46 protein-coding genes and 1 pseudogene (2 of these 47 cut by a window edge) are annotated in these 57671 nt (G+C 42.0%); 4 read left to right on the top strand and 43 right to left on the bottom strand.

Features of this window, described 5'->3' with window-relative positions:
- From DWW52_RS04920 to DWW52_RS04935, 4 genes are all read right to left on the bottom strand, one after another.
- Window positions 1–200 carry the 5' portion of a GlsB/YeaQ/YmgE family stress response membrane protein gene (locus tag DWW52_RS04920; protein ID WP_118714365.1) on the bottom strand. 49 nt of this gene lie to the left of the window's left edge, so only the first 200 of its 249 coding nucleotides appear in the window; it begins with the start codon at window positions 198–200; its stop codon lies beyond the left edge, outside the window.
- A gap of 166 nt (window positions 201–366) precedes the next feature.
- A complete protein-coding gene (locus tag DWW52_RS04925) occupies window positions 367–1401 on the bottom strand; it encodes an inorganic phosphate transporter (RefSeq protein ID WP_118714366.1) in 1035 nt (344 codons plus the stop codon).
- Window positions 1402–1406: 5 nt separating this feature from the next.
- Window positions 1407–2000, bottom strand: a complete 594-nt coding sequence (locus DWW52_RS04930; RefSeq protein ID WP_158582481.1) for a DUF47 domain-containing protein — start codon at window positions 1998–2000, stop codon at window positions 1407–1409.
- 147 nt (window positions 2001–2147) lie between these two features.
- A complete protein-coding gene (locus tag DWW52_RS04935; protein WP_118714960.1) occupies window positions 2148–3149 on the bottom strand; it encodes a 4Fe-4S binding protein in 1002 nt (333 codons plus the stop codon).
- A 77-nt stretch (window positions 3150–3226) separates the two neighbouring features.
- Between DWW52_RS04935 and DWW52_RS04940 the strand changes: the two genes are divergently transcribed.
- Window positions 3227–5491, top strand: coding sequence for a cation:proton antiporter (locus tag DWW52_RS04940; RefSeq protein ID WP_118714368.1), 2265 nt, complete (start codon window positions 3227–3229; stop codon window positions 5489–5491).
- A gap of 133 nt (window positions 5492–5624) precedes the next feature.
- Here DWW52_RS04940 and DWW52_RS04945 read toward each other — a convergent pair whose 3' ends face one another.
- From DWW52_RS04945 to DWW52_RS05030, 18 genes and pseudogenes are all read right to left on the bottom strand, one after another.
- The gene (locus DWW52_RS04945; RefSeq protein WP_118714369.1) at window positions 5625–6074 is read right to left on the bottom strand and encodes a hypothetical protein; all 450 of its coding nucleotides are present in this window, start codon (window positions 6072–6074) and stop codon (window positions 5625–5627) included.
- A gap of 167 nt (window positions 6075–6241) precedes the next feature.
- Window positions 6242–7354: pseudogene (locus DWW52_RS04950) on the bottom strand (DNA polymerase III subunit gamma/tau); the annotation flags it as partial.
- Window positions 7355–7471: 117 nt separating this feature from the next.
- The gene (locus DWW52_RS04955) at window positions 7472–7858 is read right to left on the bottom strand and encodes a polymer-forming cytoskeletal protein (protein WP_118714371.1); all 387 of its coding nucleotides are present in this window, start codon (window positions 7856–7858) and stop codon (window positions 7472–7474) included.
- Window positions 7858–8928, bottom strand: coding sequence for a ParM/StbA family protein (locus DWW52_RS04960; RefSeq protein WP_118714372.1), 1071 nt, complete (start codon window positions 8926–8928; stop codon window positions 7858–7860). The genes DWW52_RS04955 and DWW52_RS04960 overlap by 1 nt, the downstream gene beginning before the upstream one ends.
- Window positions 8929–9310: 382 nt before the next feature.
- The gene (locus DWW52_RS04965) at window positions 9311–10066 is read right to left on the bottom strand and encodes a tetratricopeptide repeat protein (RefSeq protein ID WP_118714373.1); all 756 of its coding nucleotides are present in this window, start codon (window positions 10064–10066) and stop codon (window positions 9311–9313) included.
- Between the two features lie 40 nt (window positions 10067–10106).
- Window positions 10107–11927 (bottom strand): BatD family protein, encoded by a 1821-nt coding sequence (locus DWW52_RS04970; RefSeq protein ID WP_118714374.1) that lies wholly within the window; start codon window positions 11925–11927, stop codon window positions 10107–10109.
- A 47-nt stretch (window positions 11928–11974) separates the two neighbouring features.
- Window positions 11975–12811: a tetratricopeptide repeat protein gene (locus tag DWW52_RS04975; RefSeq protein ID WP_118714375.1), complete on the bottom strand. Its 837-nt coding sequence runs from the start codon at window positions 12809–12811 to the stop codon at window positions 11975–11977.
- 17 nt (window positions 12812–12828) lie between these two features.
- Window positions 12829–13881, bottom strand: coding sequence for a VWA domain-containing protein (locus DWW52_RS04980; protein ID WP_118714376.1), 1053 nt, complete (start codon window positions 13879–13881; stop codon window positions 12829–12831).
- Between the two features lie 107 nt (window positions 13882–13988).
- Entirely contained in the window at window positions 13989–14981 is a 993-nt protein-coding gene (locus DWW52_RS04985; RefSeq protein ID WP_118714377.1) for a VWA domain-containing protein, read from the bottom strand.
- A 68-nt stretch (window positions 14982–15049) separates the two neighbouring features.
- The gene (locus DWW52_RS04990; protein WP_118714378.1) at window positions 15050–16096 is read right to left on the bottom strand and encodes a hypothetical protein; all 1047 of its coding nucleotides are present in this window, start codon (window positions 16094–16096) and stop codon (window positions 15050–15052) included.
- Between the two features lie 27 nt (window positions 16097–16123).
- Window positions 16124–17002 (bottom strand): DUF58 domain-containing protein, encoded by an 879-nt coding sequence (locus DWW52_RS04995; RefSeq protein WP_118714379.1) that lies wholly within the window; start codon window positions 17000–17002, stop codon window positions 16124–16126.
- Between the two features lie 248 nt (window positions 17003–17250).
- A complete protein-coding gene (locus DWW52_RS05000) occupies window positions 17251–18243 on the bottom strand; it encodes a MoxR family ATPase (protein ID WP_118714380.1) in 993 nt (330 codons plus the stop codon).
- Window positions 18244–18662: 419 nt separating this feature from the next.
- Window positions 18663–21119 (bottom strand): primosomal protein N', encoded by a 2457-nt coding sequence (gene priA / locus DWW52_RS05005; protein ID WP_118714381.1) that lies wholly within the window; start codon window positions 21117–21119, stop codon window positions 18663–18665.
- A 75-nt stretch (window positions 21120–21194) separates the two neighbouring features.
- The gene (pfkA, locus tag DWW52_RS05010; RefSeq protein WP_118714382.1) at window positions 21195–22175 is read right to left on the bottom strand and encodes a 6-phosphofructokinase; all 981 of its coding nucleotides are present in this window, start codon (window positions 22173–22175) and stop codon (window positions 21195–21197) included.
- Between the two features lie 66 nt (window positions 22176–22241).
- Entirely contained in the window at window positions 22242–23093 is an 852-nt protein-coding gene (locus tag DWW52_RS05015) for a 4-hydroxy-3-methylbut-2-enyl diphosphate reductase (protein WP_118714383.1), read from the bottom strand.
- Window positions 23077–23778, bottom strand: a complete 702-nt coding sequence (gene cmk, locus DWW52_RS05020) for a (d)CMP kinase (RefSeq protein ID WP_118714961.1) — start codon at window positions 23776–23778, stop codon at window positions 23077–23079. The genes DWW52_RS05015 and cmk overlap by 17 nt, the downstream gene beginning before the upstream one ends.
- 93 nt (window positions 23779–23871) lie before the next feature.
- Window positions 23872–24702, bottom strand: a complete 831-nt coding sequence (locus tag DWW52_RS05025) for a hypothetical protein (protein WP_118714384.1) — start codon at window positions 24700–24702, stop codon at window positions 23872–23874.
- A 251-nt stretch (window positions 24703–24953) separates the two neighbouring features.
- Window positions 24954–25217, bottom strand: coding sequence for a hypothetical protein (locus DWW52_RS05030; RefSeq protein WP_148315328.1), 264 nt, complete (start codon window positions 25215–25217; stop codon window positions 24954–24956).
- Between DWW52_RS05030 and DWW52_RS20935 the strand changes: the two genes are divergently transcribed.
- Together DWW52_RS20935 and DWW52_RS05035 are read left to right on the top strand one after the other, a co-directional pair.
- Window positions 25216–25647, top strand: coding sequence for a hypothetical protein (locus DWW52_RS20935; protein ID WP_148315329.1), 432 nt, complete (start codon window positions 25216–25218; stop codon window positions 25645–25647). The genes DWW52_RS05030 and DWW52_RS20935 overlap by 2 nt on opposite strands.
- The gene (locus DWW52_RS05035; RefSeq protein WP_118714386.1) at window positions 25581–25916 is read left to right on the top strand and encodes a hypothetical protein; all 336 of its coding nucleotides are present in this window, start codon (window positions 25581–25583) and stop codon (window positions 25914–25916) included. The genes DWW52_RS20935 and DWW52_RS05035 overlap by 67 nt, the downstream gene beginning before the upstream one ends.
- Window positions 25917–26107: 191 nt before the next feature.
- On the opposite strand, the gene DWW52_RS05040 is transcribed toward DWW52_RS05035, so the two are convergent.
- The 16 genes from DWW52_RS05040 to DWW52_RS05115 all read right to left on the bottom strand — a co-directional run bounded on the left by DWW52_RS05040 (window position 26108) and on the right by DWW52_RS05115 (window position 51569).
- Window positions 26108–27088, bottom strand: coding sequence for a hypothetical protein (locus tag DWW52_RS05040; RefSeq protein ID WP_118714387.1), 981 nt, complete (start codon window positions 27086–27088; stop codon window positions 26108–26110).
- A gap of 18 nt (window positions 27089–27106) precedes the next feature.
- A complete protein-coding gene (locus DWW52_RS05045; protein ID WP_118714388.1) occupies window positions 27107–28699 on the bottom strand; it encodes a PKD-like family lipoprotein in 1593 nt (530 codons plus the stop codon).
- Between the two features lie 18 nt (window positions 28700–28717).
- Window positions 28718–29464 carry a DUF4843 domain-containing protein gene (locus DWW52_RS05050; RefSeq protein ID WP_158582482.1) on the bottom strand — a complete coding sequence of 249 codons (747 nt, stop codon included), beginning with the start codon at window positions 29462–29464 and terminating at the stop codon, window positions 28718–28720.
- 7 nt (window positions 29465–29471) lie between these two features.
- Window positions 29472–30983: a RagB/SusD family nutrient uptake outer membrane protein gene (locus tag DWW52_RS05055; RefSeq protein WP_118714390.1), complete on the bottom strand. Its 1512-nt coding sequence runs from the start codon at window positions 30981–30983 to the stop codon at window positions 29472–29474.
- Between the two features lie 10 nt (window positions 30984–30993).
- The gene (locus tag DWW52_RS05060; protein WP_158582483.1) at window positions 30994–34374 is read right to left on the bottom strand and encodes a SusC/RagA family TonB-linked outer membrane protein; all 3381 of its coding nucleotides are present in this window, start codon (window positions 34372–34374) and stop codon (window positions 30994–30996) included.
- A gap of 140 nt (window positions 34375–34514) precedes the next feature.
- Complete coding sequence (locus tag DWW52_RS05065) at window positions 34515–35678, bottom strand: FecR family protein (RefSeq protein ID WP_118714392.1); 1164 nt, start codon at window positions 35676–35678, stop codon at window positions 34515–34517.
- Window positions 35679–35731: 53 nt separating this feature from the next.
- Complete coding sequence (locus DWW52_RS05070) at window positions 35732–36283, bottom strand: RNA polymerase sigma factor (RefSeq protein ID WP_118714393.1); 552 nt, start codon at window positions 36281–36283, stop codon at window positions 35732–35734.
- 104 nt (window positions 36284–36387) lie between these two features.
- Window positions 36388–38688, bottom strand: coding sequence for a Gldg family protein (locus tag DWW52_RS05075; RefSeq protein WP_118714394.1), 2301 nt, complete (start codon window positions 38686–38688; stop codon window positions 36388–36390).
- Window positions 38689–38702: 14 nt separating this feature from the next.
- Entirely contained in the window at window positions 38703–39629 is a 927-nt protein-coding gene (locus tag DWW52_RS05080; protein ID WP_118714395.1) for an ABC transporter ATP-binding protein, read from the bottom strand.
- A gap of 7 nt (window positions 39630–39636) precedes the next feature.
- Window positions 39637–41949, bottom strand: coding sequence for a Gldg family protein (locus DWW52_RS05085; RefSeq protein ID WP_118714396.1), 2313 nt, complete (start codon window positions 41947–41949; stop codon window positions 39637–39639).
- Between the two features lie 8 nt (window positions 41950–41957).
- Window positions 41958–42887 carry an ABC transporter ATP-binding protein gene (locus DWW52_RS05090; RefSeq protein WP_118714397.1) on the bottom strand — a complete coding sequence of 310 codons (930 nt, stop codon included), beginning with the start codon at window positions 42885–42887 and terminating at the stop codon, window positions 41958–41960.
- A 34-nt stretch (window positions 42888–42921) separates the two neighbouring features.
- Complete coding sequence (locus DWW52_RS05095) at window positions 42922–44517, bottom strand: PKD-like family lipoprotein (RefSeq protein ID WP_118714398.1); 1596 nt, start codon at window positions 44515–44517, stop codon at window positions 42922–42924.
- Window positions 44518–44535: 18 nt separating this feature from the next.
- Window positions 44536–45291, bottom strand: coding sequence for a DUF4843 domain-containing protein (locus DWW52_RS05100; RefSeq protein WP_118714399.1), 756 nt, complete (start codon window positions 45289–45291; stop codon window positions 44536–44538).
- 19 nt (window positions 45292–45310) lie between these two features.
- Complete coding sequence (locus DWW52_RS05105) at window positions 45311–46888, bottom strand: RagB/SusD family nutrient uptake outer membrane protein (RefSeq protein WP_118714400.1); 1578 nt, start codon at window positions 46886–46888, stop codon at window positions 45311–45313.
- A 12-nt stretch (window positions 46889–46900) separates the two neighbouring features.
- Window positions 46901–50302, bottom strand: coding sequence for a SusC/RagA family TonB-linked outer membrane protein (locus DWW52_RS05110; RefSeq protein ID WP_118714962.1), 3402 nt, complete (start codon window positions 50300–50302; stop codon window positions 46901–46903).
- Between the two features lie 88 nt (window positions 50303–50390).
- Window positions 50391–51569 carry a FecR family protein gene (locus tag DWW52_RS05115; RefSeq protein WP_118714401.1) on the bottom strand — a complete coding sequence of 393 codons (1179 nt, stop codon included), beginning with the start codon at window positions 51567–51569 and terminating at the stop codon, window positions 50391–50393.
- Window positions 51570–51683: 114 nt separating this feature from the next.
- Between DWW52_RS05115 and DWW52_RS05120 the strand changes: the two genes are divergently transcribed.
- On the top strand, window positions 51684–52664 hold the full coding sequence (locus DWW52_RS05120) for an alpha/beta hydrolase (RefSeq protein ID WP_255418972.1): 981 nt from the start codon (window positions 51684–51686) through the stop codon (window positions 52662–52664).
- A gap of 8 nt (window positions 52665–52672) precedes the next feature.
- Here the strand turns inward: DWW52_RS05120 and DWW52_RS05125 are convergent, their stop codons facing one another.
- The 5 genes from DWW52_RS05125 to DWW52_RS05145 all read right to left on the bottom strand — a co-directional run.
- On the bottom strand, window positions 52673–53248 hold the full coding sequence (locus tag DWW52_RS05125) for an RNA polymerase sigma factor (RefSeq protein WP_233556704.1): 576 nt from the start codon (window positions 53246–53248) through the stop codon (window positions 52673–52675).
- A 669-nt stretch (window positions 53249–53917) separates the two neighbouring features.
- The gene (locus DWW52_RS05130; protein ID WP_158582484.1) at window positions 53918–55012 is read right to left on the bottom strand and encodes a thioredoxin family protein; all 1095 of its coding nucleotides are present in this window, start codon (window positions 55010–55012) and stop codon (window positions 53918–53920) included.
- 18 nt (window positions 55013–55030) lie between these two features.
- Entirely contained in the window at window positions 55031–56044 is a 1014-nt protein-coding gene (locus DWW52_RS05135; protein WP_148315330.1) for a hypothetical protein, read from the bottom strand.
- A 34-nt stretch (window positions 56045–56078) separates the two neighbouring features.
- The gene (locus DWW52_RS05140) at window positions 56079–57527 is read right to left on the bottom strand and encodes a RagB/SusD family nutrient uptake outer membrane protein (protein ID WP_158582485.1); all 1449 of its coding nucleotides are present in this window, start codon (window positions 57525–57527) and stop codon (window positions 56079–56081) included.
- 11 nt (window positions 57528–57538) lie between these two features.
- Window positions 57539–57671 carry the 3' end of a SusC/RagA family TonB-linked outer membrane protein gene (locus tag DWW52_RS05145; RefSeq protein ID WP_118714406.1) on the bottom strand. It continues 3440 nt past the right edge of the window, so only the last 133 of its 3573 coding nucleotides appear in the window; its start codon lies off the right edge, out of view; the stop codon is at window positions 57539–57541.

A 57671-nucleotide genomic window follows, 5' to 3' on the forward strand; every position in this document is an offset into this window, starting at 1 on the left:
GCTCCCACCGTTGCCGTGATCAAACTCCCGATAACACCCGTTGTCCATATCCCCATAACACCGAAGAGCCAACCGCCCAACACCCCACCGATAATTCCCACGATCAGGTTCACGATCAATCCCATTCCTCCCCCGCGTACAATCTTCCCTGCCAGATACCCGGCTAAGATTCCAATCAAAATATACCATATAAACATCATAACTTATAAAATTTAGGTTAATCTATCTATTTAAACTAAAGACGCCCCAAAAAAGTTATAACATTTCGACATTTAAATCATGATATAACTAAAAAAAGCGAGTGTGTCTAACAAGTCTATTTACATAGATTTGTTAGACACACTCGCTTTATAAAAACAATAAGTTCTACTTTGGCAGGGTCAAGAACAATCCCATGATCCAGTATACAAGACCGGACATCAAGATCGTTGCCGGAATGGTCAATACCCACGCCGCAACAATATTCGTGGCCGTGGCCCAACGCACGGAAGCAATCCCTTTCGTGATTCCCACCCCGATGATGGACCCGGTAATCGTGTGTGTCGTACTCACCGGGATTCCTAACACGGCTGTACCCATAAGCGTCAAGGCCCCGGATGTTTCCGCGCAGAAGCCCTGCACGGGCTTCAATCGGGCTAACCCGTCACCCAACGTCTTGATCACTTTCTTACCCCCGATAATCGTACCTAGGGCAATCACCGAATAGCAGGTAACAATCAACCAAACAGGCACGTGAAACGCTCCCGTGTTCTCGTACAGATAATCGCTTACAAACGTGTTACTTCCCGCAACACTATATAACAGGATAGCGATAATGCCCATCGTCTTCTGGGCATCGTTGGCCCCATGTCCCAGGCTGAATATAGCGGAAGAGAAAAGCTGTAACCCTTTAAATAATCCCTCCACTTTCATCGGGTGTTTCTTATGAAATACCAGCATCGTGAGGCACATCATGAAGAATCCCAGAATCATACCGATCAAGGGAGAAAGCACGATAAAAATAGCAATTTTGAATATCCCGGACGCGAATAGGGCCGAGCTTCCGTAAGTAAACCACACCGGACCGATCAAACCACCGATCAAGGCATGCGACACGCTGATCGGCATCCCGAAATGAGTACACAACCATACCCAGATCACCGAACCGATCAAAGCGGCTAATATCAGATATTCATTAATTCTTGCAGGGTCTACAATTCCTTCTCCCATCGTGTGCGCCACGCTCACACCAAAAATAAAGATCGCGGCGAAGTTCCAGAAAGCAGCCCAAAGAACGGCCATGGTGGGAGAAAATACACGCGTCGCAACAATGGTAGCGATCGAGTTGGCCGCATCATTCATTCCATTCAGGAAGTCGAAAAGAAGAGCGATCACAATAGCTAAAAGAACGATTGTCAACATAGCGATCAGGCAAATTTAATAATAATACCTCTCACGGTGTCTCCCACGTCTTTTGCCCGGTCGGTAGCATCTTCCAATACTTGACCGATATTCTTCAATTTCACAAGCTCGATGGCATCTTTCTCGTTGGCGAACACGTCACTCATGAATTGCTCGTACAAATCGTCGACGTCATGCTCGATCTTCTTGATACGAACACATTTCTCGTTAATTTCCTGGGGTCTTTTCTGGATAAATTCCATCTCGTTCATAATATCCTGCAATATCCGGGCATCTTCCACGATACATTGTCCCATGGCAATCAACAACTGATTCACGTTTTTCGGACGATACATCAACATGCGCTTGGCTGCATCGTGAATAAAATCAAGAAATGTATCCATACGACCGCTTAATAAGTTGATATCTTCCCGGTCAAAGGGAGTCACAAACGTCTTGTTCAACTCCTCGTACAACTTGGCCGTGATCTCATCCCCGCTATGCTCGTACTCTTTTACTCGCTTGTACAAAGCCTTCTGTTTGTCATAGTCTTGCTCTTGTAAAAGCTCCACGAGAAGCTTAGCCGCAGCCTCTATATTAGCGGCTTGTTCAATATACAAAGGGTAAAACTTTTTTTCCTTTACCACAAAAAACTGAAGAAATCGGTCTATTTTCATATTTATTATTGATTAGCACACAAATGTAATATCCCTATGCATACATTCGAGTTAAAAAATTAAAAATATATAATCTTTTTTTCCACCATTTCAGACTCGGGCAATAGAAAGAAAACAAGTGAAAAGAACCAGGGTTGTTCCCAACCAGAGACGCTCTGCCAAAACCGGTGATACTCCCCACAAACGATACTCCAAAGCATCATGCCGACACGCGGAAAGACAATCCCCGCAAAGCGTACAATTGACTTCCGGATGTCCTCGCAACACACTTTCTTTCGATAAGGCCCCATAACGACACACCCGGGTACAAGCCATGCAATGCAGGCAACGATTATTCATCCCGAATCGCCAGGGAGAAATATATTTCAGGTACATCACCAATGTCCCCGCCGGGCAATAGGAGGAGCAATGCACGGCGATATGACGTTTCCGGGACACGAACAAGATCACGGCACCCCCAGTTATACCGGCGAAAGCCGCTATAACTGCAGAATAAATCACCGGGATATCGAATACCCGCAAGACCGAAGCGACAAGAATGAACAACAGCAACACCGTCCAACGCAATTTTGCCCTCACTCCCGGAGAAAACCTTTCCCTCCTGCCCGTTTTACCCGCGGCCAGATTATCCCATGCTCCGAAATAACACAACTGACTGCACCAAGCTCCCCCGGAAAGTAAAATTGTCACGATAAACAAGAAAGGCATGAACGACATCTCTCCCCGGTAAAATACCCCGGCGGGGATCAATCCGGGTATCGGGAAATGCAGTTTACCAGACATCAAGAACACGCTATCCGCAAAGATACCCAGCAACAACTGGGTAAAGAAAACGATCGAAAACAACATCCAAATCCGTCTCCGCCATATCCCCCGTCGTTCCCGATCAAACATCTGCAAGTATAACCACCCCCCGAAAAGAGCCGCCAACGTCAGTTGAAACCACCCTCCCCAACCGGGCAACAATCTTTCGCCCAAAAGCAAAGGAGGTTTTACAACAACCTGTACGACAGAAAGCAACATTCCAGAGAGGAGTGTCGTAAGGATTGCCCCCGGCAAAGCTTCTTTTCGAATACAAACTTTTTTTCTCATAACCATTACAAAGATAAACGATATTTACTCATCCAAATCAAAAATCATTAACTTTGCTCCTGTAAAATAGTAACACCATGTCAGACATTCCAGTCTTAATATCGGATTTGGCGATTATCCTTTTTTCCGCTGGATTAATAACCATCATTTTCAAATGGCTAAAACAACCTGTCGTGCTGGGTTATATCATGGCAGGGATTATAGCGGGCCCCTATACTTTCGGTGGTCCGATGATCATGGATGCCGAAAACATTCATATCTGGGCGGATATCGGGGTTATTTTCCTCTTGTTCGCGCTTGGATTGGATTTTAGTTTCAAGAAACTGATGAACATCGGGGGAACCGCCATGATCAGCGCTCTCACCATCGTGGGGGCCATGATGATGTTAGGATATATCGCCGGATTGTCACTCGGCTGGGGGCACATGAACAGTCTTTTCCTCGGTGGGATGCTATCTATGTCCTCGACCACGATCATCTTCAAAGCATTCGATGACATGGGGTTACGCAATCAACGATTCGCGGGAGTCGTTTTCGGGATTCTCGTCGTGGAAGACCTTTTCGCCGTGGTACTCATGGTGTTGCTTTCCACGTTGGCGGTCAGTAAACATTTCGAAGGTATGGAAATGGTCAGTAGTATCCTGAAATTAACGGCCTTCCTCGTGTTCTGGTCTATCACGGGTATTTTCCTGATCCCGACCTTTCTGAAAAAAGCCAAACAATGGTTGAACGGGGAAACGTTGCTTGTTGTATCCCTGGGTCTTTGCCTAGGCATGGTTCTGCTTGCCGTGAAAGCCGGATTTTCTTCCGCTTTAGGTGCTTTTGTCATGGGGTCCATCCTAGCCGAAACTATTGAAGCCGAAAACATAGAACACCTTATCAAACCCGTGAAAGACTTGTTCGGAGCCATTTTCTTCGTCTCGGTCGGGATGATGATTGATCCCGCCATGCTAATCGAATACTGGTTCCCGATCCTGCTGATCACGCTGGTGGTTATCGTGGGACAGGTCACATTCGCGGCTTCCGGGGTCTTGTTATCGGGACAAAGCCTCAAAATTGCCATCCAGTCGGGATTCTCTCTCGCCCAGATTGGAGAGTTCGCCTTTATCATCGCCAGCTTGGGTATGACCTTACACGTGACGGACAAATTCCTGTATCCTATCGTGGTAACCGTTTCCGTCATTACCACATTCTTCACACCTTACATGATCCGCATGGCCGATCCCGCCTATCAATTCATTACAAAACATTTCCCCCGCTCCTGGATTAATTTCCTTGACAGGTATAGCACCGGGACAAATACCATTCACCACAAAGGCACGTGGCAACGCTTACTCAAAGCCCTGTGTCGTATCGTGGTCACTTACTCGATCTTATCCGTTTTCACGATAGCACTATTCCTGCAATACCTGACTCCGTTAATTCGAAAAGAACTTCCCGGAATACAAGGAGGTATCGTGAGCGCCGTGGCCATACTATTGCTGATCTCGCCATTCCTACGGGCCATGATGATGAAAAAGAACCATTCGGAAGAGTTCCAGCAATTGTGGAATGACAATAAGTACAACCGGGGACCGCTTATTTCCCTTATCGTTCTGCGTGTTGCCCTTTGTATAGGTATCGTAATGTTCGTTATATCCAGCCTGATAAACGTGGCCGCGGGCCTGTTGCTGATTATTGCATCCGCCATTATTTCATTCTTCATTTACTCCAAACGATTAAAAAAATATTCGATCCAACTGGAACGCCGTTTTCTACGCAATTTTACCGCACGCCAACAGGAACAAGAACGAAAATCCCCGATCAAACAGCGTTTCGTGAAGCATTTGCTTGACCGAGACTTGCATCTGGCTGATTTCGAAGTCTCGCAATCCTCTCCCAGCGTGGGCAAAACACTTAAAGAGCTAAATTTCCGCCAGACTTGCGGGGTCAGCGTGGTCACGATCATCCGGGGTGAGGAACGAATCAACATCCCCGGTGGAGAAGAACGCCTCTATCCTTTTGACCATATCATCGTGGCCGCCACGGATAACGAGATCGAAGTTTTCCGCAAGTTCGTGGAGAACCGAGTGCAACAACGCAAGGAAGAACTCGAACAACAGAAAGCCCCGGAAGTCAGTCTAGAACAATTTATCATCGAAAAAGACACCACCTTAATCGGACGTTCCATAATAGAATCCGGCATCCGGGATAAAGCCGCCTGTCTCGTCATCGGCATCGAACGGGGAGGTACTTCCATCATGAACCCAGTCCCTACCACCGTATTTGAAGAAGGCGATGTCGTATGGATCGTTGGAGAAAAAGACAAACTACTCCAACTGGCAGCAGGAAAAACGATCTAATAATTTTAGATTTTAAATTTTAGATTAAATAATTCAGCAGGGCAAGCTGCCGCGACAAAGCGCCCCACAGGGGTCCATCGACTTTATGGACTTTACAGACCTTATGGACTTTATTGACTCTTTTTCAATTACGTTATTCAATTTCCAGCCCGAACAGAGCCTTCAATTCTCCCACGGCAGGATTAATCGACACGAAATGCTCGAACTTATCTTTGGCCGTGAAAAGACGTTTTTTATCCTGCCCGTCTTCGGGTTCCATGTAAACCTGGGCATTCAAAGTAATAAAACCATTAGACAATTTCTTCGACAGAAAAGAGAGTAAGTAAGGATGCAAATCCATGACTTTCGTCAACAAGAAATCATTATCCACCTCAATCGTAATAACAAACCCTTCCACTTTCGGGGTATGCGAGGTCAGGGCGATTTTTACAGCCGTATCTTCCTGCGACGTACCAATATAAGCCTCCAAAGCAGCAGAAACATCCGCCACGGTAAATTCATTTCGTGCCTTTATCTTGTTTTCATTGGCCTGAGTTTTCTCTCCTTCATGTTGCACCCGCAAATCCTCTTTCGTTTCCGCCATAGCCATTTTCAGCTTGAACGAACGAGGAGGTTCCGCCTTGTAGGTGTTGGCTTTCGGGGACGTAGTTGTAGACGCAACCGCAGTAGGGGCAGCAACAGCCCCACCACCCTCTTGTTGGAATTTACCGTTAAAACCTTCTATCTTTAGTAACCCGGCAAATTCCTCTATACTAAGACTTTTTTTTTTAATTCATTAATCTGACACAACTTGATCAAGGTAAGCTCCACGCACAAACGTTTCTCCATGCGAATTTTATACTGCATTTCGCATTGTTCGATCACCTTCAAAGCATCAAATATAAATTCTGGGGTCACCGTTTGCGCTTGTTTCAGGTAACGTTCTTTAATGGAAGCACTCACTTCCAGTAGTTGCACGGTAATCGCTTCCTTGGCCACCAACAAATCCCTAAAATGCCGTCCCAACCCGGATACCAGATTACCCGCATCAAAACCCTTTTCCATGATCTCGTTGAAAAGCAGGAACGTCTCCGCAACCTTACCGGTATAAAACAAATCGGTGAGTTTAAAATAGTAATCGTAATCCAACACGTTCAGATTCTCGATCACCTTATCGTAAGTCAAGTTCTTTCCACAAAAACTAACCACCTGATCGAATATAGACAACGCATCACGCATCGCCCCGTCAGCCTTTTGGGCGATCACGTTCAATGCTTCCTCTTCCGCCTGTACCCCTTCTTTGGCAGCGATACGTTTTAAATGATCAATCGTATCGGGCACCTTGATCCGGTTAAAATCGTAAATCTGACAACGGGATAATATCGTCGGCAGTATCTTATGTTTTTCCGTGGTGGCCAGAATAAAGATCGCATGGGCAGGAGGCTCTTCCAAGGTCTTCAAGAAAGCATTGAAGGCCGAAGCACTCAACATATGTACCTCGTCGATGATATACACGCTATACTTCCCGACTTGCGGCAAGATACGCACCTGATCGACTAATCCTCGAATATCATCCACGCTATTATTGGATGCGGCATCCAACTCGTGAATATTCAACGAACGACCGCTGTTAAACGCTTTGCACGATTCACATTCATTACAGGGTTCGGCATTTGCCTGCAAATTCATGCAGTTAATCGTCTTGGCAAAAATACGGGCACAAGTTGTCTTCCCGACTCCCCGCGGTCCACAGAACAAATAAGCCTGGGCTAACTGTTTATTGAGAATAGCATTCCTCAACGTGGAAGTAATCGAGTGTTGCCCGATCACGGTGTCGAAACTTGCTGGTCTATATTTACGTGCCGAAACGATAAAGTTTTCCATGTTAATCTATTACAGGTTGTTATCCGATATTGTTATAATAATGTACCGGATTACAAATTTACAAAGTAAAAATCACACGTGCAACCTTTAAATTTGAAAAGAACTGAAATTTAAATTTCAGTTCTTTTCTTCCATAATCTTATACACACCATCAATAACAACGCCTGACTCTATATATATTTTCCGGGTTAAAATATTCCCTTTAATATGTGCCGGAATTTTTAATGTCAAACTTTCCAACGCAACAATATTCCCCCGGACTTGTCCCAGAATCAAAGCCGACGCACACTTGATATTTCCTTCTACACGGGCTTCTTTTGCAATGACAATACGTCCGGTTGTAATGATATCACCTTTAAAATCACCATCAAGTCGAATGGAGCGATCCGTCTTCATATTACCCACGAAGAATGTTTTCGTGGGTAAGTTCACAAACGCTGCCTGTTCTAAAGCTGTCGCAGTTTCTTCTTCCTGCCGCTTTTTCCACCAAGAAAACATTTTCATCAATCGTTATAATCCGACAAACAAACGCAAGTATTCGCATTACCAACATCCAACCCAACCGCCAGTTGGGATACATTTTTCAAAAAATCATCCGGGTCCATCGTTTCGAAACTATTCGCCCCGGTACGAGCCTTCAACTTCGAATTCAAGCAATACCCGTGAGAAGCACATTTCTCCGGCTCCGGATAAACGGATATCGTGAGTGTATCCCCAAATTCTTCTCTAAAACATTCCACCAATTCCGGGTAATAAGCACCTCCACCCGCCAGATACATCTGATTACATTTACTGAAATCGTCATCGATAAATGACTTTCGCAATCTTGGAGAAATCACGTCATTGTAGTACATACGCAATACTTTTTTCCGCAAATCGGTAACATCATGCCGAACCCGATTAATTGTTATTTGTCCTTTTTGAAACAAGATGTCCAGTTGATGCTCTGTCTTCAATTCCATGTAGTACTTTTTCATCAACTCATGCTCGAATAACTTCACGGCATAATTTATCCCGTTCATACTCACGGTCGAACGATTCAACATTCCGGACGACATGCTTACCGCAGCCTCACAAGTTCCGAATCCCAGACTGACCATAAAGAAATTTCCTTGCACGTGAAGAGCTCCTTCCCGAAGAGCAGTAATACAACCGGCAATTTCAGGCATTACATCCACGTTCGCAATCACAATTTCTTTTGTCTCAAACTGACAATCCCCGAAAGTTCCTTTATCAAAAGTAATTACATGCTTACCGCCAAGCACTTCATCCACCTGATCACGATATAGCATATAAGTTGAAAAAGGAAAACCGACCGTTAGATTTATCGTCCCCTCGTTTTCTGAAGTTGCCAACAATAAACCCGCCTGGGCCAACAACTTGTATTCTTCTTCTCCCGGTCCCGTGTTGATATTCTTATGCGGAGAATATCCTTCCCGAAGAGCCAGATTACCGATAATATAATCATTATTACCCAACTTGAGCTTTATCCCATTTAACAAACAGTCCGCAACATGAGAGAATTCTTGATTCGTTGCCTCATAAGTACTGGGAAAGTTATATGATTTCATCATAAGCATATGAATTTTAATTATTTAATCCATTTATCCAAAATATAAATAACCGATCGATTAAAGATACTGTAAATCGAAAATTTGTCACGATTAATGTCATTTCCGTAACTAATTGTGCATTAAAACGAACTAAAATAATACTACATAATTGTATTTTAGAAAATTGTTAATATATTTGTATATCTTTAATCGATCATTAAAAAATATTTTTTATGCCTGATAAATTCTTCTTGACACGTTTTCAGATATTCCTATTTTCCTGAAAGAAATAACAATAACAACTAACATATAAATATTTCATTTCCCGTGTACCCCCGTCATACAAATAAAAAAACGATATCGTTTATGATATCGTTTCTTTCTATTTTTATATACTCGAATATCAAATCTTCTCCAAATCGGTTTTAGCAATCCATCCTTCATTTCCATCGGCCAATCGCACATTATACCACTCGCCCAAAGAACCGATAACCTGTACCTTCAGCCCTTCATGAATCACGAATAATTCCGTTCCGCTATTGTCCGGAGCCCCCCGCACAACCACGCTGGGAACCATAATGATCCCACTATCCCTATCGGTCACCCGATGATATTGTTTCAAAGCAAAACATATCGTCATCACCGATACCAGCAACATGATAATTCCCAAGGTAAACCAACTTTTTTTCAAAGAAATGGAAGTTGCATGGAAAAACAGTACTGCCATAACTAGGAAACCGATAAAAAGAAACACGGAAATATAAGCCCATTGGTCTGCCGTGAACGCTGTCACGAAAGCATTGTACCAACGCACGAGGAACAATTCCGGCAATACCTTGATATTATCTACCGTGGACTTTTGTGCCATGGCCAAATTATATTTCGCATCGCTATCTCCTGGATGCAACAGTAAAGCCCGCTCGTAATTCAGAATAGCCTTGGCCACCTCACCCTGTTTGTAATAACAATTCCCTAGATTATAATATATCGTTGCCGATTCCATGTCATCCGAAAGCATCTCGGTGTACAAATCTATTGCTTTCTGGTATTCGCCTTCCTGATACATTTTCGCAGCCTCCTCTTCCAATGCTTTCACGTCGGCAGCATAAGTCATCACGCCAGATAACAGCAACACCAAAATCATATATATCCTTTTCATCGTTTTCGACTTTTAGTTTTTAGCTTTTAACTTGTAGTTTTTATATTGCTTTATCCAGCTTCATGATAATGGAAAGACTATCCTTGTAGACCTTATCCATTTCTTCGTCCTGATTAGCACCGGGAGCATAACGGGCATACTCGCAATGATCAAGCACCTCGATAAAACCTTGTATCAAAGTTGTATCGGCTCCTCGACGAGTCAAATGCTCACTGATATTATCCCGATTCAACTCGGAAGCGGATATATTCAACTTGTAACTAACGTATCCCCACAAGGCATTCAGCACCTCCTGATAGAACAACTCGGAATTACCGGCTTTCATAGCCACCGATGCTGCACGCAAACGCTTTTGTGCCATTTTGTTGGCAGTCTTACTCTTCACCCGAACCAGATCGGCATTCGCTTTTATCCGGCGACGATTGAGTATCATTCCTACCACGAAAAGTACAAAAGGAATCAAGAAACTCAACCAATATTCCATTGTAGCGAAATATTGTACCCCTCTTTGCCTCAAATCGCTCTTACCCGTCTTGATATACCGGATATCCTGTCCCAGCATCCTGACATCTTCTTTCTTGAATGACTGCAAAGCCGCTTCTCCGGTTCCTTGCCCGGACTCGTTACCCTTGGCCACCCGAACGGTATACTCTTTCCCGGTCAATATCTTATAAGTCCCCGATTGTGGGTCAAAATAAGAATATTGCACGGCCGGAATCTTGTACTCACCCGCGTAGCGAGGGATTACCAAATATTCGAATGTCACGGTTCCGGATGTTCCGTTAATATCTTTTATTACTTTCGGATCATACACGTCAAAATCATGCGGGAAAGAAATCTTGGGTGCTTCCAACAATTTCATGTTACCGGTTCCCCGCAACACCACCTTATAAGTCAACGCATCATTTGCTCTCAACGTATCGGTAGAAGTAGATGTCGTCATGGCAAGGGTCCCGACCATACCACTGAATCCTAAAGGTTTCCCCGCTTCCGGTAAAGGTTTCACGGTAATTTTCACGGGTTTACTCTTGCATATCACCCGAACATCCCTCGATTGTCCGAAAAAGTCGTCAAATATACTGTTTGAACGCCCTGCTACCCGTTGCCTCACCACGCAGATCAACTCGTACGGGTCGATCGTCAACGTTCCGGCATGCTGGGGAAACAGGATCGTTTTCTGTAACACACCTACCCGATCGTATATTTTTCCATTATATTCTTCTCGTTCCAATCGGATCTGGGGAATCTTCACGTCTTCTGTCAGGAACCCGTCAAAAGGAGGTATCTTTTTCCCTTGCACATCCACCAGATTTACACGGGCGTATACTTTCAGGGTTGCCGTCAGACTTTCTCCCACGTAAAGAGAGTTACGACTCACCTCCATTCTCAAAAACAGATCATCATCAGTGATCGTGGAACTTCCCCGGTCCTCACGAATCCCACTAGAAGAGGCATTATTATTCCCCTTAGGCTTATCCGAACCCTTGATCACTTTTATTTTTAAAGGACTGGATTTATACTCTTTACCGTCCACCGTGATCGTGGCAGGAGCTACGGTATACTCTCCCTCTTCACGTGCTTCCAGAACATACGTGTAAGTATATTCCGAGCTCTGTTCCATTTTTCCATTAATAATTGAAGTATTAAAAGATGTACTCAACGACGGACCCGCCAGTAAATCGAATCCTTGCAAGGTAGGAACCTGCAAATTCTCACCTTGTTTATTCAGCACGAAAGAAAGGCGAAATTGCTCTCCGACCTCCACGACCGAGGGAGCCGACGCCGTGAATTTTGTCTCTTGAGCAAACACTTTTGCCCCTCCGATAACGCATAGTAACAATACTATAATGAATGACCTCATTTGTTTATCTTTTAATTCTTTATAATCCTACGATAAAATGTACAAAATTACCAGTTTTTCTCGATTTTCATCTTCTTGGCTTTCTGTGCCTGAACTTTATCTTTTTGTACCTTTTCCTGTGTTTTCTTCTCATCTCCTTCTAAGGCTTCCAGCAAACGTTTGGCATCTTCCTTGGAAATCTTGGGTTGTTGCTCTTGTTGTTGTTGCTGTTGTTGGTCCTTATTCTGCTGGTCTTTATTTTGTTGATCTTTCTGATCTTGCTTTTGTTGATCTTTATCCTGTTGATCTTTGTTTTGATCTTGCTGATCTTTATTCTGATCCTTATTTTGGTCCTTGTTCTGATCTTGGTTCTGATCCTTATTTTGGTCTTTATTTTGCTGGTCCTTATTTTGATCCTGGTTCTGGTCCTTATTCTGATCTTGGTTTTGATCTTTATTCTGATCCTGGTTCTGTTGATCCTGCTTTTGCTTACGAGCAAATTCCAGGTTATACTTGGTTTCTTGCGAATTCGGACGATTCCTCAAAGATTGTTTATAAGCCTCGATACTCTCATCCAATTTATTCATAGATAAAAGCGTGTTGCCGATATTATGATACAACTCGCCCAATCGCTCCTTGTCTTTTTCGTTTTGCGCCAAAGACTGGAATTGTTGCAACGCCTCGTCAAACTTTTTCTGCTTGTAAAGCGCGTCACCCAGATTAAACGCCCCCTCGTACGATTTTACCTCGGAATCCAAAGCCTTACGATATTCCACCTCGGCTTTCTCAAAATCCTGCTTATTGAACAGATCATTTCCTCCTCGAATAAACTTTCGTTCCTGCTGTGCAGCCAACGGTAAACTTATGACTACAGCCATTATCATTGTCATCAATATCTTCACCATAACACTTCGTTTAAAATTTACCGATTTGTTTCAACACTTTTTCCTTCACTCCCAAATATATTAATCTTCAAGAAATTCTTGTTCTTTCGCCCAAGGACCATAAAATCCAACAACACGAAAATCAACGCCATAATCAGAAAATACTGATATTTCTCAGCATAATCACTGAATACCCGTTCTTCCAACAATGTCTTATCCATCCGATCAATTTCATCCAGCAAAGTATTCAACCCCACGTTCGAATTACTTGCCCGCACGAAAATACCCTCTCCCGCCTTGGCTATCTCTTTCAACGTCTCCTCGTCCAGTTTCGAAATAACCGGATTACCACTACCATCCCTCATATATTGGCCGGGATTGCCTTTCTCCGGAATCGGGGCTCCCTGCGCCAACCCCATTCCGATTGTATGGACGAAAATTCCTTTTTCCCGTGCCGCTTTTGCCGCGGCCACTGCATCATCCTGATGATTCTCCCCGTCCGTGATCACGATGATCGCTTTCGAAGTTTCTGTTTCTGGGGTAAACGATTTTGCAGCCAAATCTATCGCATTACCAATAGCCGTTCCTTGTATCGGCACGATATCCGTGTTTATCCCCGACAAGAACAATTTAGCAGAGGAATAATCCGTCGTAATCGGCAATTGTACGTACGCGTCACCGGCAAACACGATCAACCCTACCTTATCATCGCTCAACTTCTCGACCATCCGGGAAATAGCTTGCTTGGCAGCCTCCAATCGACTGGGCTTTATATCTTGGGCCATCATGGAATTAGACACGTCCAGCGCGATAATCAATTCCACTCCCTCTTTTTTCACTTGTTGCAGTTTTGATCCGAACTGAGGCCCTGCAACTCCGAGAATCACGAAAAACAAAGCCATCAATACAAGAATAAACTTCAATGTCTCTCGTTTATAGGATTGCAAAGGCATCAACGTTGCCAACAACTCAGGACTCCCGAACTCGGCTATCGCTTTCTTCTTCCGTATCCTTGCCACCACGTAAAAAACTATCAACAATGGTATGATAATCAGCAAGTATAACAAATCAGGATGTGCAAATCTAAACATAACCCTTTTCTAATTTCAGATTTAATAATTTTAAATTCTGTGATTTCGTGATTGTAGATTCTGTGATTTCATAATCACCTCATCGAAAATCTCCGAATCACTTAATTCTAAGGAATTTTCCTCAACAACGTGTATCTCCCTAATGCTTCGAGAATCAGCAGCAAAGCCCCGATCAATGCAAAATAAAAATACTGTTCATTTTTCCGGCTAAAATGCTTCACTTCTACCTTACTCTTTTCCAGTTTATCAATTTCCTGATAAATCTGTTCCAATTTCTTGTTATCCGTTGCCCGGAAATACTTACCACCTGTCATGTCGGCAATCTGAGTCAAAACCTCTTCATCAATCTCCACCGGCATTCGTTGTAACTGCATCCCGAAAGGAGTTTGCACGGGATAAGGTGCCTCTCCCAGAGTGCCCACGCCAATCGTGTATACTCGAATTCCGAATGTCTTTGCTAACTCGGCAGCCGTCATCGGGGCAATTGCACCCCGGTTGTTCACTCCGTCCGTCAACAAAATGATTACTTTTGATTTTGCCTTACTATCCTTCAAGCGATTTACCGCATTTGCCAATCCCAACCCGATAGCCGTACCGTCTTCTATCATCCCGCTATGAATATCTTTCATCACGTTTACCAACACGGCCTGATCGGTAGTCAAAGGACTTTGCGTGAAACTCTCTCCACTGAATACAACCAAACCTATTCGATCCTGAGGACGTTCCAATATAAACTTCGTGGCCACTTCCTTGGCTGCTTCCAAACGGTCGGGTGTAAAATCCCGTGCCAGCATACTACCGGAAATATCCAACGCCAACATGATATCAATACCCTCGCTGTTATAAGTTTGCCAACTCGTGCTGGATTGCGGTCTGGCCAAGGCTAACACCAAAAACAGAATCGCCAATAACCGGGCAGCAAATAACAGGTGACGCAACCAAATCCGACTTCCCCGTTTCATTTGTTTGAACACCCGAATTGAAGAAAACTTCAAATCTGCATGCGAGCGTTTCTCCTTGAATATGTACCAAATTATCATTGGTATCAATACCAACAACAACCAAAAGTACTCAGGGTTTGCAAATTCATATCCAAACATAATATCTATTTTAAATTTTAGATTTTAGATTCTAAACGATATTTCTATTTAAAATTCAAAATCTAAAATTAGTTAGTCGTTTCATTTTCTTTATCTTTCACCTCCTGAGCTTCCTTTTCAGCCTTCTCTCGGGCTTCTCTCTCTTGCTGCTCTTTCAATTCCTGTTCCAGACGTTCCTTTTCGTGAGCAGCCCGGATCGTATCATTTGTCTCCTGCACGAAATCGTAAGCGATGTCAAGATTACGCACATTCTCGTCCTGCAAAGGTTCAGCCTTAGCAAATTTCACGTAATCAGCCGTCTCGAACATATTAGCCAGCTTATCCCGTTGTTTCGCATTTACCTGATCGGATTTCTCCAAAGCCTGCAGGGTCTCGAAAGAAGTCTGCTCCATGGCAGAAATACCCAACTCCCCATCCAGATAATTCCGAATCGTATCGGTCAACTGCGTATAGTACTCTTTCGTCTTGCCACTCTGCCACAATTTCTCCTTTTTGATCTCTTCCAAGGCTTTCATGGCCAACACGTAGGGAGGTATAGCCGGTTTCTCGTGAACAAAGATACTTTTATGAGATTTCCGATACCTGATAATCAGAATAATCACCAATATCACCACGATTCCCAACAGTCCCCACAACAGGTAAGGTAATACCTCCGCAAACGTCCACGGGGCAGCCAAAGGCATCACGATATCATAATTTCCTTTCTGCTGATCTACCACAAACGTATTCACGATCAACGGTATCGGATCCGTCCGCAACGTGTTGTTATAACTCTCCTGCTGAATCTCTATCGGCATGGGAGGAATCACGTACATTCCCGAATCAAAAGAAGTTATCACGTAACTTTCCTGCACAAGGACCCGTCCATCCTTCTCCAAGATAGAATCCCGAACCGGACCGGATATAATCTCGATACCCTTCGCGATCGTGTCCTTTAACTGGGGAAACGCAACTTTCACTCCCGGTTCCGACTTCACCTTCATCCGAAAATGAATTTGATCCCCGATCATGATATAGTTCGTGTCGACCTCGGCAATATATTCCCGATTTTGTGCTTTCAAGGCACCGATACTACATAGTAGAACAATTACGAATAGAACAATTCTATTTTTCATTTTCAATTCTCCATTTTCAATTTTCAACTAATATCCAGCCCCTCTTCTCTTGAATAACGTAATCAATGATCTCACGTAATCCTCATCGGCACTGATAGATGCCATATCCACTCCCGCGTGTTTGAATATCCGATCCAATTCCTTGTCTCGTTGCAAAGCATAAGCTTCAAACTCGTCCCGGACCTTTTTATCGGAAGTATCCACCCAAACGCTTTCTCCGGTTTCCGCATCGGTCAAATACATCAACCCGACAGGAGGCAATACCTTCTCTCTCCGATCATACAATTGAAGTGCCACCACGTCGTGTTTCTTGTTCGCGATCATCAAAGGATGTTCAAAATCATGCTCATCCATGAAATCGGATATCAGGAAACAAGTACACCTTTTCTTTATGGCATTTGTCAAATATTGTAACGCCACCGAAATATTCGTCTCCTTATGCTCCGGGTAGAAATCCACCAATTCTCGGATAATATGCAGGATATGTGTACGTCCTTTCTTGGGCGGGATAAACTTCTCTATCCGGTCGGAGAAAAAGATCACACCGATCTTATCATTATTCTGAATGGCAGAAAAAGCAAGCACGGCCGCAATCTCGGTAATCTGGTTCTTTTTCAATTTCGAAACTGTCCCGAAATTACGCGAAGCACTCACGTCTATCAGCAACATAACTGTCAACTCTCGTTCCTCCTCGAAAATCTTCACGTAAGGATGATTGTAACGAGCCGTCACGTTCCAGTCGATACTTCGGATATCATCCCCATACTGGTACGCCCTCACCTCGCTGAACGTCATACCCCGACCCTTGAAAGCCGTGTGGTACTCCCCCGCGAAGATATTACTCGACAATCCGCGAGTCTTTATCTCGATCTGCCTAACACGTTTTAATAAATCTGAAGTCTCCACCTTATTAATTTTAGATTTATTGATTTTAGATTTTAGATTCCAGCCACACAAGGCCGACCTAATTTCTTGATTTATGATTTCCGATTAAGTGATTTCCCCGCACAATTCTCTCGCTCTTTTTTATAATCACGGAATCATTAAATCGGCAATCACGGAATCATTTCACCTTTCATTCTAAACTCTCGTCGTTATTAAATTGAAAATCTCAGATTGAAAACAGATCATTTTCAACTTTCAATTTTCAATTACTAAGGCACTTCAACCGTGTTCAAAATTTCGCTGATGATGTCTTCACTGGTCAGGTTATTTGCTTCAGCCTCATAGCTCAAACCGATACGATGGCGCAATACATCATGACAAACGGCACGAACATCCTCCGGGATCACGTAACCGCGGCGTTTGATGAATGCATACGCCTGTGAAGCCTTTGCCAAACTGATACTAGCACGAGGGGATGCCCCGTAAGAGATCATGGAAACAAACTTCTCCAAACCATGTTCCTGCGGATAACGGGTTGCAAACACGATATCCACGATATATTTCTCGATCTTTTCGTCCAGATAAACCTCTTTCACCACCTCGCGAGCCCGCAAGATATCTTCCGGCTTTAAAATAGTGTTGGATTCCGGGTAAACTTTCTCCAAATTCTGACGAACAATCAATTTCTCTTCCTCTTTCTTCGGGTAGTCAATCACGACTTTCAACATAAACCGGTCTACCTGAGCCTCCGGAAGCGGGTAAGTACCCTCTTGCTCGATCGGGTTCTGGGTGGCCATAACCAGGAACGGTTCATCCAACTTGTAAGTTGTATCACCAATCGTCACCTGACGTTCCTGCATCGCCTCCAACAAAGCGGATTGCACCTTTGCCGGAGCACGGTTTATCTCATCCGCCAAAATAAAATTAGCAAAAATCGGTCCTTTCTTCACCACGAACTCTTCCCTCTTCTGGGAATAGATCATCGTACCCACAACGTCAGCAGGCAACAAATCCGGGGTAAACTGGATTCGACTGAATTTTGCATTAATAATATGTGCCAGCGTATTAATCGCCAAGGTCTTCGCCAAACCGGGAACACCCTCTAATAAAATATGTCCGTTCGAGAGCATCCCGATCATAAGTCCTTCCACCAAATGTTTTTGACCCACGATCACCTTATTCATCTCCATGTTAATCATATCGACAAAAGAACTCTCTTGCTGTATGCGCTCGTTCAATGCTTTGATATCAACCGTATTCATGTCATTGATTTTTATAATGATTTATATTACTACTTTTCTAACGTCAAACATTACACATCGGTTTCACTCTTTACGAAAAGAGTCCTAAAATAACTGCCTCTGTTTCTGTTTTTCCAAAAGTAGCTATTATTCCGTCAAATGTTAAAATCCAAGTGGCTAAAAAATGTTAACACGAATTTTAAGGTTTTCCCAAAAAAAATAGCAGAAAACTTCAGGCCTCTGCTATTTCTCATTTTCCTTTATTTTGATTTATGCTCATTCTTCCTCTGTTTTGCCAACTTTAAATAACCCGTTACAAAAATCAGAATAGCAAAAAGGAATATTAAGACTCTTAAAAAAGATTAGTAAGACCCACACTTTCCGGTCGTTGCACGTCACGAATCGTTGATTTTTATTTACAGACCGATTAAAGCAATTATTTACAAAGGATCAACATCAAAATAAATTCGCACACCTTTCCCGACAGGTGCTTTCACCAACTCCCCGCATTTTTGTTTCAAAAAGGCTTTCAATTTTGACAAAGAAAGACCTTGTTCCGCCTTAATCAATATCTGAATACGGAACATTTTCCTTATCCTTGACACATCCGGTTCCGCCGGACCACACACCCGTCGTTCCAACCGCTCCCGCAACAACCTTGCCAGCTCGTTTGCGGCATTCCGCAAAGCCAACTCCTCCGTGTGTCTCAATTCTATTTGAATCAACCGGGCAAAAGGAGGATAATTAAACATCTCCCGTTCCCGCGACAACAGGGAATAAAAACCGTGATAATTCTCCTTCTTTACCAACTGGTACACCCGATTTTGTATATCCGCCACTTGAATCACCACTTTACCGCGCTCCCCTTTGCGCCCGCTACGTCCGCTCACCTGCATCAACATATCATAAGCACGTTCCTCCGCCCGGAAATCGGGAAAACCGATCAAACTATCGGCATCCATCACCCCTACCAGCTTCACACGCTCGAAATCCAATCCTTTCGACACCATTTGCGTCCCGATCAACACGTCCAGATTCCCGGCCTCGAAATCATCAATCAATGCCCGAAACTTCGCTTTATTATTCATCACGTCCAAATCCATCCGGGCAATCCGAGCTTCCGGGAAATATTGCTTCACTTCCTCTTCGATTCGTTCCGTACCCGGCGTGCGATTCACGTAATGCCCCTGACCGCACTCCAGACAAACTCCCGGCACGGCTCTCAAACTCCCGCAATAATGACAATTCAACGTATTCCGGTAACGATAATATGTCATGCTCACGTCACAATGTTTGCATTTCAGGATCGCCCCACAATGATCACATTGCAAATAAGTGGAATATCCCCTCCTGTTCTGAAACAGAATCACCTGCATACCACTCTCTAACACCCGCTTCATCTCCTCGTACAAAACCGGGGTAAAACACCCCTTCATCATCTTCTTGCGGCGATATTCCTTCACGTCCACGAACAACAATTCCGGCATCATCACCGCCCCGTAGCGAGTAGCCAATTGCACGAAACCATATTTCCCGCTCAAGGCATTCTGGTAACTCTCAAACGAAGGAGTCGCGGATCCCAACAAAATCTTCGCCCCGTTCATTTTCCCAAGCATGATTGCAGCATCCCGCCCGTTATACCGGGGAGCCGGCTCCTTCTGCTTGTAGGAACTTTCATGTTCTTCATCAATGATAACCAACCCCAATTGACGATAAGGCAAAAATATAGATGATCTCACTCCCAACACCACCGGGTAAGGCTGATCCCCATTCTGTTTACGCCATATTTCCGCCCGGGCGTTATCCGTCATTCCCGAATGGTAAACACCCACTCGATCACCAAACACCCGTCGCAATCGTTTCACGATCTGGACGGTCAAAGCAATTTCCGGCAACAGGTACAACACCTGTTTCCCCTGCTTCAACATGTCATCAATCAAATGGATATATACCTCCGTCTTTCCCGATGAAGTAACCCCCTGTAACAAAACACAATCTTTCTCCCGGTAATCCTTCCGGATTTCACCTAGCACCCGTTCCTGCACCTCGGACAAAGCATGTATCTCTTGTTTCTCCTCATCCCCTACCTCCAGACGACTAACTTCCCGCACGACAACTTCCAACACGCCCCGATCACACAAAGCTTTCAAGACAGAAGCCGAATTCCCGATCTTTTGCATGAACTCCACTTTCGACAAACTCTCCACCTGATGCTCGTGACTGTAATAAATCCAATCGCACAACATCTTGTATTGAGCCTTTGCACGCTTCAACGAATCGAGAACATTCTCCAACTCTCCATCCGTGAACTCTCGTTTCCAGCCTACCCAACGTTCAAATTTCGGTTTAAACAAATCGTCTACCGACTCCTTTATCCCGATAATCTCTTTCTCCAACAAGGCTCGAACAGCCACGTACACATCCTTCCGTTTCAACAACTTCTCAACCTCTGCCATGCAAATCTCTCCCCGTTCCTGAAAAACCTTCACGATCTCCCGTTCCTCCGGGCTTAATTCGGGAACATCCGACAAACGTTCTTCCCATCCGCCCGACAGGCTCAGACTCGTGTAACTCTCCAGCCGCATGGCAACAGGCAATGCAGCTCGTGTCACTTCACCCGGAGGAGTCATGTAATACTCGCTGAGCCACAACAAAAACTTTAAATGAGATTCCGAAAGGGCAAAACCCTCCTCAATGACCCGTTCGATAGGCTTCACCTCAAAACCCTCGGGAGGATTGGAATGTAATGCGTAGACCACACCCGTGTACCGTTTGTTTCTCACAAAAGAAACAACCACAAGTGCCCCCACCGTTACCGAATGTTCATATTCTTCCGGTACCGAATAAGTAAAGAAACTTTCCACTCCCAGAGGGATAATGACATCCGCGTACAACAAAACGTTATAATTTTAAATTTTAAATTTTAAATTTTAAATTACCATCCGCAATCTAAAATTTAAAATCTAAAATTATTAAATTGATAGGATTTCCGTCAACCCCAATAAATTTTGATTCAACGGTTTAGAATTCTTTATTGCTTTATTGAACGGAACATGAACAATATCTTTATTCATAATACCTACCATAATACTGGTTTGATCATCCAATAACGCATCCACGGCCGCAACCCCCAACGTACTGGCTGTCACCCGGTCAAAAGCCGAAGGAGAACCACCTCGCTGAATATGTCCTAAAACCGTCACCCGCACATCGTATTCAGGATGTTTTTTCGCGATCTGCTCGGCAATCGTGTAAGCGCCACCCGACTTGTCACCCTCGGCCACGATCACGATACCACTGGATTTATGAGGTTTGTAATCATGTTCCAGATACTTGTCCAGATCATTTACATCCGTCTCGATCTCCGGCACCAACACGGCTTCCGCCCCCGTGGCAACAGCCGAACGCAAAGCGATAAACCCGGCATCCCGTCCCATCACCTCAATAAAGAACAACCGGTTATGAGCACTTGCCGTATCGCGAATCTTATCGACAGCTTCCACCACCGTGTTCACCGCCGTATCGTATCCCACCGTGTAATCCGTTCCGTAAAGATCATTATCAATCGTTCCGGGGATCCCCACGATATGCACATTATGCTCCTGACAGAACAAACGGGCTCCGGAGAAAGTACCATCTCCACCAATCACAACCAATGCATCAATCCCGAATTCTTTCATTTTCTCGTAAGCTTTCGTACGTCCTTCCGGAGTTCGGAACTCTTCGCTACGAGCGGTTTTCAAAATCGTACCCCCGCGTTGAATAATATTACTCACGTCATGGGAACCCATTTTCACGATATTTCCCTCGATCAATCCTTCATACCCGTCGTAAATACCATACGCTTCACAACCATTAAAAATAGCCGCTCTCACCACCGCCCGAATAGCGGCATTCATACCCGGCGCATCACCACCTGAGGTCAAAACACCAATTTTTTGAATTTTTCCCATAAAACAAAATTTAATTGAAAGTTGAAAAATTGGAAATGCCCATCTCCATTTCCCAATTCTAATATCTTAACTTTTATCTTTTAACTTCTCTCTTATCTCTTCCATCACCCACCTCGGTGTCGAGGTAGCCCCGCTAATCCCCACACTACTCGCCCCCTCGAACATGTCATCCCGCAAATCACCCACCCCTTGCACGAAATAAGTCCTGGGATTCACACCCCGACAGACCTCGAAAAGCTGTTTCCCGTTAGAACTCTTCTCCCCGCTGACAAACAAGATTACATCATGTTGAACGGCAAACTCTTTCAACTGCGGGATACGATTTGCCACTTTACGACAGATCGTATCATTCACGACCACGGAACTCCGGGCATTCTCTTTCACCAATTCCACGATCCGCTTGAACCCGTCCAAACTCTTCGTCGTTTGGGAAAACAGGATCACGGGTCGGGCAAAATCGATCGATTTCAAATCTTCTTCCCCTTCCACGATCAAGGCCTCATCATTCGTTTGCGCCACCAAACCGTTCACCTCGGCGTGTCCTCTCTTCCCGTAAATCACGATCTGCACCCCGTCAGCCTTTCCGCCTTCGTATGCTTCCCGTATTTTCTTCTGCAAATTTAATACCACGGGGCAAGAAGCATCGATCACCTCTATCCCGTTCCGTTCTGCCAACTCGTAAGAACTAGGCGGTTCTCCGTGCGCACGGAACAACACCCGGCAAGTTTTCAACCGGGCGAACTCCTCGTGATCAATAGTCGACAATCCCAAATTCTTCAATCGTTCGACTTCCAGACTATTATGCACGATATCCCCGATGCAGTATAAAGTCCCATGCTGCAACTCTTCTTCCGCCTTGGCTATAGCATTCACCACACCAAAACAGAAACCGGAATTCTCGTCAATTTCTACTTTCATATCTTGAACGAATGATCTTTAACATCTCTTCCACCTCTTCCTCCACGGTCATATCGCCATTATCAATCAACACGGCATCCGGGGTCTTCACCAACGGGCTTGTCTCCCGATGCTCGTCTATATAATCTCTTTTCCGTACATTCGCCTCAACCTCCTCGTAAGTCACGTGATCCCCCTTCTCGATCAACTCCTTATAACGTCGTTCTGCCCGCACTTCCGGGCTTGCCGTCATGAAGAACTTCACTTCCGCGTGAGGGAACACCACGCTCCCGATGTCCCGTCCATCCATGATCACACCTCCCGCTTTCGCCATCTCCCGCTGTTTCTCAACCAACAATTCCCGCACGTAAGGCAGCGAGGCGATCAGACTCACGTTATCCGACACCTCCATTCCCCGGATAGCAGCTTCCACGTACTCGCCATTCATGTACGACTCGTAACGTTTCTTCTCCTCATTATATTTAAACCCGAAAACAATGGTCGGAAGCACCTCTTTCAATTTCTCATCGTCCACCTTTCCGTCCTGAATCAATCCTTCACGCATAGCTTTCAACGTCACGATCCGGTACATAGCCCCCGTGTCAATGTAAGTATATCCCAAACGTGCCGCAAGAATCTTTGAAACAGTACTCTTTCCCGTGGAAGAATGCCCATCAACGGCAACGATCAAACCTTTCTTTTCCATCTTCATTATTATCTATTCAAATTGCGAAGATACAAAAAAGGGGGTAATCGTTTAATGATTACCCCCTACTATTTTTTGATTTACTTTCAAATCTTAGTTTACCATCTGCAACAATTTCTTGGCTTTCTCCATCATCGTCTGGTTGGAAGACTGTTCGGCCAAAGTAGTAGCGATCTTGGCGTAACGTTTAGCCACATCCTCGAAACCACACTTGTTGGAAATCAACACGTAATTATAAACAGCGTCGAAATCCTTTTTAGACTCCACGGTCTTACCCGCCCACAACTGGATCACTTTCAAACGGGAAACATCATTCATGATCTCCAGTGCGCCATCAGTAATCTCCTTGATCATCTTTCGATTTTCCGGGAAATAACGGAACAACTTCCGAGCCTTGTAGAAATAATCTTCAGACTTCCGTTCTGCCCGCAATTGCTTGATGTAGAAATAATCGGCAACCACGTCATAATGCTCGTAACCAGAACTTTTCAAGAAATCCAAATACTTGTTATACTCCATCTTATTGTTCGCATAGTACTGCTCCAAATGACCTACAAACACGTTATCCAGCTTTTGGAAAACATCGTCCTTTGAATAGTTCTGCATGAACTTCGATTGGTTGTTAAACAAATATTTGATCTGGGGAGCGTTCACATCATCCACGTAATCCCGGATAATGGACCAGTTATAATCTTTCAAATAGTCAGTCTCCTTCTGAGTCTGAAAATACCTACTTACAACATCACGATTCGGCTTCCCTTGGTTTTTCAACTCTCTCAAAAGTTGAATTGTTGTTTGGGGGTCCGCAGGATTCGCCTCGAACTTCTTCACCAAATTATCCAATGAATCCATCTCCTTCTCGTGAGCTTGCACTCCAACAAGATTGAATAATAAAACACCTACGATTAATACAATTTTCAACATAATACTCGATACTTAAATTTAAACTACACCCATATAACACCTAAAAGGGCAAAAAGGGTGACTCGAAAGCTGATTTTAACTTAATATTTAACATGAATTAATTATTTTACTTACAAAATCAAAGGAAATTCCCCCTTTAAATAAAAATCTATAACCTTCTCATTCCTTTTCATTCTCTTCCATGAAACATTTAATAATAAATACGTTATATACGCAACGATTAAACCCAAAGTTTCAGCTTCGGGCTTAATTTACAATTCGCTCCCCAAAATTTTAACAGTCTTAATTTTCCAGATCCTCGTGAGCCCCAAAGTACCCGATGCATTCTTCCCATCTGCCCTTACCGCGAACCCGTACACGATTAGCCCTGAGACCTTCCATTCTTCCGGCAAATTCCATGCGAATTCCCCTTCTGAACCCCGTTCTCCTAACATAATTTCCCGATTTCTGCCAAGTCGCACCTCGTAGACAACAGCCCTGTACCTGATCAAGGACAGGAATGACAAAATCAACATGGACCTTCCCGTAAAAGGAAATATCTCTTCACCAGAATTTTCCTACCGAAAACTGATCTTCAAAACGCTCACAAACCTACTCGTGAATGTTGCGATGTCACCGATCTCGTTCATGGCAAATTCTCTCGGTCTCTCTCCCGATAAACTGGAAGCCATCCCCCTCGATGCCTGCCAATGGGATTTTACCTCCGAGCAATACACGACACTGAATGACCTAGTGACCATCCTGAAAAGCAAACCGGAAATGACCCTCGTACTAGAACAGGAAATTAATCTTTCCCAAGCGAAAGAAGAACTTGCCATGTACACGCCCGGAAACGATATTACCCGTCGCTCCACCCGGAAAAAACAGATTCCACCCTCGTGGCCATCGACTACACCAAAATCAACGAGATCGACGCCAAAGACCCAGCCTTCAACACGTACCTGACCTCGCTTGTAGAAGCATCCTATCAAAATAGCTCCACCTCCCAAAAAGCATTAACACTTGTACCGGAAGAGAAGCTACAAGAACAAACCACCCGTTTCATCACCCTGCGCAACCGGAAAGCCCTCAGCTATCTCACAAGCCAAGGCGTACCGGAATCTAACCTACGAATCGAAACGATGAAACCGGAATTACTAAACACTTATACCGGAAAAAACCAGTACAAAATTAATCTTGTGCTACCGGGAGATGAACAAACTCCGCAGGAATAAACATCCAAATAAAAAGAGGCTGGCAGAAAAGTCTCTTCCCTACAAAATCACTACCCCCTCCAACTCCCCCTTACACAGGGGGAGAGTTGATTACCAAGCGGTTTCCCATCCAGTGTAAGGAGGGGCTAGGGATGGTCGTTCTAGGCAAATTGACTTTTCTGACAACCTCTTTCTACTTAAACACTCAACATCTATTTTATATACGGAAGATTAAAATTATTTTCAATCAAAGGAGTGAACAGGTGAAAATCCCCGTGCCCTGACTCGTATTTGATTTCCATGTATTCCCCGTTTCCGAAATCTACCCGCTTCAAAAAACCGTCACTGTTGTATTCGTAAGTCCTTTCCCCATCTACATATCGGACCGAGCTTACATTCTCCCCGGAATACTGATACTCCAAATTCAACGTCTTGCTGGAAACTTTCGTCAATAACCCACCGGAATAAGAGAACGAATAAGTATCATCCAGCCTGTAATCTTCCCCACTCCCGTAGGTTTCATCAGACTGATAAAGATTCATGGAAGTTACCGCATTACCGTCCAGATCGAACGCGGCCTTATAAACCAATCGATCGAATTCTTCGTTGTCTTTTATCTCTTTCTTATACGTGTCCTCCAAAACCCGGCAAATTATCAAATTCGCTCTATCATCATACTCGTACAAATAGCGTACCCGTTTATTTTTCAGATATTTATTATTGAAATCTTTTCCCGATCCCACGTCTTCCCGTGCTTTATTATAGACAAAAGTTTGCGCTACCAGAATCTCGTTTTTATACTCGTTACTCAAAGAAAACAATTCCCGTGCAATCAAGGGAATACTATCTTTTGCCAAACTGCCATATTTATCGTACAACTTTTGAATCGAATCGGCATCAATATTCGGGATATAGTCATTCAAACTGTATTTTAACCCGTTATCTGTTCCCGAAGAGGTCATCACCGCCAGTTTGTCATTCGCTTTATCACGGACTACTATGGAATCAAGCGTCTCGTAATAATAAACCATGTTCATCACGTACTCGCCCCAGTGAGCGTTTTTTCCCGTGATCTCTTTCACACGAAACTTGTTTTTGGGCGTATCGTTCACATCCAAATCATCGTCGGAGTCACTACATGCAAATAACCCGGCACCTAACAACAAATATAATATCCATTTTTTCATTTTCATGTCAACTAAAATTAAAATTTAGACTGTCTGGGGAGTAATGCAAAGAATCCGTCCAAAGCCTCTATACTCCTGATGATAATCCTTATCTTTCTCCAATATACCACTACCGATATTCGTGATCGGGACACAAACGAGCCTCCCCTCTTTCGTACTCTCGTTATAGATAGCAATCACCATCATCCGGTTCGCCGCCCAATCGGTATAGTACCCCTCATCACTTGACGAATCCTTGAACTTGATTTTTCCCTGATAACCTTTCCGCCAAAGAGTGATCGAAGTAATTTTCTCGTTGGGATCTTCTACCGAATATCTCTCGAAAGCCGAGGGATTGGTTCCCGGTAAAAGCAAGGCATATACTTTTTTATCCGTTGCATAATACAACACGTCCTCTAAAGGAGAACACTCAAAACCCACAGCATCCATCATGCCAGGGAATGACGTCAAATCATACATATTCAACGCTTTACTTGTTGTAACATAAAGAGAACCTCCATCAAAAGTATATAGATAACGTTTACCTGTATCTTTTGTCTCAAACACCGTAAAAATAGCGTTTGCATCCCCTTCTGCCATAAACAACGCATTCATTTTACCCACATTATTTAAATCGAAGGGACCACCACCCGCTTGTTGTGTGACCACTTGCAATTCATCATACGAGTATGGACATTTCAAAAAACGACCATTCAATTCGTCGTACACGTAAAGTGACGTATAGTTATATCCCTCCACGATGCTACATCCCATAGTTGCACTATATTCGGAGTTATCCGAAGTCTCCAAATTAACCGAATAATTCTCGTTTCCATAACGAATCCGGCGGGCATAGACCACGTGATCAACAATCATCAATTCGTAAAGAGCACTATTGTCATACATCATACACATCGGTTTAAACCGATCTTCAGATATGGGGATATAAAATATCTCATTGTTTTTCTTTTCCAGCACGTAATTGTAGGGATCCATACGAAGTACTGAATGATCGGTCATCACGGTTAATGTCCGCTTATAAGAATCATGCACGGAAGTAATCATTTGAGTTGCCAACCCTTCAATCAACATTCCACTATTAGGTGTAGAATACACATTTCTTAAAATGGTGTTGTCTTTCTCGTCGAATTTCTGCGTGTATGATTCTGTGAAATTCTGGCACATGATAAGATTCAAGTCCGTATTGATCCCATCCCTCGTGTCAGCCACAATTAATCCTTTTCCAAGATTACTATACACGGACAGGGAGAATTTCTCGTAATTCTGCAAATTGGTTCGATTATCTGTCACGGTAAGAACGATCGTGTAAGGATTCGAATTGGGAGCCACGGACACAATAGATTTTAAAGTCATCGTACTATCCATGACAAAAGGCATGATATCATTCCCCGAAATTTCCCATTTATAGCTTAAATCCGCATCATCCGACCCAATTTTATAAACAACAGGTTTGATTTCCAGAGTATCCAACAAGAAGGCTGACATCGAGGTCGGAGCACCTCCCATATCTATAACCAAAGGATTGATTACTTTTATCGAAGTATTAGATTTATCGTCATAACAAGACGTGAAATACCCCGCAATCGCAAATAATAATATAATAAATTTTACTTTCATAGTATTCAATATGCTGCATTAGTATAAGATTTGAACCGCTTTTCCCTTACTCGTCCCGTCATCGTGGGTCAACGGGGTATCATGGGTCTCGTTGTATCTTTTCAGTTCTCGTTTCACGACCACCTGCAAAGCTTCGAATTCACCATCTGACATCCACCAAGTCTCTTTATCCGCATTTCCAGGCCAGTAAGGAATAGAGGTTCTTTCTGTCGCCTCCTTGATAAACTGCCACCAACGGGTAGAATAATCTCCCCAAAAATATCTCAAATAAGCATTCCAGTTGGCCGGTTGGATCTCTCTAGCAGTGAATTGTATCTTCACGATTCTATTATTGTATGTCACATCTTCAAATTCATCACTCGGCACAACGCGTATGTGAAAAACATAAACCGTATCCTTCAAGTCATCAGTGTTTTTCAATTCCACGGCCACGTACCCGAGTTGTTCGTTAGCAGGAACAATACCGTCTAACACACGATAAAGTTCCTCCGGGGCCGTGTTCACCTTACTTGTGTCATCCGCTACCAGCTCGGCTTTCACCACACGATCGACATCTGATGCTTTTCCAAAAATCTGAATGGGACACTTTATCGTGTCAACCTCTTTACCCGGATAATCCAGAAACGAGTAAGAATAATCGGAGGTCGTGAAATAAACACTCCCATCCGTATCGAAAAGCATGGTTTCTTCTTGATCACAGGAATAGTTTACAATCCCTAGAAACACGAGTAGCAGTAATCCGCTTAAATTATTGATTGTCTTCATATATTTTTTATTTTTTCTCGTCCGTAGTACTACTGTTTGGCTCTCTACCCCCCACGTTGATTTCATCTTCAGGTATCGGCAACACGTACACACTCTCCGTGATCGGCAGTGATGTATTCGGAAAGTTTGTGTATCCCAATCGTTTATAGAAATAGAACATTTGTCCTTCCCCCAAAAATTCTTTTTTCCATTCTTTTTCTATTTCCGTGGTAAGTTTCTCGGAGGTAATTCCATCGGGAAGCATTAGATTTTCCGCTATGCCCCGGTGACGACGTACTTCATTCAACAATTTTACCGCATCTTTCGTTTTCCCCTTGCGATTCAAACATTCGGCACCCATGTAATACATCTCGGACATCCGGATCAACGGCATCCGGTTCGGATATTTATAATTTTCCTTGTCAAAAAATTTACGTACGCACCACTTGGAAGAGGTTTTCGTGTATAAACGTGTATAACGATAATCAGAGTCCCCGACATGCTCGTCAATCTCAAACAATTTCTGGGCATAACTCGGCTCATGAAATAGAAGTCTCAGATTAGCATTCGGGGCATTATATTCAGGATCTATCAAATCTCTTAAACCATCAAATAACTTCGTCACATCCAAACGAAAAATATGCTCCGTGGAAAAAGTCAGATCACGTTCCAATTCCGAGTCATTATTAATCGTCTGATCCTTAATCCAGTCCAGATCTTTAATTTGGGAACGATTATTGATAAAATTCTCTACAACCGACAGTGCTTTATCCCGATTACCTTCCCACATGTAAACCCGGGCCAACGTTGCCTGTAATGCCCAATAATTGAAACGAGTCATCCGGTTCGTGTAGAATTTATCATCATTAGGCAAAACATACGTCTCGTTTTTCTTGGCTGTAGACCAAGGATCATATTTTTCTAACAACACGGCAGCTTCTTCCAGATCTTGGTGAATATATTGTAATACCTCTTCTACAGTATTTTGTTTCGTAATTTCTTTAAGATATACTTTCACATAGGGGATACACACACGCTTCAAATTCTCCGGGTGATTCTCCAAATCACCCCACCCGAACATCCGTAACAATTCGAAATGAAGAAATGCACGCAAACCCAAGGCTTCACCCTTGATAATGCTATAATGCGTGGGATGTAAAACATTCTCCTTATTCTCTATATTTTCAAGGATATTATTCAGATTCGCGATAGTCGTGTACGTCTGAGACCAAATACGATTAATAATGGACTCGGCCCGGTCATATTCAAAGTTTTTTATTCTATAGTAATCTCCCCCATTCTGATCGACACTATACTGCTGGGCTATAACATCCAAGAAACCAGTCGTGAGTTCTCTGGCATACATCGAACTATTACTCATCAGTATGTAACAACCGACAATCGCATCTTTAAAACCGCTTTCAGACTGAAACATGATATCTGATTTTACCTCCGTCTTCGGTTCCACGTCCAACCAGCTCGAACAGGAGATCGTAAGCGAAGAGAGTAAAACAAGAGATATTTTTATGATCGCTTTCATGTTATTCTATTTAAAATGTTGCTGATAATGAAAAATTAAAACTTCGGGCAAACGGGTAAGATGTCCCCCTCTCCAAGCGTATGGACGACCACGTGTACACGTCATTCATGTAGAACGAGAATCGTAGCATTTGTAAACCAATCTTGCTGATAAAACTATGATTCATCATATCATAGGAGAGGTTCACGGAAGAAAGTGTTAAGTCATTCCGGTCCTGAACGAAACGAGAAGTTAACTGTGTTTTAATCTGTTTTTTCTCATATTCGTTTGTACCAGGTTTCTGAACATAGGCATAATTCAACGCTTTATACGGTTTAACATCTCCCGGATTTCGCCAACGTCCGTCATACACTCTCTTGTCCACGTTGTAATTCAAGTCTGCATTCTCGACCAGGTCAACCAAGGTCTCGTTATACATTTGTCCCCCGAACTGATAGCGAAACACGCAATTCAAACTCAGTCCTTTCCACGTGAAATTGAATCCGACATTACCGGAAAAATCAGGCAACTCGTCCCCACATATAACCATATCTGCCGCACTCCAAGAATTAGTACGTTTCCCGTCTTTGTTTAGAAAAATCTCATCACCCGTGGCCGGATCGATACCTAAAGACTTTACCGCCCAAATGGCTGTCATTGATACTCCCTCGTAAAATTTTTGCACCGGACGGTTTTCATAACGATCACTTGCATTTTCGTCTTGCTTTTTGTTATAAGCTTCCATGGAATTGGAAATTCCGGTGATTTTGTTTTTATTATGAGATACAGCAGCCGTCAAAGTGAAAAAAGAACGCTCTTTTATATTTCTCCAAGGCGTATAGGTTAAATACGCATCGAAACCCGTATTTTTTACATCACCCACGTTTTCTTTCACCATGGTGAAGCCGGTTGAAGAAGGAATTGTAAAATCTACTAGAGTATTGGTAGTCTGTGAAATATAGTAATCGAATTTCAACGTGAAATTATGGGCAATATCCACGTCTATTCCGATATTATAATCGAGTTTTTCCTGCCATTGTAAATCATCATTTTTCATCCCCTTCAAATAAGCACCCAAAAACTTATCATAAGTCTGTTCCGTAAAATAATTATAAGAAGCTATCGACGCGTAAGCATCTGAACTTTGAGAACCGGTATACCCGATAGATCCTCTCAATTTCAACAATTCCAAATTTTGCCATTTTTCCTTCATCCAACGTTCATTATGGATATTCCACCCCAATCCGACACTCCAGAACTGCCCCCAACGGCTGTTACTACCGAATTGACTGGAAGCACTCGCCCGCCACGAACCATCCACCAAGAAACGGTTGTCATAAGCATAGTTGGCAACTCCTAGAAAACCCATTTCACGAGTTGTCGATTCGACACCACTAGGTTTCATATCTTTTGTGTACTGTTTAGCAAAAATGATATTATTCATTTTATCATTAGGAAAACCTTCCGCATTATAAATATCTTCTTCAAATGTATTTTCCGAAAGAGTATAACCAATGTTACCGAATACGAAATGTTTTCCCCATTCATGCGACCAGTTAACATTCAAGTCCCCGGTTATCGTTTTATTATCCCCCTCGTTTATCTGATATGACCCTTTACGGAAATAATCGTCATCTGAATAATTTTTAAATTTTAAATGATTGGCCGGATAAAATTCGTCTGCTTTAGTACGTTTTTCGGAAATCCCGAAACGTCCGGTAGCTTTCAAGCCCGGCTTAATAAGCCATTCAACGTAAGCATTATTCGTTACATCAATATATTCTTGCCTCAAAAGAGTATTTAATGATGCGTTATACAATGGGTTAGGAACAAACTCATCGGATGTTTCCTTATCTTTATCGTCAATAAATTGAAGCGCAATATTCTGTGACAACAAACCATTCTCGTCATAAGGAGACCAGTAAGGATTCAAGCGTGCATATTCATTAAACTCTCCGTAAGGGGAATCATTACTCACGTTCGACGTGACTGTCAATATATTCCTGAAATTAAATTTCTTATGACGGTAAGACACCATAAGAGAACCAGCCGTATTCACACGTTCAGACCCTTTCATTACCCCTTGTATATTATTATAAGATAAATCAGCAATCACGCGCAAATCGTTACTTCCCAATTCCACGGACAAAGTATGTTTGGTCCCAACACCCGTACGTAAAGGTTTAGCTAACCAATCCGTATCTACCCCAGCTAACACGGCAGATAATACCCGATTGTATTTTTTAGGTAATCCCGTGGGATCATATTTATCACTATCATACAAACCGGCATCCTTTTCCACCTCTAACTTTTCCGCCGCATTCGTCAAGTGATAAGAAGACAGGTCCGGAATAGAAAGATCGACACTCCCGGTATACGATACCCGTAACTCCCCGTCTGTCGTTTTCTTGGTTTCAATGACGATAACTCCGTTTGCCGCTTTTGATCCATAAATAGCTTTAGCCGAGGCATCTTTCAGGATAGTCAGGCTCTCTACCCGATTCATATCCAAGTCCATAATTTTTTGCACTGTTGCCTCGAAACCATCCAGAATAAACAACGGGGCATTCGGGTCTGTCCCGTACGTTCCCTTCAAATCGACCCCACTCTCACCTATATTGAAAGATGAAGTTCCGCGTAATTGCATTTGTGGATTTTTGTTCGGATCCGAACCGAAAGCCATATTATCGAAAATCATCAAACTCGGATCCAGATTCTTCAAACTCTGGAAAACATTCTGGTTACTCACCTGTAACAATTTCTCTTTAGTCACGGAAACAATGGACCCCGTGAAACTACTGGCTTTCCGGGTAAAAATACCGTTCACGACAACTTCTTCCAGATTCTCGACATCTTCTTCCAGCACCACGTTAATCTCGGTTTGATTGGTCACTTTTATCTCCTTAGAAACCATTCCGACAAACGAAAATACTAAAGTTATATCTTTCTGATCGGGTAACGTAATTTTATAATTCCCGTCGATATCAGTCACAACCCCGATAGTCGTTCCCTTAACCAGAATCGTGACTCCGGGCAGAGGTTCTTTTTGAGCATCCGTGACTTTTCCCGTGATACCTCTCTTCTTTACCTCATCCTTTTGTTGCTCCAATTCGGTTAAATTACGGATAACAATAGTCTGGTCAACAATCTTGTACCCTAATTTCGTCCCTTTCAAACAAATCTCTAATACTTCCTGTATTGAGGCCTTTTCCAGGTCAACCGTTAAATTCACTACTTTGGCCACATCGCCATGACTATACAAGCAAGTATATTCACTTTGGGCCTCGATCGACTTCAGTATGTCGATCAATGTTGCATTCGTTTTCTTGATACTCAAGGCCGTTTCCTGAGACTTTACTTTAGCGTTTACTTGAAACACCGCAAGTAGCATAAATAATACAAAAATTTTCATAGAACGAAAGTTACCGAGACTGGAAGGCCAGCCCTTGCATTTGAACTTTTTTTTCATACATTTGTGAATTAGATAAATTATTTTTCCCTTGAATCCTTTTTCAAGGATTATAACAGGTGGTACTGGTAATACCACCTGTTTTATGGATTACTTCTTACAAAAACACTTTTTCCATTGATTTCCATTTCTATTTTATTAATTAATCTCAACATTTCGATCACTTGATCCAAATCCCCGTAGCGTTTGATATTTCCCGTGAATAAGATATCTTTAACCGACTGGTTTTCATAGAAAACATTGATGTTGTACCACCGGGCCACCGTATTCATAATATTTTCCAACCGTTGCTTTTCAAAAACAAAACGCCCGTCTTTCCAAGAGCAATACAGACGCACATCCACTTCTTCAACAACCGTCTCTCCATTCTCTTTGTTCAAGCGCAATTGTTCTCCGGGCTTCAAGTAAGTATCTTTATCTTCCGTCTGAAAAGCAACTTTTCCGCTTACTAACGTTGTCTCCAAAAACGCCTCATCTTGATAATCCCTCACGTTAAACGACGTTCCCAATACCCGGATATTCCCTTGGTGAGTGTGTACCACGAAAGGATGTTGGGCATCCGGGGCTATATCAAAATAGATTTCTCCCCTCATGTACACATCCCGCTGTTTTTTAGAGAATTGTACCGGAATCCGAATTTCCGATTCCGAATTCATCCGCAAACGACTGCCATCACTCAACGTTAGATCGTACTCCCCGCCCCGGGGAATAGAGATCGTGTGATAACGAACCGCGGTATCTTTAGGTTGACCTTTCTTCCCGGACAAGGAATCCAGTTCTATATTCTTTTCCACGTAAGCCAGATAAGTAGTATCGGAAATATCAATTCTTTGCCCATCGGGTTGAGTCAATATGGCTTTAAAAGAACCGGGCTGGATTTTCTGTGTCACAGTTACCGGAACTTGTTCCGGCTCCCGCAGATTCAAATAAAGCGTCCCGCTCAATATAAATACCACTACAACAGCCGCAGCATAACGATAAAAAATCAATCGTCTCCGCTTGCTTTTTACTTGATTCACTTTCTTCGTGAAGTCATCAAAAGCCTCTTTCTCACTGTATTCACAAATAAATTCAAGTTTGGAAGCAAAAAAATATTCTGACCGGTAAAGCTCGTATAACCGCGTATGCTCCGGTGATTCACTTTTCCATCGCTCCAATTCCTCTCGCCCGACATCATCAATCTTCCCCGTGATTTCGGCTGCAATTAAATCGGCAATATGATTAATATGTAGATACCGTTCCGTCATAGTTTATCTTATTTTCTTACAAGACACGGAACGATTCAAAAAGTGACAAAAATTTATAAGAAATTTATCAACAAAATTAACATCGGATGATTCAATTTTTCCCGCAACTGTTCTTTCCCCCTCTTTTTCTGTTGTTTAACGGCATCCAAAGATATTCCAAGGTGAAGAGCGATTTCCTTATCACTCAATCCCTCTAAATTCAAATTTATCACATCCCGGTATTTCTCCGGAAGTTCATTAATAGCCCCACGTAAACGAATAAACACCTCTTCCTCCAACAAAACATTATAGAAAAAATCTTCTGAAACCATTTCTGTCTCATTCCGATAATTTTCTTCCACTTTTCTATCTCGGAGGTAATTCAAACATTGATTCTGAACAGAACGATACAAATAAAAACGCAAATCGGTTATTTGTACAAATTTTTGAGGAGTACTCCACAATTTAAAAAACGTATCCTGCACGATATCCTTCGCCGTCTCAACTTCCACGTATTTACAGGCAACGGCCAATAATGCATGAAAAAACTCTTCATACAAAACTTTAAACGCTTTCTCGTCTCCGCAAGAAATTTGCTTGGTCAATAAACCGTTGTCTATATTCATCGTACACTTTCACATAACTAACACAAAGGTATGATTTTATTTAATACGGACAAGAGTCGTTCGAAATTCTCGAACGACTCTTGCTTTATACTATGTACCTTATATTACTTTCTCTTTCTCCGAATCAAAAACACAATACTCCAAGCCATAATCGACAACGGAATTAACCAAATCAACAACACCTTCACCCAAATCATAGATCCCTGCGAAAGACACAAATCATCATCCGGCGGACGCACCCGACTGGTATCAATTGGATACTCGTCATAAGAAAGACTACGGAACATTTCTGTAATCAAACTATAATTTGAACCGTTTAATCCAGCCCGGTTTGTTGATAATTCCTTTACGGACAAACAATCTGCATCTCCACCAACAAAAATCCGTTGTTGTGGCTTATCCTTTATGGAACGAGTCAGGTATAACATAACAGAATTTGACTTTTCCACTTCACCGATCTTACCATTGATCGTCGATTTTTCATTAATAAAATCCGTTGTTTCATACTCTATCCACGAGCCTTGAGTGTTAGTTGCCAAAACTTGTGAAATTTCAAAACCTTTGGTTGTATCAATCACGTTAACAGCACAAGCAGAAGGTGTTATTATCGTATTTCCTCCCCGAATCAATTGAATAAAATAAGGAGAGGCATTCAGTGCTCCCTCTGTTATCCTCGCCGCAATAATATCATCCAGATATTGTTCACTTGGAGCTACTAGAATCCCTTCAGAAAAACGTAATCCTAATTTTTCGATTAAAGGATTCATATTCGCCTGACGTTTAGGCTCTCCCAATATAACCAAATTTCCCCCCCTATCAACAAAAGAGCTATAATTTGCATATTCCTCTGAAGTCAATGCAGACTTCAAGTCAGACAAAACCAACACATCCACATCCTCGGGAACCGGTTGAGCAAGTGTCAATTCCCGAACCTGAAATCCCTGATTAATCAAAGAATTTCGGAATGACGGATTTTGAGCAAAAGCTGCATATCCTTTTTCACCGTAATCACTATAACTACGTTCTCCATGCCCGGCAACGAAAGCCACCATCGGAGACTTATCAACTAACGTTTTGAGAGTTGCAGTTATCTCGCTTTCAAACGGATGCACATACATATCTTCATAAACACGTAGATATGCCTTCTTCCCGTTATCCCGTTTGAAAACTCGTACAAAACGCCCTCTCTCGGCAGAAATATCATCCATCTTGTTCACCTCCTCTGCCGAAATAAACATATCCGGATCATAATCATACCCCTCGCATACTTTTAACATTCGTTCCTTGGGACTCAAGCCCTTGTAAACTTTGTCATAGTGAGCATTGGTCCCCGGACCATAATAATAGACATATTTAACTTCCATATCCGGCTTAAAACGCACGTAACGTTCAAACCTTTCCATATCAAAATTCTTCGCTTCAGGAGAAGCATTATACCACGTATCATCCAACAAATTGACATAAGTGGTTAAACTCAACCCTCCCTCGAATTTCTTCATAATCTCCTGACTATTTTCAGTCAACGTATTCCGTTTGGTAGCCGTGGCATCATAATAGGCAATCATCACCGGACGAGACGAAAAATACCCGACGATAAACACGATCACCAAAACCACCACATAACTCATGCTACTTCTCAAGACCGAACGCTTCAAACGTTCCCCTTGCAATTTGATAAACGTAAAAGAAAGAAACATGAAAATAACCAGCAAGAAATAAAAAATATCCTTACTGCAAATCATACCCTCCAAAAAGACTTTTGAACGCCCGGATATCGACAACCAATAAGTTATATCTCTTACCAGATCAATGTTTTGCCCGACACCTCCGATAAAATTTAACACGGCTAGAACTGCCAACGTCCCGATTGCTGCTACTACCTGATATTTCGTGATCGTTGACATGAATAACCCGATAGCAGCATAGGCACATACAGTAATAAAAACTCCTAACAATGCGGTAAACATAAATGGGATATCGGCATCTTTCACAAAAATCATCGTAAAGACCATGGGAATCAACAACACGCCCACGAGGATCAAACCATACACGATAACCGATAAATATTTTCCTAAAACAATTTGCAGATTTGAAACAGGGGAGGAATAAAGCAACTTTATGGATCCGCTGCTCAATTCCCGACTCATCAATCCCATTGTCAACAATGGAATATATAAATAGAGATTGTTTAACATTTGCGAATACACCCCATCAAAGCCCCCGATTAAATTATAGGTCACGTTAAAGGGTCTGTATCCCATCGCCTGACTTCGCAATTCTTCACTAAATCCGTCACAATAAGCCAATCCCGCCTGAAATCCGAACACGATCAATACCATCCAGGCGATCGGGGAGAAAAACAAAACTCTCAGTTCTGTCTTCATTATTCTCATTATTGTCCTCATCAATATAAATACTTTTAAAATTTTCCTGATAATTTGGCGAACACTTTATCCAGAGACTCTTTTTCCAAAGAAATCTCCCGCAAATGCCAATCATTACTAACTGCCTTGTGAACCACCCGACTCACGATATTAGAATCTCCTTTAAAATGTAGACGGAAACGAGTTCTGGTCAAACGTTCCACTCGTTCCATCCCCTCTATATTCAACAACTCGGTATCATCAAGCGGGGCATTGTGCATAATAACCAACAAAACACTAGGATCCATATAGTTATTAAACTCTTCTATCGTTCCTTTAAAAACCATATTTCCATGCTCGATCATCATAATATAATCACAAGCCGCTTGTACCTCAGGCAAAATATGCGTCGATATCAACACGGCCCGTTCCTCTGCAATCTCTCGGATCAAACGTCTGATTTCAACAATCTGATTCGGATCCAACCCGTTCGTGGGTTCATCCAAAATAACGAACATCGGATCATGAATAATCGATTGGGCAATACCTACCCGTTGCTGATATCCCCCCGAAAGATTACCGATTACCCGTTTACTGAAATGAGAAATCCCACATTTAGCTTTCGCTCGCTCGACAGCCGAAGGAATCTCCGCCTTCGGCATCAAACGAATATCCGCACAATGATACAAGTATTCATCCACGGTCATATCCGTGTGTAACGGAGCTTTCTGTGGCAAAAAACCGATAAATCTTTTAGCTTTTATGGGGTCTCTCCGAAGGTCTATCCCGTTAATAAAAACGTCTCCTTCAGTTTGAGTCAACACGTTGCATATAATATTCATGGTTGTCGATTTCCCGGCACCGTTCGATCCCAGTAAACCAAACACCCCTTTTGAACTAATCTCAAAATTAATATCCTTGATTGCCCAATCCACGCTATAACGGTGTGAAAGATGCTTTACTTCAACTATTTTATTTGCCATAATCCTCTTATTTACGTTGTCTACGGAATATTGTAATCACCCCCAAAGCCGTTATTAACAAGGGGAACACTCCCATACATCCCCAGTTCACCCACGAACGGCACCCCTTGGGTAACCTGATACTCAAATCTATAAAATCAGCCCTTCTCGTATCAACCGGGAATTTATCATAAGACAACCAACGGAATGAACCATTAATGATACTGTAATTCGACGCCCCAATACCTGTAAACTGAGAAGTCAGGGCTTCGTTAGCAATCACATCTGCATCTCCCGATATAACAATCCGTTGTTCCCGATCTCCAACCTTCCGGTTCATCGTGAGCAAAAGTGTATAAACGCCTTTTTGTTCTCCTATCTCCGGGGTAAATTCGAATTTCCCATCCACGAAATCCGTCGTTTCTCTCTCGATCCAAGCTTCTTTATCTGTAACCAATACCGGAGTCACCTCAAAGTCCCGAACACCAGAATAATCCAACGCTAATGACGTGGGTAAAGCCACCACATAACCATATTTCTGCAATTTTTCATATGTGGGATATTTTTTAGCCGCTTCTTCGGTAAAATACCCGACCGTCACCGTTGGTGAAGCAAATTCATTTTCATTCACAACTACTCCGTCAGAGAACTTCACGCCCAAGGAGGATACCAATTTATTCATATTCTCCCCCCGACCGTAATCACCGAGAATAAACAAATTCCCTCCTTTGGCAATATATTCCTGCACCTTCAACATGGCGGAATCCGACAAGCTCTCCCGTAAATCCGATATAACCAATATATCAATAGAATCATCCAAGGGATCTTGATCTAAATCTATCGTTTTCGTGTCAAAACCGTTATTTAACAGAGATTGACGAAACCATTTATCTTTGGCAAACAAATAATACCCCCGTCCCCCATAGTTATCAATCTCACGAGAGCCGTATCCGGTAGAAAAAGCCACCAGGGGAGAAGGAGAAACAAAACGTTTTAAAGCAGCCGATATTTCCGCTTCATCCGGATGTTTCTTATTATCATTATACATTCTCAAATAGGCCTTTTGCCCATTATCGCGTTCCACGATACGCAAAAATTTATTATGCTCCGGCCCCAAATCGATCACTTTTTTAATCTCCTCCGGGGTCATGAACATCTTCCGGCTCAAATTATTAGCTTGACACAGTAAATCAACCCGCTCTTCATCTGTCTTATTGGGGAAACGCCATTCCAAACTCTGATTATTTGCTTTATCGTAATAATAAACATACTTCATCTTAATATCCGGTTTGAAACGGGCATATTTTTCAAAATGTTTAAAATCATTATTTCGATTCCGCGGAACCCCGTTATAAAAATTCTCATCCAGCAGGTTCACGTAAGTCGTGATCGTCAAACCTCCATCCAAATTTTTTATCACCTCCTGGCTCTCCTTGGCTAACGTGTTCTCTTTCGTATATGAAGCATCGTAATAAAACTTAGTATAAGGATTTGAAGATATATACCCCAGAATCAAAGTTACCAACACAATTCCGCTATACTTCAATACCTTTGTTTTCAGAGACATGATACTCTTCTCCGTATTCAATTTCAAAATGGATAATGCCAAAAAGAAACCGATCACAATCAAAAAATAAAACACGTTATCACTGGCTATCAACCCGTCAATAAAAGGATAAGCCCTCCCGGTGATAGACAACCAATACGTGATATTTCGCACAAGCTCGTAATCCTGCCCAACATCCCCAATAAAATTCAACACAGCCAGAACAGCCAAAGTCCCGATAGCCGCCACAACCTGATATCTCGTGATCGTGGACATGAACAATCCTATGGCCGAATAAGCCAATATCAACAAATACAGTCCCAATATCCCCGACAACACCAACAAGTAATCAAAATTTACGATCGTTATGGCCGAAAATACAACAAATACACCCAAAACGGCAATCAATGCAAAGCCGTACACCATCATCGACAAGAACTTACCCAAAATAATCGATGCGTTCTTCACGGGCGATGAATACAATAATTTTATCGAACCACTCTGATATTCGCGACTCATCAACCCCATCGTTACCAGTGGGATATAAAGATAAATATAACGTTGAATCGGGGGTAAAATCCCTCTCATACCCGTATAAATTCCCGTGGTAACTTGCCACAAATCATACCCCATATCCTGACTGCGTAACTGTCCACCAAACGCATCGGCAAACGCCATACCTATCTGAAACCCGAATATCACTAAAACAAGCCACGCCACGGGAGAATAGAACATCGAATTCAATTCTATTTTAGCCACACGAATGGCTGTTTTTATATTATTATTTAATTTCATCTTATTTGCTATTTTTTTGTTTTTCCCGATAACTGTGCAAAAATCTCATCCAGAGAACAACGCTCCACGACCAAATCTCTCAAATCCCAATCATTAGCAACACTCGCCTCGACATACTTCTCTGTAATCCCCGTATCTTCCTTCAAGTAAATTCTAAAACGCCCGTTTCCCAAAGCCTCTACCCCTTTATTCTCGCACAAGGTTTCCAACGTGGATGCATCGGGAGCTTTCCCGAATTCAATCACGAAACTCTCCGGGGCCACGTAATTATCAAAATCTTCCATACTCCCCGAAAACACTAATTTACCATTCTCTATCATCTTGATTTCGTTGCAAATAGCTTGCACTTCCGACAAGATATGAGTAGATAACAATACCGCATGATCCTCGGCTATCTCCCGAATTAAATTCCGTATATCCACGATCTGATTCGGATCCAACCCGTTTGTCGGTTCATCCAACACGACAAACTTCGGGTTATGCACGATAGCTTGCGCTATACCCACCCGTTGCTGGTAACCACCTGACAAATTTTTTATCAAACGATCCCTAAAATGCGTGATCGCGCAACGCTCCAAAGCCCGGTCCACAGCCTTCCCTACCTCTTCTGCCGGCATTAACCGTAAAAACGCCGAATGTTTCAAATATTCTTCTACAGTCAAATCCGTATACAACGGTGGTTGTTGGGGCAAAAAACCGATATATTGTTTTGCTTCCACAGGATTTTCCCGCAGGTTTATCCCGTTTATAAACACATTCCCCTCTGTCTGATTCAACACCCCGCAAATAATATTCATCGTAGTGGACTTCCCCGCACCATTCGACCCCAGCAATCCAACTACCCCGTTACCATCAATTTCGAAGTTAATATCTCTGATTGCCCACTGCACAGAGTACCTGTGGGACAAATGTTCCACTCTTACAATAGAATTTTCCATACTTATATACAATGATTTACATACAACACGTTATTTACTCAGAATAATAATCTCTTGTTCCGGTTTGGGATACATCCACAATCTCCCCCCCCACATTAAACACGGACTTCTTTATAATAAAAGGATTATTTTTATCCCGAATATCTACCCGCATAAAATCTCCATTGGCCAACCCTATTCCAAACTCTTTATGATTATTAGATCTAATATCATAATGTATTGCCGTTATTCGATCATCAAAAGTCATAAACAATTTTTCTTGATAATTATTCGCACAATCAATATAACGCAGTTCATTTCCTTTCGTGTAAAAAATTATCTTGGCATAGTTACCGGCACTATTATCAGATGTTATCAATATCTTATTAGCCTTTGTCAATTGAACCGGACATTCCGTTTTCTTTACATACGAATTATTTAACGCCAATGCATAATATGCCGGAGGATTACAATCTAATATAAAATCACCGATATAAGTTTTTCCAGCTTCATTATAAACAATCCAATATAATTTTGAAGTATACGGATATATATTCCATTCTTCTCCTTTCCCCGCCAATGCCAGAACTTCCGAATTTTCGCCCAAATCCCAAGGAGTCACGGGATGCCCCGTTCCCACGTATGTTACAGGAAAAATTCCTCCCATCGGAGGTGTAACTGTTGACTGGTTAATAGACAGTACCCGATGATTCTTTCTATCATAAGCCAAACGCACGCTTGTCCAGGTACTCGTTTGTCCGTTACCAATAAAATCAACCTCGTATCCTTTACTATCTATCTCGTAAGGTTCCGTCAAAAATTTCCCTCCTAAATAATTCTCAGAAAATAATCGACGAAATAAACGTCCGTCTTCCGCAACCAAAAATGTAATCCGATCTGAATAAAAAGCATCAACAACACTAAAATTAGCAGGAATCCCACTTAAAAATTCATCTTTTAAATCACTAGCTTTTTTCAAACTTTCATTACTAATTTCATAAGCAACTTTATCTGTTAAAACTAAAGTAGCTAAAGAATAAACAGAAATAGAAGGAGCCTTATGGTCTAACAACTTTCGAGGATTTCCTGGAATCACTTCTCCATTAACTTTCTGAAAAATCCCTAACGTATTCTCAAAAATCGTATCCACTTTATTCCCGTTATTTTTCTTAATCAATCGTTGATAAGAAAGCTTGGAATTACCACCATCTTTAGAAAGAATCATCCAATTTCCTTTCCCGTATTTAGGAACAAAATTATAAAACACCTTCGTCATGTACGATATACCAGTCGAATTCTCAATAACAGAATAAGTTCCGGTTATAAAGGACTCCGGAAACTCTGTAAGCCCCAGCATTTCCATGGCTTTATCCGTCGGTGTATTAAAATCCTTTTCCGTACACAAAACGACACCACCAATCTTCCACTCATAACTCAAATCATTCATTCTCTCTAATGAATCAGGAGTATTGAACCGGAATTTTCCTTCCATAATCGTAGTATCTCCTTCATAACAGTACAAATGATTGGGATTTTTAAAAAGAAAAATTGGAGCTGAATCCGGTAAATACGTGTAATTCCCCTCATCTTCAAAACATCCCGCTAAAAAACAGGTAAAAAGTAATGATAAGAATATATACTTAGTTTTCATAAATGATCTATTTTAAAATTATAACGCAACTTTCATCGGTTCTCCATCTTCATCCAGGATTACGGGATTCTGCTTCAACAACCAATTTTTAAATTCAAGAGTCAATTGAATTGCCCGATCCGGATGTTCCGAGATCAACGTTTCGTTCATTTCTGCTTTTTTATCAATTTCATTTAAAAACAACTTATACTTTTTAGCAGAATACTCTCCTAACAAATTATCTGCAACTTCATCATCCCACCACGCAGGTTGGGCTGTTGCTGTTGTTAGAATCAATTTAGCCCGAGTACGTTCTATCTGACCTAATTTCAAATTCTCATTCGGAACAATCTCGACAACCAAAGTCACACCATTAGGCATCGATTCAAGTCGATCACTTCGATGAAATTTTATTTTGATCACATCACGTACATCATTCGAATCTTTACTAACTGTATTTGCATGAAAAATATATTCAGGATCTATTGTATATTCATCCGGATTAGCCGTTGTCTCCTTTTCAATCACTCGCAACTGAAAAGCTTGATCTTCTTTCAATGTATCTCCTGAAAGTAACAGGGTCAAAGGAGCCTCGATATCCTGCACTCCATCAGGATAAAAGAAGAAGGAAGCTATAGTAGAATCAGCCTGCGCTAATCCCGGATACACTTCATTAATATAAAACTTCTCGAAATAAATTTCGTTACCATCTGCAAAAATCTCAATTTCTCTTCTGTCACATGATCCAAACGCAACAGTCAATAACAACATCAATATTATATATCGTTTTTTCATCTCACGTCATTTTTTAATTCTACATGGATTGGCTCTCTGGCATTGGAACAACCGCTTCTTGACGTTTAAATGGACGTTTTTCTCCTTTTCCAAAATCAACTTCTGCATTCAAACGTTTATATAAATAGAACAATTGTCCCTCAGAAATCCACTCTCGGCGAGCATCAACAACCAGTTCTTTTACAAAATCTTCCCAAGTATTAAAAGAAACATCATCCCAACATCCTCTTGCATGACGAATCTCATTCAATATTTTTGCGGCTTCCGTCCAAATTCCTTTACGAGCATAACACTCTGCCATAATATATTGCATTTCCGTACCCCGGATAACAGGAAGTATGGTCACATTTGCTTTACGTTTTGCCTCATCATCATGACAGAACCATTTACCGGAAAGCGGTTGTTTATCATTAGCCAAAAAAATCATTTTAGTAAAACGAATATCGCTTCCGCTCTCATCAACTCCTGTACTGGACTTAAAAATACTATTTGTTTTTACAACAAAATATTGTCCATGGCTACCTCCGGATTCTTTCATGAAATACGTCCCAAGTCCTAATTCATCGTATGCTTTTTCATTATACACCGCAAAAATTAAATTATCAACCAAACGTAAATTGGATTTACCTTCAAAAGTTGAAAATTTATTATCCATTCCGGTCATAATACCCGTTGTCTTAAACTCGTAGAAAGTAAATTTATCCCATTGACTGGCTTCATATTTAAACTTTAACACATCATCAGCCGCCTCAAAAGCCTCATCATATTTTCCAGCATATTGATAGGCTCTCGCTAATAAAGCCGTCATGGAATAATAATTTAATCGATATCCTCTCCCTTTGAAAAAACTACTCAATGCACTTGGTTTACTAGCCAATTCTGTAAAAGTAGGAAATTTGTTATAAAACCGAGCATCTCCCGTACACACGGCATTCATTGCCAGTGCTGATGTGTCAAAATCATACACAAGCTCTCTGGCCCGTTCCAAATCGGTAATGACTTTATTAATACACTCGTTCACGGATATACCAGCCGGTTGAATGTTCGGATATTGCTCTACATAAGGGACATAATTTGCTCCATCATCGCTTATCGGAGCCGGGGCAAACAATCGTAACATATCAAATTGCATCAATGCCCGACAAGCATAAGCTTCTCCCAAAATCATATTTCGTTCCACTTCACCAAATTCAAATAATTCCGGGGTTGTATTTTCTATAAGATTTTGAATTAAATTATTCGCATTAGCTACAACATTATAAGCAGCCAACCAAGTCGCTTCAATACGTGAAGCAACTCCAGTCTGACTATAATTCATAGCTCCATAGGCTTGAAATTCATCCATTCCGTTATTCTCCGGACTCAAATCATATTGTTGCGAAAAACCATCTAGCATCGCAAAAGACAAATTCATTCCATACAACGATGATTTACCCATGTTTTTATACAAACCATTCAATGTTGAACGATATCCTTCTGCCGTACTAAAAATCTCGTCTTCAGTGGCTTGAGTTACCGGTTTCAGATCCAACCAACTTTCACAAGAAGAAAGAAGGGAAGCAATTCCAAATAATAATAATTTTATATATGTTTTCATCCTTTTTTGTTTTTAGAATCTGACATTCAAGGTTAAACTATAGTTCTTTGCATATGGATAACTAATTCCTCGTTCTTCCTTCACGCTAGACCAACGTCCCAAGTCATTCGCGTTAAAGCGCAGTCCTAAAGAAGCCAAACGCCATTTACTTATTAAATTAACCGGGAAATCATAACCTATAGAAAGACCATTAAACGACAAATAATTATAATCTTGCACGAAACGGGAAGTCGGACGAACATACGGTTTTTCACGAATATCATAATAAGGAACTTTATCTCCCGCTTGTTTCCAACGTTCGGCTAACACTCGTTTATCCACATTCTTATGCGTAATATCAGCATTTTCTACCCGATTGATCAAAGTCTCATTATAAGTTTGTCCCCCCCATTGAAAAAGAAAAGAGGCATTCAAGAAAAACCCTTTATACGAAACATTCAACCCGAAAGCCCCTTGAGCATCAGGAGTCTCATCTCCCACAACAACCTGATCATTTGCATCCCAAGTGTACGTACTGGTTCCATTCTTTTTAATAAACTTCTCTTTACCATTAGCAGGATCAATACCAGCAGAACGAACAGCATAAATAGCTGTCGTCGATGCACCAACAGTATATCGTTTCAAGGGAGCACTACGTAATTCCGCGTAATAACCTCCTTCAAACGTGGTATTATAATTTTCATCCAAAGCTTTATTATAAGCCTCTGCCGCTTTACCCAGTTTCGTTATTTCATTACGATTTGTTGCAACATTACCAATAACCGTCACCATCCAATCTTTATCCCGATACACGGTTGCCCGCAAGTCAAATTCAAAACCTTTATTGACAACTGTTCCCGCATTCGAATAATAAGTAGTAAAACCAGAAGACTGACGAATAGATGTTTCATCAATCATATCCTCTGTCTCTTTATGGTAATAATTTGCCTTCACATCCAATAACCCGTTCCACAAACCGAACTCAATTCCCGCATCCAACGTGTTAGTAGTTTCCCACTTCAACTTCTCGTTTCCTAAATAATAAAGATAAGAAGCCGATCCCGTGTAATACCACGCATCACTATCTACAGAATAAGTCGTTACTGCCGTATAAGAAGGGAAATTTACTTTACCGGTACTTCCATACGAACCACGAACCCTCAACAGGGTTATCATCCCATTATCTTTTAAAAAATCATAATTATGAATATTTATACCGGCACCTACCGACCAGAAAGGAGCGAAACGCTTGTCTGCCCCAAATTGAGAAGAACCATCCAGACGCCAAGAACCATCGAAAAGATAGATATCATTATACGAATAATTCACACTCGCCAATAACCCGAATAAACGGGAATTTGTCTCGCTATGTTTTGTTTTATCTTTTTGCTTGGCAGCAAATTCAGAAGAATGTACGGATCCCATTGGGAAACCCTGATATCTCATACTATTAGAAGAAGAATGAGATTCTACCGCTTCAACTCCAGCTGTAGCATTAATAAAATGTTTCTTAAATTGACGATTATATAAAAAAAGACCTTTTGCAGTCCAATTATATCCTTCAGACAAATCCCGATCCAATTGTCCGATTTCATCAATTTTATCAAATATCCTATCAGTATCAAAATAGGGATCACGGGGATCTTTAAATGTTTCCGTCTTCTGATCTGTTTTCGTAATACTAAATTGACCTTTAAATTGCAGGCCTTCTGCTAAATACCAATTAATATTTAAATTATCTATCAACTCGTTATATTTACTTTTACCACTATAGCTATCTAACGTTGCACTATATAACGGATTGGCAATATCACCTCCCGACATCGGCCGAAAAGATTGTATCAATTTACCTTCATCGTCATAAATTCTCCAGTAAGGCATCATATCAACATATTCACTAAAATTCCCATAGGGAGAATTCTCTGAACGTGTTGAATTATAAGAAACATAATTACGAATCTGCAATTTCTTATAACGATAATCCAAAGTTAATCCGGCACCCATTCTATCCCGATATGAGCCTTTCATAACTCCCCCGTTTGTCTCATACTTCAAATCAACCCCATAGCGAATACTCTCAACCCCTCCTTCCACGTAAATACTATGCTTATGATTAAATGCGTTACGCAAAGGCTGAGCCATCCAATCCGTATCATATCCTCTTAAAACTTGTTGTAACAAAGCGTTATATGCCAATTCATTTTCCACTGCAAGGGCTTCATTAGAGTCATAAACTCCACACAAACGCTCCAGTTCAAGTTTCTCCGCAGCATTACATACATTATAGTCGGATAAATCTGGTAATTCCAATGAAAAAGTACCATTATAACTCACCATCAATTGTCCCGGTTTCGGGGCTATCGTCGTGATAACCACAACCCCATTCGCTGCACGAGATCCGTACATGGCTGTGGCGGCAGCATCCTTCAATATAGTAAGACTCTCCACCCGATTCATATCCATATCGTAAACCTTCTGCACGTCAACTTCAAAACCATCCATGATAAATATCGGGAGATTGGGGTTATCTTTCAAGTCTGTATGTTGCTCTTGCTTCATCTGTTCAATATCCAATCCTTTCTTCATCCCGATACTTGATTCTCCACGAATATTAAACTCGGGCAATGCGTTAGGATCCGATCCCCATAATGAATTCTCACGAATCCGGAAAGACGGATCAAAAGCCTGAATCGCACTAATAATATTTTTATTATTAGTTTTCATCAACTCGTCTCTCGTCACGGCCGTAGCGTTCCCTGTAAAACTGGACTTCTTAATATTCGAATAACCAGTAACAACCACCTCATCCAATTTTTCAACATCCTCTTCCAGAACCACGTTAATCTCTTTCTGGTTCACCACGTTCACCTCTTTCGAAACCATACCGATAAACGAAAATAACAACGTGATATCTTTCTGATCCGGTAACGTAATCTTGTACATCCCGACCGTATCAGTCACCACCCCGATCGAAGTTCCTTTTATCAACACGGTTACTCCCAGCAAGGGGGTCTTTTTATTATCCGTTACCCTTCCCTTAATCGTACGGGCCTCTTTCTGCTGATTTAATGGAGCCTCCTTGATAATAATCATATTATTCTCGATATCCGCAATGAAACCGGTCCCCTTCAACGCCTGTGTCAACACTTCCGATAACAACGCATTTTGCATACTCACCGTGATATTCTTCACGACTTTTGTCTTGTTGTAATCATACAAGAATCCCATATCACACTGACTCTTGATCGCTACAATCAACTCCTCGATGCCCGCATTTTTCAAATCAATGCTGACTCGCTGATTTTGAGAATGAACTGCTGCATTCAACCCGAAATTGAATACCAGCAAAAAGATACAAAGATTTTTCATCAACAAAAGAATTTTTTGATACCACCTTTTTTGAAAAGGCGTGTACAGTTTACCTCTTTTTTTCATAAATTTGTGTTGTAAAATTAAACAATCAAATAAGCTTGCCGGCTTATTTATGCGACAGGGGAATATTGCCGTATTCTCCTGTTTCATTCTATCTCATCACTCGCACTACTTTTTTATCTATAATAAATTTAACATCACTTGTTCTTTCAATCAGTCGTAACAAATAACCAAAATCTTCGAACCGCCTCAATTCTCCGGAAAATAAAACATCTTTCACATCTGTATTCTGATAGAAAACGTCAAAATCATACCATCTTGACAACGTAGAAAGAATATCCTCTAAACGCTTCTGTTTAAAAACATACTTACCTTCTTTCCAGGCCACAAATTCGGCAACATCCACCTTCCTTTCCGTCACCGCCCCACTCGCCTTGTTGTACGCCACCTGCATTCCCGGTTCCAACACGAAACTCTGATTTCCCTGCCCAAACTCGACGTTCACCTTTCCCGATACCAAAGTCGTATAATCATTTACCTCGCTAGCATAACAAGTAATCCCGAAACTCGTCCCCAACACGGTTACTTTCTGTCCCCCGGAATGAACAATAAAAGGTCTCCCCACATCCTTTCGTACTTCAAAATACGCCTCTCCTTCCAAATATACCTCCCGGGTATCTCCCGAAAATATCACGGGATATCGTAAACGAGATGCCGAGTTAATCCACACTTTCGTACCATCTTCTAATTCAACCCGGTATTCCCCTCCTTTAGGGACGCTTAACTTGTTGTAAACAATCTCTTTTAAAGAATCCCGTCCCACATGTCCCGGCAAATAACTCAATATAGAACTATCCACATTTATCTGGTTACCAGTCTTCTCCAGAAGCGAACATTGTCGCTCTCCCAAACGGTAAGTAGACCCATCCGCCATTTCCAACACGGCACTGTACTGTCCCGGAACAATTTTCTGCATGGTTGCCACTCGTTCCTGCTTTTCCATCCCTGAACGATAATACACGAACAAACAACAACTGAACACAACAATAACTGAAGCTGCTGCACTCATACCCCACATCCAACGCCGTTTCCGTTCCACTAGGCATTGTCCCTTCATTTGCTTCTCAAACGTACCCCAAGCTTCTTGTTTTTCCTCGTTGGTAATCACCCGTACTCCTTCCTCTTGATACAACTTCCGCATCCGTTCGTAATACTCCCGGTGTTCCCGACTCTCTCTCAACCATGTATCAAAACGTTCCTCTTCCGTAGTAGAAAGTTTCCCCTCTATTTTCCGGTAGATTAAATGAGCTGATATTACTTTTTTATCCATAGCTTTCACATAATAACATTCCTATAACGGGGAGACACTTATTTTGTGTGACAAGATTTTTAATTAATTTTCTTGTAACACGAAAAAAATATAATTTTATTATATCATTATTATATTTGTACCAACCAACAAGCCTGTAAAAGAATGATTTTAAACGACTATCAACAGCAGTCCCTTCAACGGTTGTTACGCAAGAAAAACATGCAACAACTCTATCAAGCCTATATAAAACCTTTTAATACCAAACCATATCCCAAGAAATTTCTGGATATTCCCTACGGAAAACAATCCATATTTCAAAAAATGGATATTTACTTGCCCGAAAATCATCCTGGACCTTATCCCGTTATTATCTACATTCATGGCGGGGCATGGGTACTTGGAGGAAAACGACAAGGATGCATGTATCCGCCACTCTCTTTTCTACAGCACGGATATGCTATAATCGGGGCAAACTATCGTCTTAGTCCTTTACACAAATGGCCCGCACACATACACGACATCAAAGCTGTTGTTCGCTATCTGAAAGCTCATGCCTCCGAGTATCAACTCGACACGAACCGTATCGTGTTATGGGGAGATTCAGCCGGGGGACATCTCGTTGAACTTATGGCCCTTACAGACGGGGTAAAGGAATTGGAAGACCCAACTTTCGGGTACATGGAACACGACACTAAAGTACAGGTTGTCATCAGTTGGTTCGGCATAAGCAATTTCGCAGCTTTTGAAAACGAATCATCAGCATTAACATTAGCCGGGAAAATATTACCCCATTTCCTATACAAACAATTCCCTTACCTGATGTTCAAACAAAATATTTTTCAAGACACAAAACTTGTAAAACAAGTTAGTCCGATTACCTACATCGAACAAGCGAACTATACCGCACCTATATTATTACAACATGGAACAAAAGATTTCCTCGTATCCCCCCAACAATCTATTTCTTTCTGGAATACATTAATTCAAAAATTCGGTTCTTCTATTTGCGAACTGGACCAGATTGAAGGAGCCGGACATTACAGTGAAGAATTTGTTACCCCGGAAAACATATATCGAATCCGGAAATTTATAGAACAACATCTCCAACGATAAGGTTATATCTACTCCTCAAAACACATAAAAAGCAAGGTTAAAGAATCTCCTTCCGCAGAAAGTAATTCACGCATTTTCTTATACCCCCGAGCAACTTGCGTGCGAATTGTATTGATAGAAATACCTAACTCTTCTGCGATTTCAAGATACTTCTTCCCTTCTAGCACATTCAATTGAATTATTAACCGACATTGTTCCGGTAAACTCGCAATAGCTGCATTCACCTTTCTATACACCTCGTCATCAATATTTTCATCCACATCAGCAGTAGATAGCATCGCTTCTGCTACTAAAAATTTATTTTTATCAACAACCTCCAAATGACGAAGATAATCCACAGCAGCATTTCGAGCAACTTTATAAAGCCATGATTTTAATTGAAAATCATCCGGGAGAGAACGACTGCTTTCAAATAATTTAAAAAAGATATCTTGCACGATATCTTTCGCAACATCCTGATCCCCAATATGACGCATCACGAACACTACAAGTGGTGGATAGTATTTTTTAAATACGATCTCATAAACCCGAGGATCTCTTCGCCGTAGACCTAAAATATATGACAGATCTTCTTTCAAATTCACATTCAACACTTTACATACACATAATTTATAATTTTTCTCTCAACAAATGAACGTTTAAACAAGTTCTTTAATGTAATATATCATTAGTTTTTTAATAAGGCCATTCATACGGTAATATAGTATATTACAGACACTTATTATATTCCAATTTTTCTTACAATTCGCATCACTTTAAATAGCAACAAACGTTCGTTTATTGATTTCCAAAAATATAAAATAATTCAAACAAATCAACCCTACTATTATTATCTTTTGTTTTCCTTCCAATCTCTTCTATAACAACACTTGTTTTACTCTTACATCTCTTCGTCATCCCCAGGATATACTTTCGATATCTCTTCCTTCTATACAACAGCATTTTAAGGATAGTATAACGAAGATATGACGAAGATACACAAGATAAAGTAATAGAAAATCAAATACTTACACAATACTTTCTCTCGTGTTTTCCCCAAAAAATCGAAGTTTGCCCAAACAGCTTGTAATATCCCCATAACACGATACAAACAAAAACGATCCGGGAAATCCCGGATCGTACAGACGGCCAGTACCCCTGTCACGCATAAAGCATCCCGCAGAGATTCCCTGACCCTATAAATTTTATGGACGTTACAAACTTTTGCCCCAATCCGAATGAAAGTATCAAAACGTTTTCACTCGCCCCCGGCCCTACATTTGCTTTTCCAGCTCGTCAAAATAATTGGTCACATAGTTTATATTATCTTGCATTTTCAGACTCGGTACAATCGTTTTGCCTATTTGAATAAATTCCTTCAAAGCAGCCTTATCCTCTTGCGACCGGAAATACACGGACACGGGCATCACGATCATCATCACGTCGGGGTCAGAGAAACGAGGGAACTCCTTTTTACAGAGTTTCAGCAACTCGTCGGTATTCTTCTCTTTGTAAGCATTTGCCATCCTCACGTAAGCCAACAACCGTTCCTTATCGTCAATCTTCAACGTACGGATCACGTTTTCAATCTCCCTAATATCACCCTCTGTTATTTTAGTATCCCGTCCCCAGACAACTGAAGACAAAACACCCGCGTAAAGATTCCCCAAACGTCGGTCAACCTTTTCCCGTCCCACTTGTTGATAAAATGGTTTCCGATTTTCCAGCAAGAAACGATAATTTGCGGAACCGAAAGGTGCCAGATCGTTATTATCAAACAGTATCCAACAAGCAGAATCAACCTTCTCCTCCTTTGTCAACTGTTCCGACAATATCCCCGCCACTTCCTTCACCCGGCGAATCTCACTTGCCTCCACCAACGCTTTCAGATATTTCAGTAAAAACGCTTTATCTCGTTCTCCCCCCTCGTAACGTGTGGCTAAAGTACCAACCGTCTCCGTCTGTTTCATTGAATGTTCCACCCGACGAATAATCCCGTCGACATCCGCACCGCCCACCAGCTTATCATGTACCACCCCATCCGGGCGAATCAACACGAAAGTCGGGTAAGCCCCGATCCCCAGTTTCTTTGCCAGTTCCGGACCTTCTCCTTTCTCCATGTCATATTTCACGTTCACGAACCGGGAGTTGAAAAAAACTCCCGCTTTCGCTTGCGTGAACACCTGCTCTGCCATCACCTTGCAGGGGCCGCACCAAGAGGTGTAAGCATCCAGAAACACCCAACGATTCTCGGCTTTCGCTTTTTCCAAAGCTTCCTTAAACGTCAGCGATTCAAATTTCACCCCATCTTGCGCCCGAAGCAAAGTGATCGACAGACTACACAACAACATTAAAATGATTTTTCTCATTACCCGGTAATTCATCGGTTACTCTTCATCCGGCAACGAAGCCTTGTACTCATCAAACTTCTCCCGGTACTTGTTCCCTGCAGCCTGAATATCCCAACCGTATTCTTTGAAATACTTGATCAACACCTCGTATTTCAATGCCCGGGATTTACTGTTATCCAAATAATCCTTTTTGATATTATCATAGGACTCCGTCACGAGCAAACGTAACCACTCGGAAAAATCTCCCTCGAATGAACGAGAACTTCCCCCGGTGATATACCCGCCGTTCCGGCACAATTCATCCACCGCATTCTTGTACTTAATCACGTAAGGCCGACTATTCACCTCCTCTTCATCATCGTCATCCGCATCGGGATTCTCCTCTTTCCAAGCTTTTTCGTCCTTATCATATTCGTTACCTAATTTCTCGTATGCCTCCCCGTCATCATAGGCCTTACCCCCGGCCACGAATTCTTTCAGGGGTTCCTCCATCCGGGCAACAATCATCGAACCCAATTTTCTCCACACTTCAGTCGTCAACACTGAATCCTGGTAATAATGATTAACAGGATCTGTCACGGGTATCGCCCCGTCCGTCGTATTGGGCCACATGAGAATCAAACGACTCCGGCCCAAAGCCTTCACAGGATAAATCCACCAAAGAGATCCATATTGTTTCACGTAAAAAAATTCCAAAGGGAAAAAGGAATGAGCATACTCCTTTGACACGTTACTCAACAAAGCTTCCGAATAATTCAACACTTCCGGAACTTTTTCCTCTTCAAGATTCTCGGCTCCCCGCATGGCAACAAGAGCATCCTGCGCCAGAATGGCATTCGTCAACTCGTCAATACTGCTAAAATAAGTACGAACCCATACCCCGTAATCATTGAACATTGATTTCACCCGGGGATCAGCATTTTCATCCGGGGAAAACATATCAACAATTCCCAAATCTTCTGTCGGCGACAATTTTTTCTCTTTGTCACAACCACTCAAAAATAAGGTTAGAGCGGCTAGCAGGACATATACACTTTTATACTTTACCATAACATTCAACATTTACAAATTTAAAATCAACCATTTATCTCGGATTCAACGGCATATTAGGACTGTTCAGTTGTTCTGATTCTGGAATCTGTAACACGTAACGCAAATCCCCCTGTTCCAACGTGTATACTTGACCGTTCTCGTACGCGTGCTGGATACTCGGCTTACCCAATCTTCTCAAATCAAACCAACGCATTCCACAATCGAACGCCAATTCCACCCGACGCTCTTCCAACACTCGCTGTAATGCCGTTTCATCCGTGAAGTTTGCCTGATCCAAAGCGACATAATCACTTCTCTTTACACGAGTGACCAAAAGACGATTCAAATCATTAATAGCCAATTCCTTTTCTCCAGTCCGAGCGTACGCTTCGGCACGAGTCACGTAAGCCTCGCTCAATTTCAACCCGATATAATAACAATCACTCTGCTGTGTGGCGAACATCCGGTATACCGTGGGACCTTGTTCCACGTAATCAGCACTTTCCGGATCAGCATTCGATTCGAAAATATATCTTCTGTAATCAATCACGTTCGGATCACGTCGACAAAGATTCAACAACTCTTCCGTCGGTTTAAAACGAGATTTATAGTAATAATACGGGTTCCCGTTCCCTTTACCGCCAACAAAGAATAAAACCTCGTTCCGGTAATCCGTATCTATAAAACCATACGTGTAACTGAAAGCGTTAGAAATCTTATCTAAACCGTCCAGGTAGGACTGAATCTCGTTCATATCAAACAATGCCTTCGCATCAATAACATAAGAAGCAGCCTTAATCGCTTCCTCATACTTATTCATAAACAAGTATACACGTGCTTTGAAAGCTTGTAAAGCGATATAATCAAAACGATATTTACCCTTGCTCTCCTTACCTTCCAGATCTTTCGATGCTTCATCCAGGTCCTTCTCAATCTGTTCCCAGACCTTGCCGACCGCAACCCGTACGTTATTCTGGGTATTCTGGTGCACGTCCGCGGCACTCAACGGCATCGGGACACCCGGTTTTTCCATATTCTCCGAAGCATAATTCTCGGCATACAAATTCACCAGATAGAAATAACAATACGCCCGCAACGCGTAGGCCTCTCCCCGAACGGTTTCAAATAAAGCTTTTTCTTCAGCTACAGGAGTTTTCCCGGCAAACTCGTCCAGCACAGTATTCGCATAGAATATAGATTGATACAACTGTTTCCAGTAAGCATCCTCGGCCCCGTTATATTGATGCGTGGCGGCCCAGATAAACCACGGTTCATAAGACTTCGTCACCGCCGAGGTCGAGTTTAGATTCGCGTACACATTATCAGTAGCCAAATCGGTATTAATAAAGAAATCCGAACGGGGATAACCTCCCAGCAGCACGGATTCATAATCCTCCACGCTGACCGGTAACATACTGTTCACCGGTTTTATATCAAGCAAATCACAACTACTAAACAAGGCTAGCAGCAACAACACGTGTGTATAAAATATCTTCTTCATAATCAAAAACATTAAAATTGTACAGATATCGAGAACGAATACGTACGAGACAAGGGCAAATAAGTATTCCCGAAAGAAACATTCGCACTACTTGTCGATCCGTACTTCATAATGGCTCCCGTGGCCTCAGGATCTTGTCCTTTC

The sequence above is a fragment of the Odoribacter sp. AF15-53 genome (assembly GCF_003479425.1).
Lineage (GTDB): Bacteria > Bacteroidota > Bacteroidia > Bacteroidales > Marinifilaceae > Butyricimonas.

Excerpts from the sequence above, each read along its gene's own strand:
- DWW52_RS04925 (WP_118714366.1), bottom strand. The coding sequence starts at position 1,401 with ATGTTGACAATCGTTCTTTTAGCTATTGTGATCGCTCTTCTTTTCGAC.
- DWW52_RS04935 (WP_118714960.1), bottom strand. The coding sequence starts at position 3,149 with ATGAGAAAAAAAGTTTGTATTCGAAAAGAAGCTTTGCCGGGGGCAATC.
- DWW52_RS04940 (WP_118714368.1), top strand. The coding sequence starts at position 3,227 with ATGTCAGACATTCCAGTCTTAATATCGGATTTGGCGATTATCCTTTTT.
- DWW52_RS04945 (WP_118714369.1), bottom strand. The coding sequence starts at position 6,074 with ATGGCGGAAACGAAAGAGGATTTGCGGGTGCAACATGAAGGAGAGAAA.
- DWW52_RS04955 (WP_118714371.1), bottom strand. The coding sequence starts at position 7,858 with ATGAAAATGTTTTCTTGGTGGAAAAAGCGGCAGGAAGAAGAAACTGCG.
- DWW52_RS04960 (WP_118714372.1), bottom strand. The coding sequence starts at position 8,928 with ATGATGAAATCATATAACTTTCCCAGTACTTATGAGGCAACGAATCAA.
- DWW52_RS04965 (WP_118714373.1), bottom strand. The coding sequence starts at position 10,066 with ATGAAAAGGATATATATGATTTTGGTGTTGCTGTTATCTGGCGTGATG.
- DWW52_RS04970 (WP_118714374.1), bottom strand. The coding sequence starts at position 11,927 with ATGAGGTCATTCATTATAGTATTGTTACTATGCGTTATCGGAGGGGCA.
- DWW52_RS04975 (WP_118714375.1), bottom strand. The coding sequence starts at position 12,811 with ATGGTGAAGATATTGATGACAATGATAATGGCTGTAGTCATAAGTTTA.
- DWW52_RS04980 (WP_118714376.1), bottom strand. The coding sequence starts at position 13,881 with ATGTTTAGATTTGCACATCCTGATTTGTTATACTTGCTGATTATCATA.
- DWW52_RS04985 (WP_118714377.1), bottom strand. The coding sequence starts at position 14,981 with ATGTTTGGATATGAATTTGCAAACCCTGAGTACTTTTGGTTGTTGTTG.
- DWW52_RS04990 (WP_118714378.1), bottom strand. The coding sequence starts at position 16,096 with ATGAAAAATAGAATTGTTCTATTCGTAATTGTTCTACTATGTAGTATC.
- DWW52_RS05000 (WP_118714380.1), bottom strand. The coding sequence starts at position 18,243 with ATGAATACGGTTGATATCAAAGCATTGAACGAGCGCATACAGCAAGAG.
- pfkA (WP_118714382.1), bottom strand. The coding sequence starts at position 22,175 with ATGGGAAAAATTCAAAAAATTGGTGTTTTGACCTCAGGTGGTGATGCG.
- DWW52_RS05015 (WP_118714383.1), bottom strand. The coding sequence starts at position 23,093 with ATGAAAGTAGAAATTGACGAGAATTCCGGTTTCTGTTTTGGTGTGGTG.
- cmk (WP_118714961.1), bottom strand. The coding sequence starts at position 23,778 with ATGGAAAAGAAAGGTTTGATCGTTGCCGTTGATGGGCATTCTTCCACG.
- DWW52_RS05025 (WP_118714384.1), bottom strand. The coding sequence starts at position 24,702 with ATGTTGAAAATTGTATTAATCGTAGGTGTTTTATTATTCAATCTTGTT.
- DWW52_RS20935 (WP_148315329.1), top strand. The coding sequence starts at position 25,216 with ATGGACCTTCCCGTAAAAGGAAATATCTCTTCACCAGAATTTTCCTAC.
- DWW52_RS05030 (WP_148315328.1), bottom strand. The coding sequence starts at position 25,217 with ATGTTGATTTTGTCATTCCTGTCCTTGATCAGGTACAGGGCTGTTGTC.
- DWW52_RS05040 (WP_118714387.1), bottom strand. The coding sequence starts at position 27,088 with ATGAAAATGAAAAAATGGATATTATATTTGTTGTTAGGTGCCGGGTTA.
- DWW52_RS05045 (WP_118714388.1), bottom strand. The coding sequence starts at position 28,699 with ATGAAAGTAAAATTTATTATATTATTATTTGCGATTGCGGGGTATTTC.
- DWW52_RS05050 (WP_158582482.1), bottom strand. The coding sequence starts at position 29,464 with ATGAAGACAATCAATAATTTAAGCGGATTACTGCTACTCGTGTTTCTA.
- DWW52_RS05055 (WP_118714390.1), bottom strand. The coding sequence starts at position 30,983 with ATGAAAGCGATCATAAAAATATCTCTTGTTTTACTCTCTTCGCTTACG.
- DWW52_RS05060 (WP_158582483.1), bottom strand. The coding sequence starts at position 34,374 with ATGAAAATTTTTGTATTATTTATGCTACTTGCGGTGTTTCAAGTAAAC.
- DWW52_RS05065 (WP_118714392.1), bottom strand. The coding sequence starts at position 35,678 with ATGACGGAACGGTATCTACATATTAATCATATTGCCGATTTAATTGCA.
- DWW52_RS05070 (WP_118714393.1), bottom strand. The coding sequence starts at position 36,283 with ATGAATATAGACAACGGTTTATTGACCAAGCAAATTTCTTGCGGAGAC.
- DWW52_RS05075 (WP_118714394.1), bottom strand. The coding sequence starts at position 38,688 with ATGAGGACAATAATGAGAATAATGAAGACAGAACTGAGAGTTTTGTTT.
- DWW52_RS05080 (WP_118714395.1), bottom strand. The coding sequence starts at position 39,629 with ATGGCAAATAAAATAGTTGAAGTAAAGCATCTTTCACACCGTTATAGC.
- DWW52_RS05085 (WP_118714396.1), bottom strand. The coding sequence starts at position 41,949 with ATGAAATTAAATAATAATATAAAAACAGCCATTCGTGTGGCTAAAATA.
- DWW52_RS05090 (WP_118714397.1), bottom strand. The coding sequence starts at position 42,887 with ATGGAAAATTCTATTGTAAGAGTGGAACATTTGTCCCACAGGTACTCT.
- DWW52_RS05095 (WP_118714398.1), bottom strand. The coding sequence starts at position 44,517 with ATGAAAACTAAGTATATATTCTTATCATTACTTTTTACCTGTTTTTTA.
- DWW52_RS05100 (WP_118714399.1), bottom strand. The coding sequence starts at position 45,291 with ATGAAAAAACGATATATAATATTGATGTTGTTATTGACTGTTGCGTTT.
- DWW52_RS05105 (WP_118714400.1), bottom strand. The coding sequence starts at position 46,888 with ATGAAAACATATATAAAATTATTATTATTTGGAATTGCTTCCCTTCTT.
- DWW52_RS05110 (WP_118714962.1), bottom strand. The coding sequence starts at position 50,302 with ATGAAAAAAAGAGGTAAACTGTACACGCCTTTTCAAAAAAGGTGGTAT.
- DWW52_RS05115 (WP_118714401.1), bottom strand. The coding sequence starts at position 51,569 with ATGGATAAAAAAGTAATATCAGCTCATTTAATCTACCGGAAAATAGAG.
- DWW52_RS05130 (WP_158582484.1), bottom strand. The coding sequence starts at position 55,012 with ATGAGAAAAATCATTTTAATGTTGTTGTGTAGTCTGTCGATCACTTTG.
- DWW52_RS05135 (WP_148315330.1), bottom strand. The coding sequence starts at position 56,044 with ATGGTAAAGTATAAAAGTGTATATGTCCTGCTAGCCGCTCTAACCTTA.
- DWW52_RS05140 (WP_158582485.1), bottom strand. The coding sequence starts at position 57,527 with ATGAAGAAGATATTTTATACACACGTGTTGTTGCTGCTAGCCTTGTTT.